This is a genomic window from Streptomyces sp. NPDC093801 (genome assembly GCF_040701585.1).
Lineage (GTDB): Bacteria > Actinomycetota > Actinomycetes > Streptomycetales > Streptomycetaceae > Streptomyces.
Genome location: NZ_JBFBDP010000033.1, coordinates 1 through 50942, shown reverse-complemented (window position 1 = coordinate 50942; position 50942 = coordinate 1). Strand labels below are relative to the sequence as shown.

The window sequence follows — 50942 nt, the reverse complement described above, 5'->3', positions numbered from 1 at the left end:
CCGACCTCGGCCATGGCGTCGATGTGCCCGTCGATCGCGGCGCGGGCGGTGACCGAGCGGACGGCCATCTCCGCGTAGGCGGCCAGCTCCCAGCTGCGCCCGGCCCGGTCCACGAACCCGCTGACACCGCGGGCCGCGAACTCGTCCAGTGCGCGCTGGGCGGCGGCCCGGCGGGTGATCCCGGTAAGGAGCTGCGTCCCGGCCGCCCGGGCGGTTACCCCGCGGAAGGTGTCGAGGACGGCGCGCGTGATGCGCTGGTACAGCGGCCGGGTGTCACGGGCGTACGACGCGGCGAGCCGGTCGACGGCCGGGGCCCCGGGCAGGATGCGGCGGGCCTGGAGCTCACGGCCGATGTCGAGCGCGCCGAGCTCGGCCACGGCCGCCTGCCGGCCGCGCCCGTACGCCGTCGTAAGCGCGGCCGCGACGGCCCCGTTGGCGTCGTCCTGGAGAGCCGCGGTGACGGTCTCGACGGCCTCGCGGAGGTTCCCGAGGGACCTCAGCTTCAGCTCGGCCCACCGGGGGCTGTCGATGCCCTCGGCGAGCGCGTCGCGGAGGATCGCGATCAGGGCGAGCTCGGCGTCCGCGTACAGCATGGCGACGGCGGCGGCGAGATCCTCGGCGAGGGCGGGGGAGACGGGCATTGGACCGCCTCCCCACGGCTACTCGGCGCCGGTGGCCGTCGGGTCGGCGACGTCCCGGCCTGACTCGCGGAGGATCCGGCGAACCTCTTCGGCCTGCCAGTCCGCGTCACGGTCCGGGTTGGCCAGGGCCACGATCGTCTCCGTCGAGGCGCCCTCTGCGCGGCGCAGCAGCTCGGCGGTCTCCGCCAGCGTCTTGACGTCGTCCTGGACGGAGTCCCGGAACTGGACCGTCGGCCGCTCGACGGCGACGGTCGGCAAGCCCGGGAACATCGGGGACGCCTCCAGGATGAGGAGGGTCTCGACGATCTCCGCGATGCCGACGGCCTCCAGCTCGCACTTGCGCGCGCGGGTGCTCATGCTGCGCGCCGTACGGGCCTTGATCTCCGTCGCGGTGGCAGCAGTAGCGCCCTCGGTGTCCCCGAAGGTGCCGCCGGAGTAGCCGGCGGTGCGGATGACCTTGCTGGACAGGTCGGCGATCGTCTCGCGGTGTGAGAGGTGGCGGATCTCGAACTGGTTGAGGGTGATGCCGTGTTCGGAGGTCGGCGGAATGTTCATCGGGGCGAACACCTCCCGGTCCTCCCACGAAACGCCCTGGCCGAGTCCCCCGGACTGGAGGTAGCCGGCCGGGACGATGATGCGGGAGCGGGCGAGGCGGACGTCCCGCATCCAGCTGGTGTACACCTCGTCGATGCTGCTCAGGAACGTCTCGCTGCCCTGGTAGTCGGACGTGCCGAGGCCTGCGGCGCCCGGAAGGTCGTGCCAGTCGGGGGCGGAGACGGTGTTCGGGATGTAGGTGCTGGCGAGCCGGTTGCCGATGGGGAGGGCCTGCTCCGGCAGGAAGGACCGGGTCTCCTCGAAGGCTCCGAGGTCGAGGGGCTTGCCGAGGTTGTCCTCTCTGCCCTCGTACACGCCGTGCAGGATCCTCCCGGGTTCGTGCTGCTCCAAGTGCCGGATGACCTTCTGGCCGTCGACGCCGAGCACAGTCCAGTACGTGACCGCGCGGAGCCGGCCGTGGACGAACTTCGGGGCGGCGCCGTCGGCCCGGACGAGGCTGATCCAGGGCCGGTCGCTGATGGTGAGGTCCCAGACGATGCGCAGGTACGCCCCGCCGAGCGCGGCGGACATCTCGGCCTGGGCGAGGAGGGTTCGGCGGAGGCCGTCCTCCATGAGCTGCTCCAGGCGCTCCCGGGTGCCGAGGTCGTCGGTAAGGAGGTTGGGGGGCTCGCTGAACAGCAGGTCGCTGGAGGTGCGGGCGAGGTCGCGGGCCAAGGGCAGGTGGAGGTTCGCCCGCTTCTCGCCGAGCGGGGTCGGCACGCCCCAGAACCACCGGGCCATGGTGCCGACGAGGCCGCCGCGGTACTGCGAGGGCCGGTTGGCCGGGGTGCCGTACCGGCTGGTGCTGCGGTGCCGGTTGGAGTAGCGGTAGGCGAGCCGGTCAGGGTTCGCGGAGTACCAGGCGGACCAGTCCTCAATGTCAGAGCGGATGGCCGGGTCGATGGGCGGCCACGGGGCGCCGGCCTCAGGGAGCGGCATGGGGCACCTCCTCGCCGGCCGGGTCCGGATGTTCGTAGGCGTCGGCGGCGGCCCGGAGCATGTCCGCGATGGCGCGGCGGGCGTTGGTGGCCCATCCGCCGCCGGACGCGGGCAGGTCGAGGGTCGCGATCTCGGCCTCGATGTCCCCGATCCGAAGCACGACAGGCAGGCTGACAGTCTCGATCACGCGGCCACCTCCAGCGTCGGGCGGATCAGGCCCCGCCACTCGTGCGCGCTGGAGTGCAGGGCGTAACGGAGGGCGTCGACCGAGTGGTCATCGATCTTCAAGGGCTTGTCCTCGCCCTTCTCGGCGGCCTTCGGATCCCAGGCGTACGAGGGGAGTTCGGACAGCAGGCCCTTGCAGGAGCGGTGCACGGACAGGGCGTTGGAGCCGAGCGCCACGGACACGGACCGGATCCCGTCCGTGACGTCGTTGTTGGCCTTCGCCACCCCAGGGACGCCGTCGGCCCACAGCTGGGTCATGAAGGAGGCTGCGCTCGGGTCCACAAAGATCCACTGCGGGGTCACGCCTCGCGTGCCGCCGTGCTCGTAGTTGCCGAGCCATTCCCGGAACGCCTCGCTGTACGCGGCGTCCGTGAGCTGCCGGCGCGCAGTGCGGGAGTCGTGCCGGTACTCGCTGGCCACATACAGCCGGCCGTCCGTCCCGGCGCCGACGAGGAGTGCGGACAGGGGGTTGATGGTGCCGTAGTCGACGCCCACGCACATCCACCGGTCGATGGCGGGGACGATGTCGACGACGTGGCGGGCCTCGTCCCACATGTCGTAGACGACGCCCTCGGCCAGGCACCACTCACCGAGTACGTACCGGCGGTAGAAGAGTCCCTGATATTCGATCTTGAGGTCGGCGACGTACTTCGCGGGCAGGTACGGGTTGTCGTCGAGGCTGAAGGAGAACCGGTGTAGGTCGATCGCGTCGGCGGCCTGCGACTCGGCGATTGAGCCGTCCCGGCGCAGGTGGAGCCGGGCCCTGTCCAGGAACTTCTTCTTCAGCCAGTGGTTGGGGCCCTCGGGGTTGGTCGTGCCGAACCACTGCGCGCCCTCGATGGAGAGGCGGGTGCCGAGCATCGAGAAGAACGTCTCAGGGAAGGTCGTGACCTCGTCCAGGTAGGCGCCCGCGAGCGTGAGTCCCTTGATCTTCTCGGCGGCGCGCTCGTCGTTGGCGCCCGCGGTGTAGATCGTCCGCCCGAGGAGCACCAGCTCGCCCGCCCCGGACTTGTACACGCAGCGTTTCGGCCCGAGCATCTCGACCATCGGGTCGATGATGTTCCGTTTCAGGGTCCGCTCCGTCTTGCCGACCATGAGGAGCGGGCCGGCGGGGCCGGTGCGGACGTACCGCAGCCACATCAGGATCGAAGAGATGGTCTTGGACGAGCGGACCGCGCCTTCCCAGAGGTTCCCGCGGGCGGTCGCCAACTGGGTGCTGCGGAGCTGCTTCCCGGCGAGGGCCTGGTACACGGCGGGCCCCCTCCCGGTCGGCTACTCCGGTGCCGGGGTGCCGCCCATCATCCCCCTCAGCCACTGGTCCACGGCGGCCATGCCCTCGGTCTCAGCCTCGGGGGGTACCAGCCGCATGGCGGCGGCGTTCGCGGCGGCGGCGGCCGCCATCAGGGCCCGCTTGTCGGCGGCCGGGGGTTCGTCGACGAGGGCGCTGGCGTAGGTGTGGTCCTTGCCGCCGAAGCTGTGGATGGCGGAGGGCTCCCACATCTGCTCGGAGAGGCGGAGCGCGTCGTCGGTGAGGGCGTCGGCGAGGATCGCGCGCTTCTCGGCGAGCTGGAGCATGCGCACGCGGGTGCCCTCGGCGGTCTGGGAGCCGTCGAACTCAAGCCCGAGGCGGGCGGCGTGAACGCTGATGGTGCGCGAGCCGCGCCCCATGCGGCGGGCGATCTCGTTGCGGCCAAGCCCTTCGGCGTGGAGGCGGCGTATCTCGTCCTGTTCGGCCAGGGTGACGGGTCCGTCGGCCATGGCGGCCACCTCCAGGGGTGAGGGGCCCGCCGTCCGGGGGCTCGACCGCGCGCCCTCGTGCGCGGGAGCTGGCCGGACGGCGGGAGCTGGGGGTTAGGGGATGGTCCACTCTCCGGTCTGGGAGGCGAACCCGCTGTTCATCGCAAACTGGACCTTGACGATCTTCGAGTCCTTCGGGACCTCGTAGGTGATCCAGCCGAGCACCTTGGCGCCAGGCGACACCTTGGCCGCGCTGGTCATCGCCGGTCCGGCGGTGGTCTCCGCGAACGTCGTCTGGAACTGCTGTCCTTCGGCATCGGCGACCTGGGTGCCGTTGCTCGGGCTGTCGTTGTAGACGGCGGTGCCGGTGTTGACCAGCTCGAACTGGGCGGCCACCCAGCGCTTTCCGTCCTGTGGCTTCATGAAGTCGTCGGCGGGCTGCGCCGGGTCGGCCCACTTCTTGATGGTGACGGCCAGTTGCTCGCCGTTGCTGTTCCCCTTCAGGGTCACGGTGTCGCCCACGGCTGCGGCCTTGCCGGGCGCCGGCTTGCTGGGGGCTGCCTCGGCAGGGACGGTGGGGGACGGCGGGGCACCCTTGGGGTCGGGCTTGGTGGTGATCTCGTCGGCGGGCCCGCACGCGGTGAGGGCGAGGAGCGCGATGGCGGCGGTGGCGGTGAGGCGGTGTGTACGCATCGCGCCATGGTCGCCGGGTTCAGATGCCTGTGTGGTGACTGTGATCGGTCTGTGACACGCGAAAGCCCCGCACATTGGCGGGGCTTCGGGGGCTGTTGTTTCCGGGCACGCCGGAGTTGCGACCAGGATGCGGCACAGCGACCGGTTTTGCAACTGGGTGCAAAAAGAGCCCCGCCGTACGGGGGGACGGCCGGCGGGGCCCTTCTGCAGTGCGCGCTGGCAGGCGCTGTCCGGGAGGGCCAGCGTGCCCCCTCCAGGTGGTGCGCTCACGCTACGCCCGGGATGGCTGGAACAACACCCCCTAGATGCGGCTGGATTTCACCCGTCGGTCTTGGCGGCGATCTCGTTGCGGACCAGGTTGCGGTGCGCCTCGTACGCAAGGCGCGCATCGCCGCTCGGGACCGCGCCGGTATCTAGTCCGCAGGCGCACGTCACCGTGGTCTCACCGGTAGGCACCCGCACGGAGTACATCGATCCGGGCTCCCAGTCGAGCACCTTGCTGTGATTTTCGAAGCGGAGGTTGTGGCGGAAGACGGGCGTGCGCGGTTCGCGCGGGGTGAATGCGGAGCCGCTGTTGTCGAGGGTGAAGCGCTGCTCGCTCATGCCGCCATCATCCCTGCTGCGGCTGGCCGGCGGGGTCTGCTCCTGCTGCTGCCGCTCGGCCTGCTGCTGCGCGGCGAGCGTCTCGTTGTGGCGGCGGATCAGCTCGGCCTCGGAGATCGCGGCCTGGAACGGGTGCTGGGCCATGATGGCGGTCCTGTCTCTCGTGAGGGGATGGGGTCCGGGGCGGCCGGTAGCTGCTAGGCGGCGGCCGCCCCGGGATCAGACGGTGTATTCGCGGCGCTCGGACGGATCGGTGATGATCGTCATCCCCGCTTCCTCCCGAACCCCGATGGCGTCGTTGTTGCTGTTGTTGGCGCCCTGACCTGCACCGACAACGCCAACAACCTCTTCGGGAGAGGGGTGGGAAAAGGGGGGGATATCCGAGCCGCGTACGCCGGTACTGGTGCCGCGGCCGTGCATCCGCACGTCGGCGATGGGGATCCCAGCCGCAGCGAGGAGCCGTCGGGCGGTGCCCTGCGGGGCACCGAGGTACTCCTCAATCGCGGCGAGGTGGACGTGGGGGGTGCCGAGCGTGCGGGCGACGGCGACGACGTCGTCGATGCCGGGCCCCGCGACGGCGTGCTCCTTGGCCAGTGAGACGGGCTCCGGTTCGGCTTCGGGCTCCGGCTCTTGGACGGCCGGGGCCGGGCAGGGGTTCCAGTCGGGGTGGCCGACCCGCCAAGCCGCGATCAGCCACAGGCCGAGGGCCGGCCACAGCAGCGCGGAGGAGGTCTGGAGGCGGCGGGCGCCCCACCCGGCGACGCCGAGCCCGACCTTGCGGAGGATCCAGGCCGCGCCGAGGAGCACGGCGAGGCGGAGCGCCCAGGCGATGCCGGAGGCCTCGCCCAGCCACCTTGTGGTGCGCTGCCAGACGCCGCGGACCCAGTCGGTGACGCGGCGGGCGAGGTGCGCGGTGAGGCGCTGCGAGCCGAGGGTGAGTCGGGCGGCGGCGGCCCGGATCCACTCGTGGGACGTCGGGGCGTTCACAGGAGCGTTCCGTGGACGGCGCTTCCGATGAGCTGCGCGCCGATCGAGTTCACGGCCGGGACCACGGCGTTGCCGATGACGGCGAACACGCCGGTGCCGATGGCGAGCAGGGTGCCCGCGGCGACGCCGGTTTTGAACCCGGATTTCGCGACCTTGGCGAAGGCCTTGCGGAGGAGGAACAGGGTGATGACGAGGGCGGTGACGACGAGGGCGCCGTTCCCGTCGAGGCTGGGGGTGGCGGCCGAGGCGACGATGTTGGACCGCTGGCCGGTCATGGTTGACATGACGAAGTCTCCAAGGGAGTTACCTCCCCAGCGGATGAATCCGGACGCCGTGCCGAGGAGGCCTGCGGGGCAGGCGACCATGAGGGTGCCAAAGCCCACTCCGAACCAGAGGGGGATGAGGGCTTTGGGGTCGCGGCTGCCGCCGCTGGCCGGGCCTCCCCCGGCGCCAGCGGTCTTCCACCACCGGTAGTGCTGGGCGGCGAGGATTGCGACGCCGACGACCAGGCCGGAGCCGGTCAGGGCGGTGGAGACGAACTCGTTGCTCATGTGCGGACTCCGGTGATGGCGTAGACGAGGGTGGTGACCGGGAGGGTGGTGGCGGTCGCGATGAGGGCGGCGTCGAGGAGGATCCGGGCCCTGATGGCGCGCAGTTTCGGTGCCCACAGGTCGGGGTGGGCGGCGGCGGCCTCGACCCGCCGTGCGTTGTCCAGGAGCGCGAGCACGGCCGCCGGGATGGCGGCGAGGGTCCAGGCCCCGGCGAGGCCCTGACTGTCTCGGGCGGAGGCGAGGACCCAGGCCCAGGGGGTGGAGACCGGCATGGCGCAGAGGAGGCAGCCCGCGTTGTAGCCCCAGCGGATCCGGCGCCACCACGGAGGCCGTTCGGGTTCGGGGGCGGCCCAGGACAGGGTGACGTGGACGTCGACCGGGGCGGGCGGCGGTGGGGTGTACGGCGGCGGGACCGGGGGCCGCGGGACGAGGGGCGGGGGCGGGGCCTGCCACCAGTCGTCGGGGTGCGGTGGCCGGGGCGGCGCCGGCGGCCGCTGGGGGAGCGGCGCGCCGGGCGGAATGATCTGCGTGATGCGGGCCTCGGTCATGATGCCTTCCGGGCCATCCGGAGCGTCCGGAGGACGGATTCCTCCTTCGCGTTGGCGTCGTGCACCTTGCGGACGTAGCGGACGACGGCGTCCGGGTCGGTGATGTTGCAGGAGACGGCCGTCCGGACGGCATCCGCCATGGTCATAGGCCCGGACATCAGGAGCTGCCGCCCATCCTCCGGAGCCTCAACCCGCCCCTCCGGAGGCTCCGGGGTGTGGTCCGGAAGCGTGTGTCCGGCCGCCCGCGCCTCGATGGCGGCGAGGTGGCGCAGCTGCGCGGACAGGGCGAGCCGGGCAAAGATCTTCGCCTGGCGGCGGACCAGCCACTGCTGGGTGCGGGCGTCGAGCGGCCGGGCGTGGGCGCGCATGACCAGCGTCCAGGCGGCCTTGGCGAGCGCGGACACGGCGGCCGCAACGATGCCGACCTTGAGGGACTCGGCGAGGTAGCCGTGGAGACAGATGGCCGCCATGGCGATGGCGAGTCCGGTGTGGCCGGCCCGCCGGAACACGGCGGCGCGCTCGGGGTCGTAGCGGAAGACCCATTCCAAGATCATGCAGTTGATCCAGAGCAGGTCGAAGACGCTGGCGGCGGAGTAGGCGGCGACGCTCGGGGCGACCAGGTCGAGGAGGTCCCCGATGCCGGCGGTGGACCAGCCGACGGAGGCAAGGACGATCGCGGCGGTGGTGGTGGTGACGGCGGTGAGCGCGATCCGGTCCCAGTCGAGCGGCGAGCCGGGGATCTTGTACTTCTCGGGGATCAGCTCGGTCTCGCCGTCGACGGTGTGCTGGACGTAGCGGATTGCGGTGCGGCTGCGCACGGGTGCTCCGGGGTGTGCGGGGCCGGGGCCGCGCGGGTGGTCAGCGCGGGCCCGGCCGGTCTGGGATTGAGTCAGTCGTCGCAGGCGTTGACGAGGTTGCGCAGCGCGTACTGAAGGTCGCTGGCCGCGAAGTACATGGCGGTCTGCTCGCGGATGTCGGCGTTCTCGTGTTTGGCCAGGGCCTCACGGGCGAGTTGGAGCGCGACGTCGAAGGGGAGAGCGCCCGGGGGGAGCTCGTGTGCCAGATCGCGGAGCGACATGGGGGTGGGCGGTGTGGTCATGCTCGCCCCTGCTTGCTGAGGGTGGCGCGTACGTCGGCGGCGTCGGCGTAGTCGCGGGCGCAGGCGTCGACCGTGGCGGGCTCGGAGAGGACGCTGTTCTCGCGCGGGGTCCGGTCCGGCTCGATGGTGCTCGGCGTGTAGTCCTGCATCAGACGGTCCTCGCGGCCTGGCGGAGCCGGAGCGCGTACTCGCCGCCGGTGATGCCCTGGGCGATGACGTCCTGGTCCGTGATGGGCTCGACGGCGAGAGCCTTGAGGAGCGCGTGGTCGCGGACGGCGCGGGGGTACGGGGCGAGGATGTCGGCGCCGGCCGCGCTGAAGGCGAGTCCGAGGGCCATGGTGCTGATGGGCTGCTCGGGCTGGTGGTCGCTGATGAGGTCGGCGACGGCGTGGAGGAGCTGCGCGGCGACGGTCAGGCCTTCGCGGGCGCGGCGGAGGTGTTCCTCGGCCTGGGTGAGCTGGGTAAGGTCCATGGCGGACCGCTCCTTCGTGAGGTTGTGGGTGGTCCTGGCCCTGGCTGGAGGTGCGAACTCCGGCCGGGGCCGCTCTGCTACAGGTTGGCGATGCCGAAGACCTGTGTGTGCCGCGGCAGGGTCTCCGTGAGACCGTCGGTGAAGGTGACGCGGCGGTCGCTGAACGGGCCGCCGTCGACGCTAGCGACCTCGCGGAGGATGCCGTCGTGCCCCTTGAGGCGCCAGCCGGGGACGATCAGGTTCGTTGTCAGCCAGCCGAGTCGCTCGTCTTCCATGGGATTCCTCCGTGGCGGTCTGGTCAGTCGATGTGCTCGGGTAGGTCGATGCAGGTGTGCGGGTCGAAGTCCGGCATGAACGGGTCGGGCCCCGCGGTCACCGCTGGCGCCCGCAGCAGCGCGCCCATCGGGATGCGGCTGCCGAGACGGAGGTCGGCCCCGTCCGGGCCGAGGGTGAACCACGACAGCGGGGCCTTGTCGGGGTGGGCCTCGGCGTAGGTCCGGTGGAGGGTGGCACCCTCCGGGATGCCCAACTCCGGCAGGTCTCGCCGGAGCCGGGCAACGAGCCGGTCGGAGGTCCGCCCGGTCACGCCCGGTTCCCGGCGAGGCGGGCTTCCCGGCGGCGCGCGTACTCCAGGCACGTGGCGCAGGTGAGCGGCGCGGCGACGACGCGGTAGCGGGTGCCCTGGTTGGTGCTGGCGCCGGTGCGGCAGAGCGGCCACGGGTCGCCCTTGCTGCCGTCGTGCAGGGTGCCGGGGTGGCTGGTGTGGATCTTGCCGCCCGCCATCGGCGTGCAGTGCTCGGGCTCGGCGGCCGACGCCTTCTCGGCGGGGGCGTCGACCAAGATGAGGTGGACCGAGCGGCCGTCCTTGTAGTCGATGGCGTAGTCCGTGCGGCTGATGCTCGACATGGTCCGGACGGTCTTCTTCGCGTCACCGATCATGGCCGCGTTGATCTCGTCCAGGCCGGCCTTCCGGTCGACGGTGGTGGTGACGCCGTTCTCGGTGCGCTCGTAGACCTTGTTCACGGTGGCTCCCTCTCGTCGGCCTTACGTCAACCAGCTTGGCCAACCGCCTTGGCGTTGTCAAGCGAGTTGGCCAAGCGTGTTGGCCTATTCGGTTGGCTGATCGCGTGGCATCATGGCCGCATGGACACCACCGCCCTTGACGCAGCCGCCCAGCGCTACCGGCGCGCCGAGGCAGCCCTCGACAAGGCGCGCGCCGAACTCACCGCCGAAGCAGTCGCCTGCCTGCGCTCCACCGATGAGCGCGGCGCCCAAGCCGAGGTGGCCCGGCGTATCGGGTGGTCGCGGGAGCGGGTCCGCCAGATCATGGCCGCGGCCGACGCTGAGGCCATGGCGCCGGCCGCCGAGTAGTCGCACGGCAGAGCCCCGGTCCCCGGCGGGTCGGCGCTTCCTGCCTGCGCGAAGCCGGGCCCCGTGTGGTGAGCGGTAGGCTGCGGCTCCCCGAACCGAGGAGCATCACGATGGCTAAGCGCGGCCTCTCCCACTCTGATCATCTGCGGCTGGGGCAGATCCTCGCCGGCCTTCAAGTTGCGTTGTTGCAGGCGGAAGTGGATTTGGAGAACGCCTACCCGCGGTCAGGGGAGAGGGCCTTCCCGGCGAAGCGGCTTGGCGCCGCGGGTGATGCATTGCGTGAGGCGCGAAGGGCTCTGGAAAGCGCCGTGTTTGACGAGCACCCGACCGTGGCCGCGACGGAGGACTACTTCCCGTATTCGGAGCATGAGGCGAGGGTCGAGGTGCCGCCGAAGCCGGGCAGTAGCAGAGTTCGCTTTGGGTGGCAGAGCTGAAAGTGGGCTCGCCAGGTATGACAGGGCAGCCCCCGATCCCTGCGGATCGGGGGCTGCGCGCTGTCCGGATGCGTCCGGAGCCGTCCGGACGCACCGTAGAGGCATGCCCGACCGTGCTCGGATCGTCGTCCACCCTCCCACCTCGACCGGCGGCCGGCGGGTCGTCGCGCACATTCACGCGGAGGACTCGATCCTAGGCACCGCGTACTCGCTGGCGGACGTGTCCGAGTTCCTCCGGAGGGTCGGCGTGGACGATCCGGACGCTGTCCTCGCGGCCGGGGACCCGCTGATGGAGTGGCGCGGCGGCGGGCCCGAGGTGTGGGCCGCGAGCCCCGACGAGGCTCCGGGCGCCGGACCGTAGGATCGCGCGGTGGCAATCGAACTCCCCAGCGAACTGATCAATCTCCAGCGCGAGGCCAACCTCGCTCGCCAGCAGGCGACCAGCAGCGAGTACAGCCCGGCCGGGTGGAAACCCTGGCTGGACGCGGTGGACGCGGTGCATGCCGCAGTGACGAAGTACGCGAAGGAGAAGGATCTCTCGCGGCATGAGGTAGAGAAGGCGCTCAAGACTGCGGCGAAGGCCTCGGAGGCCCCGCCCGACGCGTCCTCGGGCGGAGCTGGGGACGAGTAGCGGGCTACCGGGCGCCCTGGCCATACCGGCGGTGTGCCAGCTTCGAACGACCACACCGGATCCAGCGTGTGTCACGGTGGGATGGCGTCCGGACCCGTTCGGAGAGGACCCGGAGGGGTCTGGACGGCTGCCCCGGGCAGCGCGCAGCTCTTGCGCCACGCGGCCGGGGTCTGACCAGTGCTGGTGGTGACGACTGGGCGGCCTGCGTCGCTGGGGTGCGGCCGGCCGCGTTTTACAACAAAGCGACTTCCCCGAACGTCCGGATGTCCGAGGGCTGGACACCCCAGCGCGCTTCTTGGCCGACGCGCCGGTACTGGCCTGCTGGAAGTTCGGCGGCCTCGGTGAGTAGGTGCCAGGGCAGGCGCCGCGGTTCGCGGACGATGATCAGCTCTGGGCGGGATCCGCAGTTCAAGGCGACGTACAGCCACCAGTCCTCGCCGAGTGCGTTCATTGCGGCCCGCTGACGCTCGACGATGGGAACGCTGGTCCTGTCGCCGTTCTTGCCTTTCACCTCGATGATCCGGGCGGGTACTCCGTCGGTGCCCAGCGACACCAGGTCGCACCCAGGGCGGGAAGGGGCCTGCGGGTGCCGTGCGGAAGCCCAGGCCATGACCGAGGGCAGGAATCCGGGCGCCGCCCCGTGACTCACGTCTACGGGGTGCCGGCCCTGCGAAAGCTCGTACTGGATCGCAAGATCCATGGCTGCGCGCTCTGTCGGGTTCACGGTGCCCTCCTTCGCCAGCCGAGTATCGCAGGCAGGGAATCATGAGGCGGCTGATCGGGAAACGGGGGGCGCCCGACACCGAAGAGTCGGACGCCCGGGTCGAGGTGCTATTCGGGGCAGGCGACGGGCTCGCCCGCGACCTGGAAGTGTCGGGGCTCGTTGGGAAGCTCCCCGGCGAGGTGAGGGTCGGTCTTCACCGGACGGCCGCAGCCGCAGATGGAGATGATCGGGTCAGTGTTCTCAGGCATGGTTCGCCTTTCGTCGGGCAAGTGGTGAGCCCAGTGGACAGGCTCGGCCACCGCCGTACAACTCCCCAAGGATCCTTGGGGAGTCGTGCCTCAGCCGACTGTCACAGGTAGAGCGTCAACGTCCTCCGGAGGCAGTCGAACCCCGTACTCGTCGTAGGCCCATGCGCTGAACCTCCAGCGGGCGATCAGTCGAAGTGCCTCCCGATCCGCCTCGGACACTCCGTCCCAGCACTGGCGGGGGTACGGCATCGACACGTTGCAGAGCTGGCCGGCCACGGTGCCGGAGACGGTGAGGCGAACGCTGGCGTCCATGGGGATCCTTCCGGCGGAGGTGCCCAGTGTGGCCCGCGGTTCGGCCTCGCTTCGGCTATGCGGCCGTCGTGTCGGGCAGGGTCCAGCCGCGCGCGCAGCCCTCGCACCGGGCGGCCGGGGCCTGGCCGGCGCCGGTGGTGACGACCAACCGCCCGGCGCAGTCCGGGCACGGCCGGATCGCGGTCTCCTCGCGGACGGTGAGGTCGAGGACGGCGGCGATCCGGTCGGCGCAGCCGGCGGCGACCTGCTCGACGTGATCGAGCTGGGTGGCGGTGAGCGGCCGGAAGGGCCCGTCCTCGCCCTGGACGCGGGCATGCAGCCACCCGGCCGCGTACTCGGCGGTGCGCAGGCCGGTGTACCGCCAGCGGGCCGGGTCGGCCTGCTCGTCGTCGGCGCACTGGTTGCGGAGCGCCCGGTCGACGGGGGTCCAGCCGCGGGCCTCCCAGTCGGCCGGGGCGTGGGAGAGGGCGGGCCGGGTGATCTGGGGAGCGAGGGTGTCGGCAAGGTGGATGAGGGTGGCCTCGACGAGGCGGGCAGTGTCGAGGATCCGCAGGTTCACCGGGGCCGGCGTCTCGCCGATCTGCTGCGGGTCTCGCTCCAGGGCGCGGAGGGCCGCGGCTTCTTCGGCGTCGGCCTGGTCGAGGACGCGGAAGAGGTCGGCCTTGGTGGCGAGCCAGTTGGTTCCGCGCTGGTCGAGGGCGTCGTCGAGGTGGGGCCAGAGGGTGGCGATGCGGATGAGGTGTGCGGCGGCGGGGTGGGTGGTCATCGCGGTACTCCTGGGGCGTGGTGCGGGTACGGTGGTGGCCACCTGGGGGCGCGCCCTGGTCTGTGGCGGACGGTGGGCGCGCCCCTCGCGCATGCTCAGGCGGGGAAGTCGGGGACGGCTCCCTGGAACGCGTGGATTTGCCGCTCGCGGATGGGTTCACCGGTGTGGGGGTCACAGCGGATACGGCCGGACTCCAGGACGTAGCCGTCGTAGGTGAGCAGGCAGGAAAGGCCGTCATCGGTCGGTACGAAGTCGAGGACGGCGTCAACGGGTACGGTGCGCGGGTCGATGCCCTGGTCTGTGAGCCACGCAGCGATGGCTTGGCGGCGGGCGTCGCTCATGTCGAGGTGGACCATGGCTACTTCTCCTTGTGCTGGTTGATGCGGACGGCGGCCCAGATGAGGGTGAGGCCGAGGGCGGTGACGCAGATGATCAGCAGGTGCCAGGTGCTCACTGGGCGGGCTCCTTGGGCTCGGTGAGGCCGCGGACGGCGGCTCGGTAGCGGCGGGCCTTGGCGATGGTGGCCTCGTCCCAGCCGTGCATCTCGGCTGTCTCCTCCAACGCGCCGTGCGTGCAGGAGCCGTCATGCACGGTCTCCTCGCAGTCCCAGCCGAGGATCACGGCGTACAACCAGGCGTCGACGGGGTAGGGCTGCCAGTCGCGGGAGCTGGTGGCGAGGAGCCGGCCGAAGCCGTCGAAGATGAGGGCCAGGGTGGCGCGGTCCTCTTTCGCCTCCTCCAGTTCCATGACCTTGGCGTTGAACGCGGTGCACGCCTTGTCGCGTTCGGCCTCTGCTTGCTCGGCACGGGCGAGGGCGTTCTCCAGGTCTGGGACGATGAACTGCACGTGCCGCTTGTTGCCAGCGGCCACGGCTTCCAGGGTCTCGATGCGGGCGTACAGCTCGTCGAGGGCGTCGTCGGTGATCGTGTCGGCGGTGTGCCGGCCGCCGTTGGGGTGCTGTTCGCGGGCGGCGACTGCGCGGCGTGCGGCGCCGATCGGGCCGGGCGGGTAGTCGGTCACCGGGGGCTCCTGGGGTGGCTGGTGAGGTGCCAGGCGAGGCAGTGCGGGCACGGGTAGAGGGCGATCTCGCTGCGGCCCCGGGCGCGGAGGTTTCGGAGGTTCCGGCGGGCGGCGCCTTGGGTGCGGTAGGTGAACTTGCCGGTGGGGCAGGTCACTGGTCGCTCCCGTCGGCCTCCAGGACGTAGCCGCTGCGCCGGGGCTGGCCGGTCTTCGTTGTCGGGGTGGCGTGGAGGCTTCGGAGCGAGATGGTGCGGGGCCGCAGGCCGGTGAGGGGGTCGCACACCCAGGCGAAGTCGAGGCCCTCGGGGCAGGACACGATGAGGATGCGCCGGCCTTCGTCGAGGGGGTTGGCGGCGCGGTAGGTCTGGCGGGCCTTGATGGTCATCGGTGTTCTCCGTGACGGTCGTTGCGGACCCAGGAAGGGCCCTGAGGGCGGCTGTGGCGGGCGTTGCGGGTGTGGCTGGCCTGGTTCTCGCCGTGGCGAATGAGACGGCCGCAGAGGAGCGCGACGGGGATCGAGATGAGCAGCCAGACGCCGAGCGAGTACAGGAAGATCACGGCTGCTCCTCGGTGAGCCTGCGGATGCGGGGCGCGGGGCTGCGCGGCGGCTGCGGTTCGTTGCGGGTCCGCCAGGCGTGGACGGTCGCGCGGGGGCGGGTGGCGAGGAGGACGGCGATCTCAACGGCGAAGACGGGCTGAGCCGCCCACCAGCGCCACGACGAGCGGGGCGCCCGGCGGCGGTCGATCTGCAACCAGGCCCAGTCGGAGGCGCGGGGGGCGGGCCGGGCCCGGCCGGCGAGGTAGCCGACCGAGACCGCGGCGACGAGGAGGAGGGCCGTCACTGGGAGCCCCGTCCGTCGCGGCGAACGATCTCCTTGATCATGGCCTGCGTCGCCTCGGCGTCCACGAACGTCAGCTGTACAGTCACCGGCCCCGGGGCGGACGCGGCGGCGAGCTGCCGCAGTCGGGCGAGGGCGGCGTCGTCCTCGTCGGTGAACTCGTCGCCGCGTACGGCCATGTGGTCGGCGGCGAGGTCGAGGGCGAAGCGGAGGAACTGGCGCTCGGCGGTGGTGAGGGGGCTCATGCTCCGGCCTCCTCGTCAGCGTCGCTCATGGCGTTGAGCAGCGCCTTGACCGTGATCTGGTGGTAGCCCGGACGGCCGGAAGCGAGGCGCTCGACGGCGGCGAGGCGGCGATGAGCGCGGCGCGCGGCTTCTTGGTACGGCTCGGTCTCGTCGGTGATGGGCGCACCCGCCGGCTCGCTGCCGGGCGGGTCGATGCCCAGCGCGTGCAGGACCGCGGCGAGCACGGTCCCCGGGTCGGCGCCGTCCTCGGCCGCGCCCTCGATCGCATGCCAGGCACGGTCGTGCTCCAGCTCGGTCAGGGTCCGACGCCGGTCGGGGCGGACACCAGACAGGGCGGCGGCGCGCATCGCGGGCGAGTCGCCCGGAAACCGGCAGGGCCGGTGGTACGCGGCGGTGTAGGCCGCCTGGCGGGCCATATCGCGGATGCCCGCAACGACCTCCTCGACGCGGTCGAGCGGCACGTCGATCGTGGCGGCGTCCGTGGTGCTGTCCTGCATGGCGATCAAAGCGACGGCCGGGGTGCTGTCGGCGAGGAGGGCAGGCTCGATCGCGAGCCTGTCGCCGTCGGGATCGGTGTACTCAAAGCGGCTCACAGCGTGGCCCTTTCGGGGTGATGGATGCTGGTGGGGTCGGTCGCCCCGCACCCGCGGGGCGGCCGGCGGGTGGGTCAGATGCGGTCGGGGTGCGAGGCGATGTCCTCGTCAGCCATGGCGCGTAGGCACGCGGCCTCCAGTTCCTCCTCGGGCTGGGCCTCCGCCGCCTCCTCCCGTGACGCGGCGGCGATCACCTGGAGCTGTGCGAGCAGCCTTTCCAGGTCCGTCAGCGGCAGCCCGGACCCGTTCGGGTCGGTGCGGAAGTAGATGCCGGGCGTCCCGTCGTCGAAGACGGCCGTGCTGATGAGGAGCCGGTCGCCGTCGGGGTCGGTGTGGGTGAAGCGGCTGGGGTGGGGGATGACGCCGGTCGGGGTGAGGGCGATGTGGATGTCGGGCATGAGGGCTTCTCCTTGCGCGCGAGAGGGCGGGAACCGGGTCAGGCCGGACTGGTCAGTCCTGGTTGTCGATGCGGTGCTATTCGGGGTTGGCACCAGCGATGTGCGCCGGTCAGACGGGCAGTGCGAGTTGAGACAGGCGTGTCGCCGCCGCGGCGCAGTAGGCCTCGTTGGCTTCGATGCCGATTGCGCGGCGTCTGGCCCGTCTGGCGGCATCAAGGGTGCTGCCGCTACCGGCGAACGGGTCGACGACGAGGCCGCCGGGCGGGCAGGCGTACCGGATGAGGAGGTCCAGGACGGGGAGGGGCTTTTCTGTGGGGTGGAGGCGGCCGCGTGCGCTGGGGCCGTGGAGGACGGAGAGGGCGTAGCGGGTGCCGTCGTCGGTCCAGGTGCCAGCGGGCCGATGGGTGTATGTGTCTCCACGCCCGCCTCGTTTGCGTGTGGCCGGAGACTGGAGCGGCTTGCCGCTAGGAAGTCGGGGCGTCTTGTGGTGGATGTCGCGCCAGGACCCGCGGTACCAGTGGATGGCGTGTTCGTGTGCACGCCGGAATCGGTCGGAGGTGATGCCGGTTCCGTGAGGTTTGGCCCAGATGACGTCTTGGGACATGCGCCAGCCGGCGTCCGTGAACTCGGTGTGGTGGTCGAGGTAGGTGCGGAAGGTGCCGAAGGCCCACATGGAGGAGGTGATGGTGGCGGCGATGTTCGTCCAACTGGTCGGCCAGGTGTCCCAGGGCATGGAGCCGGTCTTGGACATGACGCCGTAGGGCGGGTCGGTGACGATGCAGTTGGCCTGCACGCCAAGCGCGGGGAGGAGTTCGCGCATGTCGCCGTGGTAGAGGCTGACGGTGCCGTCGTCGTAGTAGGGGGTGGCGGGCATGGGGCTCCTTCAGGCGGCGTTGGGGTGGCTGTGGCGGGCGGCGTCTACACGTGAGGGGTGGGGGGCCCGGCCGCCCTGCCGCTTGCTTTCGGGGTCGCGGCCGGGGGTGACTCGGCGGCCGCGGCAGGCCTGGTTGATGGCGGCTCCGCACCAGGGGCAGGCCACGGCGAGGGGGTCGAGTTGGCCGGCGCGGATGAGGCGTTCACGGGCGGCGCGGACCGGGCGGTACGAGGCGAGGGCGTCCCGGGCGTGGTCCGGGATGTACCGGCCGATCTGCTGGAGCCGCTCCTGGACCTCGTCGGGGGCGGCGGTGAGTTCGCGGGCCTCGACGGGGGCGGTGTGTCCGTGCGCGACGGCCCGGCGGCGGGCGGCGAGCTGGGTCCGGTAGGCCTGTTCGTCGTCGGGGTCGACGCCGAGGGGCTCTGGGTCGGCGTCGCGGTTCATGCGGTCGCGGACGATCGCCGCCCACCGGGTCGCGATATCCGCGGGGAGGACCGGCCACACCTTCTCCGCGTAGTGCTGCTGCGCGGCGCGGATGGCGAAGTCGTACGGGACGTCGGCGAGGATGCCGGCCCACATGAGGATCTGGGCGCGCCGCTCGACTTTGTCGTCCCGCTTCACGCGGGGGTCGGCGAGGGCGATCTGGGCGATCAGCTCGGGGATCTGCTCGGGTTCCATCAGGCGCCTCCGGTCTTTCGCTGGCGGAGCTCGTCGGCGATGGCCGCCATGTCTTCGAGGTACTCGGACGTCTTGCTCGGGCCGCCGACGGCGCGGAGGTTGGGACGGCCGTCGGGTGTGGGCTCGGGGGTGGGAACGGCGTGCCAGCTGTCGTAGAAGAACCGCGACGAGATGACGGGTGTCCGGGCGGACTGCCAGCCCCGCCGGGCCTGTTCGACCATCAGCGGGATGCCGAGCCGACGGATGTCGTTGTGGATGCGGATCAAGTCGTCGCCCTTGAACTTCCACGGCACGTGCATGCCGGCCTGGCCCATGGCGCTGATGAGCGGCTGGAGCCAGGCGGGTGCTCCCGCTACCGCCGCCTCGCCTGCATCACGGACGGCGGGGAGACGGTCGCTGGCGTGCGGGGGGTAGGGGGGAGGTTCCTCCGCAGGAGGAACCTCGGATTGGAGTGGATGGGATTGGACACCCGTAGCACCCTGGAGGGTGTCACGCTGTGACGCGCCGTCCTGACCTGCGGGTTCATCCCTAAACAGGGGTTCATTTTCGTGCGAGTTCGGCGCGGAACTCGGCGCATTCTCACGCGAGTTTGCGCCGAGATTCGCGTCGGAATCACTCGCGTTTCGCTCGTCGCGCGCCCGGTCGCGGCCCTTCTGCTGCCGCTTCCGGCCGTTCTCGCGGGCCGCCTCGATCTGCTTCCTCGACCGGTTGTAGTCGAGGTAGTCGTGCATGACGTATCCGCCGTCCATCGGCTGCTCGCACTTTTCGCAGCCGTGGCCGACCGGATGGAGCATGCCGACCGTGACGAGCTTCCGCACCGTGGCGGGTGTCCCGTAGTCGCGGACGACGTCGGCGTCGAGCTGGCCCTCGGTGAGGTGCCGGGCGGAGTAGGAGCCCAGGCGGCAGAACAGGCCCGCCGCGGCGTTGCCGGCCTTGCGCACCTTCGGGTGCGTGTCGAACCCGTCGTCCACGTTGAACCAGGGCATCTCGGGTGATCTCCGTTCGGTGGAGCAGGGGGTGGGTCTGGCGCCCGCCCGCGGCGTCGAACCGCGGGCGCCGGCCGGGATCCAGGCGGGCTGTGGGAGGGCTAGGGCTGGATCGCGTCGTTCCGGTAGGCGGCAGCAACGCGGGCGGCCTGCTGCTGGAGCGCGTCCTCGGCGCACACCTTGTCGGCGGGGCGGCCATCGTCGTCACGGAGGAAGGTGGGGCGCTGGCAGTACCGGCAGGGCGCCTGGGTGCGGGCCCAGTGGGATTTGTCGGACCAGTCCAGGACGCCGGAGGCGGGGAGCGCGGTGGGGGTCCGGCGCGGACGGCGGCCGCTCACCCGAACAGCCCGAGCTGTTGCGGGGGCTCCGGCGGGTGGCAGGAGCGGCAGGTGCACTGGGCCCGGCATGTCGGGCCTGTGGTCCAGACGCCGGCGCGCGGGGGCCAGGCGAGCCCGGGCCCGTAGAGGCTCTTCTCGCGGTCCTCCAGGTAGCCGCCGCACTGGTAGTGGCTGCCGACCTGGCACGCCGCGCAGGGGCGACGGGCGTCGCACGGGCACGGGCCGCCAGCTCGCGGGCCGACGAGTTCTGCGGACTGGACGAGGACGGTGTCGCGGATCCAGGCCGCGGCCGCCGCGTTCACGCCGCCTCCTCGTGGCGGCGGAGCGCGAGGCGTTCCCTTTCGGACAGGCCGCCCCAGATCCCGAACCGTTCGCGGCGGGCAAGGGCGGCCTCCAGGCACTCGTCGCGGACCTCGCAGGCCATGCAGACCGTTCGCGCCGCCCGGGTGGTTCCGCCCTTCTCGGGGAAGAACTCCTCAGGGTCGGTCTCGGCACACAGAGCTTGGCTTTCCCAGGTCACTTGGCACCTCCGAACAGGGCCGCGTACACGGCGTCGGTCCGGTCACGGCCGGCCTGGTCGTCCACGTGGTCGGGCGCGACGCAGTGGGGGTAGCCGCAAACCGGGCGGACCGCACCGACGGGGCGCCGGCCGTACCGGGCGACGAACGCTGCCCGGTAGGCCGTGACCCGGATTCCGTTGAAGCGGAAGACGGGACAGCTGCGGCTGAACGTCCCCAGCCACTCCCAGTGGCCGCCCGCGACCTCCCGCGCACGGTCGCGCAAGCCCTTCTCCAAGCTCTCCTGGGGGCGCTGGCCGCCCCGGCACTTGGGGATCCCCATCGCGGCGCGCGCGGCCGAGATCCGGACGTGGTTGACGCCGGCCTGCTTCTCGATCTGCCGGTCGGTGAGGCCGTCGCGGAGCATCTCGGCGATGTCGGCTCGGATCTTCATCGGGACACCGCCTTGTCGAACCCGGACCAGTCGCAGCCGTCCAGCGCCCGGGAGTGCGTGGCGGGTACCTCGGCGAGCGGGTGCCCGAGGTGGGCGTAGCCCATGGCGAGGAGGACGTAGGCGTCAGCCTCGTCGTACCGGCACGGGCCCTCGGTGTGGATGCCGTACCGCTCCTCGACCGCCGACCGGACGAGCCCCTTGAGCGCGGGGCCCTTGAGCCGGACACCGTGCTCGTCCTTGTGGACGGTGCTGCCGGTGGCGTAGGTGATGCGCTTGCTGGGCGTGATGACGGCGTAGGGGATGCGCCGCTTCCACAGGTCGTGGCGGACCATCCACCGCATCGCGGCGAGGACGTCGGCGCCCCGGGTGTCGCCGCGGGAGAATGCGGCGCCCTCGATGACGACGTAGTCCGCGCTGCGGTAGAACTCGGCGAGTCTGTCGAGTTGGTAGGAAAGGCGGGCGTGCCGGCTCGGGCTGGTGCACCGCACGTGGTCGGTCCAGCCGTCGCCAGCGACTCCGGAGGCGCTGAGGGCCACGTCGAGGCCGATGACGAGCGGGCGGTTGGTGCCCGCGGCCGGGAGGGTGAGCGGCATCCCGGTCGCGGGGGTCACGGTGAGGCTCACGCGGTCACCTGCCGGGCGGCCTTGGCCAGGTCGTACGCCTCGCGGGCCGCGCCCTCGTTCGCGGCCTGGAGGATGTCGAGCTGCTCGGCGAGCTGCCGGCGCGCGTCCTCGGACTGGCGGAGCTGGCGGAAGATGACGGTCTCACCGGCGGTGAGCGGGCGGGTGATCAGCTCGCGGTGGCGCTCGGACAGGCTCCGCACGACCTCGCGGGCGGCGTCCCGCTCAGCGGTCACGTCGGTGAGCTCCCGCTCCAGGCGGAGGATGTCGGCACGCTGCTCGGCGGTCTGCTGCTGGAGGGCGCGGTATCGGCGTCCGGATACGGGCATCACAGGTCTCCGTCCTGCTGGTGGGGGATGAGGGGCCAAGAGCCGTCGATGACCTTGTGGGGGTCGCCGCCCTGCTCCGGAGTGGCCTTCGTGCGGAACCAGTCCTGCAAGCCGGCCTGCTGCTCGGCTCGCCATGAGCGCTGCGCGGCGAACAGCTGCTCCGGGCCCATCTCGTTCAAGTGCGGGTACCGCTCGAACTGGGCCTCGGCGATCAGGAGCGCGGCGAGGGCGTCGGCTTCGGCGGTGTGCCAGTCGGTGAGCTCGACCCCGTACCGCTCGCAGGTGGGCTTCAGCTTCCGCATGCCAGAGCCCTTGACGTACCGGTCGACCTGCTTGTCGATGACGTGCGGGTCCACCAGGCCGGGTATCAAGCCCTCGGGCAGGCGCTCGGCGAGCAGCTTCAGCCCGTGCCGCTCCAAGTCCCGGGCGAGGATTGTCCAGTCGAACGACAGGTTGAAGGCGACCACCGGCATGCCGTAGGCCAGGGCCCGGGCGAGGTGGTCCGCGATGTCGTCGAGAGCTTCGGCCGGCGCGGCGCCGGTGGCGGCCGTCGCGTCGTCAATCCCGTGCACCTCGGTGGCCTCGGCCGGGATCGGGATCCCCGGGTTGATCAGCCAGGACACGGCCCGGTCGGGGAGGCCGCCGCCGCGGGCGATGAGAGCGGCGGTGACGATGCGGTCCTCGGCCGGGTTGGGGCCGGTGGTCTCGGTGTCGAACGCGAGTCGGCGGGCGTCAGCGAACTTCACTGCGCACCCCCGGCGGCGCGCTCCTTGCCGATGCGGACGACCATCTCGCCGATCGGCTCCTCGTCGCCCACCTCGTTGGTAACGAGCGTCCCGAGCTGGTTGGTCTGCCGCAGCTCGTAGTGGATCTGACGCAGGCGCCCGGTGCTGGTACCCGGGTTGCACACCTCGTCCAGGTACGACAGCGCCGAACGGACCGGCGCCTCCCCCCGCTCGACGTTGCTGGAATCCGGGTCGGCGTCGTCGGTCGGCACGAGACCGCCGAGCAACAGGAGGGACCGCAGGGACGTGGACAGCGCCTTCGCGGTTCCCTTGTCGGCCGAGTCCATCGACTCACCCACGGACTGCACTTCGAGGAAGTCGCCAGCGGGGCCCACGATCCGGTACGTCACCGTGACGGTGCACTCACGGGAGTTCTTTCCCGTGGACGTCTTCACGTCCCGGTACGCGGCCTCGGTGCGCACCGGGAGGACGAGTACCCCGTGCAGGCGGCAGGCCGGACCGAAGGCGTTGAGGGCGGCGTCGACGCCACGGAACTGGTAGCTGCCGGTGGTGTTGGGCTTGCCGTACCAGCCGTTTTTGGCGATTCCCCGGACCGTGCCCATGACGCGGGACCAGGCGGTCCACACCGGCACTCGCTCCGGGCCCTCCGGGCCCGGCTCGGGGATGTCCGGGTCGGCCAGCGGCGCCGGGACGTGGGCGCTTTCGGCGGCCGCCGGTGCGGCTGCGGATTCGGTGCGGCCTGCGGCGGCTGCGGCGCGCTCTTCGAGCGTGCTCATGCGCTGTACTCCTCACGGACGGGGCGGGGGATGTTCAGGCGGGTCGTCGGCCGGTCCTCGACGCAGTCGGCGTAGGCGTCCGGCCAGCGCTCGGCGAGGCGGGCCACGTCGCAGTGCTGCCGGGCGCCGGTGTCGAGGCTGTAGACGACGCGGTCGAGGACGGTCGCCGTGTCGGCGTCGCCGAGGGCGCCGACCATGCGGGCCTGGGCGTCCTTCTTCCTGCGCCGGGCTGCCGTCAGATCGGCGTGCGCGGCGAGGTAATCGGCCAGGGCGTCCTGGGCGTCGCCGTCGCGGGTGACGTCCACGACCCCGGCCCGGGACGGGTGGAGCTGCTCGTACAGGTCGAGGAGGACGTCCGGGTCGGCGTCGGCGGCGAGGACCGGCGGCCGCCGGGTGGTGATCTGTTTCCAGGCCCGGGCGCCGGCCGCCCGCAGGTCGGCAACGAGCTGGGCGTGGTCGGCCGTGCGGATCACGTACTGCCGGTAGTCGTTGCCACCGATCAGGCACGCGACGTGCATGTGCTCGTAGCCGCAGGTGTCGGCCTGCCACAGCGTCTGGGCGAGGACGTCGTCCGGGACGCCACGCCGCCACTGGTCCGCCTTCATCCGGTCGCGGCACTTGATCTCGACGGCGCAGCGTTCCGCGGCGTCGGCCAGGGGGCACTGCATGACGCGCCGGTCCAGGGTGCACATCTGCCAGGGCCGGTCCACGTTCGCGACGAGCCCGACCCGGCGGACAACGGAGCGGTTGCGGCGGGCCCACTCGCGGGCGACGGTTTCCTCCATGAGCCGCCCCCAAAGGGCCGGTTCCGAGTCGTCGCCTTCCAGCGGGAGTCCGCCGGTCTTGTCGTGGTAGACGGAGAGGGCGTTGCCGTAGCGGCTGATGCCGAGGACGGCGGCCATGTCGGAGGATCCGAGGCCGGAGCGGCGGGCGGTGAGCCAGTCGGTGCGGTCGGCGTCGGCGGAGAGGATGAGTCGGCCGGTGGGGGTGACCCGGCGGCCGGCGGCCGGGGCCGAAGCCCCGGCCAGCACGGTGTCGGTCATCGGGCACCGCCGATCGCCCGCAGCCACCAGCGGCGGTCGTCCGTCGGCCCCGTCGCGTAGATCAACCCCAGACGCTCCAGTGTCTTCAGGTCGGCGCGGGCCGTCGTCCGGCACGGCTCCAGACCCTGGGCCAGGTAGAACTTGCAGACCTGGCCGGTACGGATCGGTCCCGGCTGCTCGGTGAACCGGCGGCGGAGCAGCGCCCGCCGGTCGCTGGCGGTCATCGGGACCCCCCGACGAAGCGCACGACGAGAGCCGTGCCGTTGTCGACCATCTCGACCGTCGCCTCGTACGAGCCAGCCGGGTGGTAGGCCGAGTTGGTCAGGCGCGGCCTCCGGACAAGGCGGGCCATCCCGACGGCCGTGTAACGGCTCGGGTAGACCTGCACCGTCCGCCACTCGCCGGGCATGGCTCGGAGCTGGTCAGCGACCACCGCGTGGTCGACCCGGGTACGTTTCATCTGAACGCTCACGACGCCCTCCGGTCCTGCCGCCGAGGAAGCGCGACGGGCCGGGCGACGGCCGCCGGGTTGAACCGGCCGAGGGTCTCGATCACCGCGTCCAGCTCCGCTCGCAGCCGCAGCGCGGCCGCCAGGTCGATACGGACCTCGGCGTCGTCCATCGCCGCCGCGTCCTCGACGGCCCCGATCAGGTGGTCCAGCTCGCCCTCCCTCGGCGAGGCCACGGCCTCGGCGAGCGCGTCGAGCTGAAGGAGGATGTCCTCGCGGGCTTCGTCGTCGCCCCACGTCGCGACGAGGGATACGAGGGTGTCGCGGCGGATCTGGTCGGCGCGGAGGATCCCGGCCAGCCACATCGTGTCGGGCCTGATCGAGAGGCCGGGCTCCCGGCTCGGGTTGGTGCTCACTGGCCCTCCTTGCGGGCGAGGCGGCGGCGCATCTGCATGCGGGCGAGGATCTGGCGGTCGGTCGGGGACTCCCAGGCGTGCCAGCCGGCGGGCTGCTTCCAGCGCCGGGCGTGTTCGCCCCTGGGGATGCCGCAGTGCCGGCAGCCGGACGGGGTGATCGGGAGGTCAGCCACGGGGCACCTCCGGCAGCTCACGGCCGAGCCGGTAGTCGTGGTGGAGCGGGGAGTCGTACGGGTCCTCGGTGGGCCGGATCCCGCCGCGCGCCACCTTGGAAGCCATGCGCTCCAGCACCTCGGCCTGAACGGCGTGCTCCCGGTTGCGCGTCGACCGGTACTCGCGCGCCTTCTTGTACAGCCACGCGGAGACCTCCGCGTAGCGGTCAGCTTCCAGCTGCGCGACCCGGGCCCGCAGCCGGGCCAGCTCGGCCGCCGACTCCGGCGACTGGAGCAGCCCCGCCGCCTCCAGGTCGTACGCCAACTCCGCCGGCGTCGCCGCGCCCCGTTCCATCGCCGCGTGCAGTGCACCGGCCGCCGCCCGCACCTGGTGCGCGTTCACGCGGCACGCTCCGGGGCCGTCGCCACCAGCTCCAGGAACGCCACCGCACTGGCCGTGTCCACGCCGTCGGACCACTCCTCGACGTGCAGCTCCAGGGACAGCACGTCCCGCCACACCGGCCCCCCGTCGATCGACAAGGCCAGGAACCCGACGGCCTGATCAGCGAGCGTGCTCATGCGCTGCGGGGACCCGGTCGCCGCGTAACGGATCGCGCCGACCACGGACATCGGACGGGAGTAGAGGGGGACCTCCAGGGCTCCGTGGTTGAGGGCGTCGGCCACGTAGTCCTCGTGGTGCAGACCCACCCGGGCGATCGTCCGCGCCGCCGACAGGAGCACCTGCTCGACCGTCGTGGGCTCGGGACTCGGCCGGTGGGGAAGGGCGACCAGGACCGTACGGCGGGCGCCGTGCGGCAGGTCGGTCGGGCTAGGCTTGTGAATCACGGTGTACCTCGATCTCTGGGTGTGAGGTGTGCCGAGGGGCTTGTCCGGATGGCCGTCCGGGCGGCCCCGCTTTTCGTTGGTCAGGCCGCGATCTGCTGTTCGGCGGGCGCCGTGGTCGGCACCTTGGCCGAGGCGGGCTTCGCCGGGTTCGTGAGGATCGGCCGCAGCGACTCGATCAGTGCGTCGCTTGGCGGCGGGGCCGCAGCTACCCGCTCGTGAATCTCGGCGATGGTGGCGGGCCCGAGGATCGCCAGGCGCTCGGCGCGGGTCACGCCGCCGCCTCGGTGGTCTCGACGAGGTCCTCCTGCGTGAGCCCGTAGGTCAGGCCGATCTGGAGAAGCGTTTCGAGCCGGGGCCGAGCCTTGCCCCGGAGCATCCGCGACACGGCGGACTCCGAGATACCGGTACGCCGGGCCATCGCGGTGTTGCTCTGGTCGCCGGCCGCGAGGGCGGCGGCGCGGAGTCGGTCGATGCGCAGGCGGTAGGGCATGTGGGGGCCTCCTTTCTTGCGGGGGAGCCAGAGCTTCTGTCTCGCCCGCAAGAAAGGTAGCCCTATTCCTGTCTTGCGCGCAAGCAAGAAGTTGGGGAGGTGGCATGAAATCTTGACTCGAACATGCTGTCGAGTTAGCTCATTAAGGTGCATGCATGCTTGAAATGGGCCCTGACCTGCAATCTTGCGTGCGAGACAGATTGCTGCAACTTGCTCGCGGGCGAGATACCGTGCCCACATGCGGAGTGAATCGGTACGAGCGCGGTTCGGCAGGCTCGTGGCAGAGGCAGCCTCAAAGGCGGGCTACGACCTCACCAAGCGCGGCACCAAGGCAGTGCTCGCGCGCGATATGGGCATGACGGAGACAGCCGTCGGCCGGATGCTTTCCGGCCAGACGCTCCCCGACCCATGGGCCTACGAGCGCATCGCCCAGGTCGTCCACCTGGAACTGCGAGACCTGCTCATCGAGTCAGGGATCGCGTCACCTGAGTCACTGTCAACCCCCTCACAAACAGGGGCAACAGGGGTAGGCTCAGATTCAATCACCCTCGACGACGTAGCAACCGCCCTCGGCCTGACCGACCCCGTAGCACGCGAGATGGTCGCGGCAGGCCTCGAAAGGCAGCGGCGAATTCAAGACGCCGAACGCGAGGCGGGCGACGCCGGCGGGGGTGCCGCAGCACAGATGTAGCGGGGGTACGAATGCACGACGCAGCCACACGCGCACGGGTCTCGGCCCTGGCGGCCGGCTTCGCACTAGTCCTTGCCGTGGGCGTCGTCGCCTACGGCATCTTCGCGAACGACCTGGCGCGCAGCGTCGGCGGAGGCGTTACGGCCTTCACGGCTGCCCTCCTTCTCTCCCTCGCCAAAATGCGCAGCTGGACCACGGACGCCCGGGCGGAACGAGCCCGCCTCGCAAAGTCCGTGCAGGCCGCCGATGACCAGCGGACCCGCTACGTCGCGGCCCAGGGAGCGCTGATGGAGGAGGAGAGACGGATCATCCGCGACCTGGAAGCGGAGCGCGTTGCCCTTCGCGCCCAAGCGGATGTAGAGCGGGCCCGCCTCCTCCAGGAACTGGAGGATGAGCGGGCCCAGATCAAGATCGACGCCTACCTCACTGGCGTGGACCACGGCCGACGCGGAATCCTCAACGAGACCCCGGTCCAGCCCGGCCGCGTCGTGCAGTTCCCGAGGCCCGGCATGCGCGAGAGGGCTACCGCCCACCCGGCAGACCCAAGTCCCGTTCAGGAGGCGGCGTTTGACCGCGACGCAGGCCACCCATAAAGCCCGGCTCGCCCTCGAAGGCAAGGGTGACCCGCCCGGCCTGGATGGAACGCACCCCGCGAACGGACGCCTTGTGCAACCGCACCGTGAGGCAGAGTCGCAAGACGGAACGTTGCTGCTGAAGATCGTATCGGTCCCACAGAACATCGGGATCCGTCGCCTCCAACAGGTTCAGCAGCACCTCCGGCACGACGGACGGGCGAGCCGCCTGCTTGGCCGCCGCGATCAGCGGTACTAGCCGCAGCTCCGTCGCGTTCAGGGACGCGATACTCAGCCCCGGGACCCCGTTCTCGTCGAACGTCGTGGCCGCGACCCGGGCCTCCTCCAGCTGCCCTTCCAAGGCCCGCAGGCGGATGCGGGCCGCGTCGGCCTCGCGGTCGTCCACCTTCGCCTGAAAGGCCCGCTTGGCCTTGTCCGAGGCGAGGTAGGTCAACAGGTGCTCCTCGGTGTACGCGATCAACTTCTCTTCGTTGATCGACACGTGCGCACTCAGATCGCATTTCAACGACGGGTAGCCCCGGTTCACGAACCCCCTCAGGGTCGGTTCCGAGTTCGTCTTGCGCAGGTCAAAGTGTTCGCCGCACAGACCTATCCCGGCCAGCAGGTGCCTGGGGGTCAGGTCCGTTGCCCAGGCGCGCCCCTCCATGTCGAGAAGCCGCTGCACGGTCTCGAACACCGGCCGGTCTACCAAGGCCGGCCACGTGCCGACCTTGTAGTCCTCGCCGCGGAACTTCCGACGTCCGGCGTACGCGGGATTACGGAGGATGGTGCGAAGGTGCCAGACATGCCACTGCTTCCCCTTCTGCGTCCGGTGGCCGTCGCGGTTCAGACGGGTAGCGATACCGCGGAGCGACTGTCCGGCGGCCGCCTCCTTCCAGATGCGGCGGACCACCGGCCCCTGCACAGGGTGCTCGACCTGCCGGAGGAGGGCACCTGTATCCGGGTCGTACTCCCGCTTGTAGCCGTCCGGCACGATGCCCCAAGGCTTGCCGGCCTCGGCTGTCTGCCGGGCCGTACGCAGGTTGCGGTCCCTGATCCCCTCAGCCTCGTCCTCGGCCTGGAGGGCGTCCATAGCGGTGGCCTTGCGGTCCTCCCGGCGCGACAGGTCGAAGACCTGCCCGTTGTAGCAGAGCAAGACGTCGGCCTCTTGGCACGCGTTCCGGAGCCGGATGTACGCCTCCAGGTCGCGGTAGTACCGACTGGCTTCGAAGGCGACGACGATCCGGCCGCGGCGTCGGGTGATGTCGTCCAGGAGCCGCTCGAAGTCGTCGCGGTCCTTCCTGGCATGGCGGGAGGCCGAGACGCCGACGTCCTTGTACTCGTCGACCACGGGCCAGCCCACCTCGTCGCACAGCTTGTGGCCCTCTCGGAGCTGGGCGCGGACGCTGGTGCCCTTCTGCTTTGGGTCGACGCTGGCACGGCCGTAGAGGAGGGCGGGGAAGGGGCCGGGATAGACCAAGTGCAGGTACTCGGGTGCGACTGGCATGCTTCACCGTAACCAACTACCTATGCGCATTGGAATAATTGCGCCGGAGGTCTTCCTGAGCTGGGTCGCGGCCAGGACGAACACCATACGCATCGGGCACGGCGTCGTGTGCATGCCCTTCGGCTTCAACCATCCGGTGCGCGTCGCCGAGCGCGCCGCGATGCTCGACCTGCTGTCCGGCGGCCGCCTGGACCTCGGGGCCGGGCGCGGCGGCACGCTCCAGGAGACCTCCCTGTGCGGGGTCGACCGCGACCGCGCCGGCGCCGAGGTGGAGGAGGCGCTCCGGATCATCGGGCGGGCCTGGCGGGAGGAGGAGCTGGAGTACCACGGCGAGCTGATCGACATCGACCCGCACCCGATCCTGCCGCGCCCGGCGCAGGCGCCCCATCCGCCGCTGTTCCTCGCGTGCAGCCGGGGCGAGACCCTGGTGAAGGCCGCCGAGCTGGGCGTCGGCGCCCTGGTGATGGGCTTCGCCGGACCGGAGTCCATCGCGGGGATGCGGGCGGTCTACGACGCGGCGCGCGCGGAGCGCGACGGCAGCCGGTTCGTGTCGGACGCCGTCAACGACCACTTCTGCGTGCTCTGCCCCACCGTCGTGCTCGACGATCCCGAGGAGGCCCGCCGGATCGGCATCCGGGGCCAGCGGTTCTTCGCGCAGGCCATCGGGCACTGGTACGGCGGTGCGGGCGTTCCCGACGAGGCGGTGGTCCCGGGCGCCGACGAGGCGGCGGAGCTGCGCCGGGCCGCCGAGCAGGTCGTGGCCCGGCTGCACGAGCAGGACGTCCCCGTCCGGCCGACCTCGACGGCCACCTTCCACGCCGACCACGCCTACGGGAGCGCCGACGAGGCCATCGCGTACGTGGAGCGGCTGCGGGAGGCCGGCGCGGACGAGGTGATGTGCCTGGTCCAGATGGGGACCGTGCCGCAGGAGGCGTGCATGGAGACCCTGCGCCAGTGGGGCGAGAAGGTCATCCCGCACTTCCGGGGAGGGGTGAACGCGCGGTCCGCGGATTAGGCCGAACGCTACGCCGGTTACTAGGCGGAGTGGTGGATTCCACCGTGAGTCACGGGAAGACTTTCGGTGGAGTAGGGGGTGTCACAGAAAAATTTCCCGAGTTTCCTCTTGAGCGGGAGAGCCTCGCATGCATACGCTGTCTTAACGCGAGGTTCTCCTGTGGAGGAAGTGACATGACGGAAACTCTTGTGCCGGGCATCGGCGGGACCGTGATAACCGCCGGGGCGCGGGTGGTGGACCACCCGGCATGGCCCGAGCTCAAGGCCGCCGTGGAGGAGATCCGCCCCTGGCAGGCCAAGGACGGTTCGATCGACTTCGAGGCCGAGGGCGCCCCCGCCCCGCTCGACGTGGAGGCCGCCGTCGAGCGCGCCGTCCAGGCGGTCGAGACCCTGTCCCCGCTGCTGCCGCACGCCGCCGACTACCACAAGGCGCTCGTCGCCGACCTGCGCAAGTGGGTCGCGGACGGCTTCCGCGTGCCGGACTTCCTGGACTCCCTGCTGGCCTTCCAGCCGGCCGCCCACCGCGCCGACGGCCTCCAGCACCTCGTGGTCTTCCCGATGTACACGCAGAACGGCAACCCGGACCGCAACTTCGAGGCCGTCGTGCTGAAGATGGTGTGGCCCGAGTGGCTCTCCGAGCTGGAGCGCACCCGGTACGACAACCCGCTGTTCCTCGGCATCACCCTCGAGGACTTCACCCCGGGCTACGACACCCACTCCGCCGTGCTCTTCCCGGAGACCATCGCCGTGCGCGAGGCCCCCGAGCGCTTCACCTGGGGTGGCATCTTCTGCGACCGCGAGGCCGCGCGCTACCGCAAGGTCACCGGCGCCGCCGTGGACATCCTGGGCATCGAGCTGCCCGAGGACATCGCCCGCATGGTCGAGGACCAGGAGCGCTGCGAGAAGGCCTTCGTCCTGTGGGACATGGTCCACGACCGCACCCACAGCCACGGCGACCTGCCGTTCGACCCGTTCATGATCAAGCAGCGCCAGCCGTTCTGGATGTACGGCCTGGAGGAGCTGCGCTGCGACCTCACCGCCTTCAAGGAGGCCGTGAAGCTCGAGTCCGAGGGCAACGAGCACGGCCGCGACGTGCAGTACGCCGTCCTCTTCGACCGGATGTTCCGCTTCCCGGTCTCCGGCGACCGCAACCGCAACTACGACGGCCTCGGCGGCCAGCTGCTCTTCGCGTACCTCCACAAGCACGACGTCGTGCGCTGGACGGACAACAAGCTGAAGATCGACTGGATGCGTGCCCCGCAGGTCACGAACCAGCTGTGCGCCGAGATCGAGGACCTGTACCGCGCGGGCATCGACCGCCCGAAGCTGGTCCACTGGTTCAAGGCCTACGAGCTGGTCTCCACCTACCTCGCCCCGCACCCGGGCTCCAAGTGGGCCAAGGGCCCCGACGCCCTCGACCTGACGCAGCCGCCGCGCAAGCTGGTGGACGACGTGCTTCCGGACGAGTTTCCGCTCAGCATGTTCTACGAGGCCCTCGCCAAGAAGCTCAAGGGCGTGATCGCCTCGACCAAGGGCATCACCCCGCAGAACGCCGACGACGCCTCGCGGACCGCCGCGTGAGCACTCGCCCTCAGGAGGCTGCACAGATGAACGGCTCCGGGAACGGCCCGCTCCACGGTGCGGTGGTGGCGGTGGCCGGGGCCGGCGGGCCCGCCGGCCGCGCCGCCCTGCTCCGCCTGGCCGAGGCGGGTGCCACCGTGGTGGCGGCCGACGCCGACGCCGCGCGCCTCGCGGAGTCCGTGGACGCCGCCCGCTACGCCCACGGGGGAGCCACCGTCACCGGTGACACCGTCGACCTGCTCGACCTGGAGGCCACCAAGGCCTGGGCCGAGCGCACCGAGAAGGAGTTCGGCCGGATCGACGGCCTGGTCCACCTCGTCGGCGGCTGGCGCGGCAGCAAGACCTTCACGGACGTGGACCTGGCGGACTGGGACCTCCTGGAGAAGCTCCTGGTCCGTACGGTCCAGCACACTTCGCTCGCCTTCCACGACGCCCTGGCGCGCAGCGGCCGCGGCCGCTACGTGCTGATCAGCCAGTCCGGTGCCCACAAGCCGGTCGCCAACAACGCCGCGTACAACGCGGGCAAGGCGGCCGCCGAGGCCTGGACCCTGGCCATGGCGGACTCGTTCCGCAAGGCCGGGGGCGAGGAGGGCCCGGTCGCCGGAGCTGCGATCCTGGTGATCAAGGCACTGGTGCACGACGCGATGCGCGCCGAGCGCCCCAATGCGAAGTTCGCGGGCTTCACCGACGTCAAGGAGCTGGCCGAGGCCATCGCCGGCGTGTGGGAGCGGCCCGCCTCCGATGTGAACGGACAGCGTCTGTGGCTCACTCCGCAACCGTGAGAACCGAAAACGGCAAGACCGACGCCCGCCGCCACCACGACCCGGCCGTGCGCGGTTTCGCCAGCGACAACTACGCCGGGGTCCACCCGGAGGTGCTCGCGGCCATCGCCCTCGCCAACGAAGGCCACCAGGTCTCCTACGGCGAGGACGACTACACCGAGCACCTCCAGAGGGTGTTCCGCAGCCACTTCGGTCCGTACGCCGAAGCCTTCCCGGTCTTCAACGGCACGGGCGCCAACGTCGTCGCCCTCCAGGCCATGACCGACCGGTGGGGTGCGGTGATCTGCGCCAAGAGCGCCCACATCAACGTGGACGAGGGCGGCGCGCCCGAGCGGATGGCCGGCATCAAGCTGCTGGCCGTTCCCACCCCGGACGGGAAGCTCACCCCCGAGCTGATCGACCAGGAGGCCTGGGGCTTCGAGGACGAGCACCGGGCGATGCCCCAGGTCGTCTCGATCACCCAGAACACCGAGCTCGGCACGGTCTACACGCCGGACGAGATCCGGGCGATCTGCGAGCACGCCCACTCCCTGGGCATGAAGGTGCACCTCGACGGGGCCCGGATAGCCAACGCCGCGGCCTCGCTCGACGTGCCGATGCGCACCTTCACCAACGCGGTCGGGGTGGACGTGCTGTCGTACGGCGGCACCAAGAACGGCATGATGTTCGGCGAGGCCGTGGTGGTGCTCAACCCGGACGCCGTCCGGCAGATGAAGCACGTCCGCAAGATGTCGATGCAGCTCGCGTCCAAGATGCGGTTCGTGTCGGTGCAGCTCGAAGCGCTGCTCGCGAAGGACCTGTGGCTGCGCAACGCCCGCCACGGCAACGCGATGGCCCGGCGGCTCGCCGCCGGGGTGCGCGAGACCGACGGGGTGGAGATCCTCTACCCGGTGCAGGCGAACGCGGTCTTCGCCCGGCTGCCGCACGACGTCACGCGGCGGCTCCAGGAGCGGTACCGCTTCTACTTCTGGGACGAGGCCGCCGGCGACGTCCGCTGGATGTGCAGCTTCGACACCCAGGAGGAGGACGTCGACGGCTTCCTCCAGGCACTCAAGGAGGAGCTGGCCCGCTAGCCGGCACTCCGCGGAAATCTGAATAGATATGCCTCCGACCGCAAATTCATTGATCTGCGGTCGGAGGCATGCCTATGCTGCGGATCATGCAGCTCATCCAGCAGAACCCAGACATTCATGCCTATTTGGCCTCAAGTGAGGCCATCGACCACTGGCATCCCCTGGTCCAGGACACGGCCGACGCCCTCTGGTCCGCCACCGGCGATGCATATTCATACGCCAAGGCTGCCTTCGAGTTCGTCCGCGACACCATCCCGCACTCCGCCGACTCCGGCGACCCCCGGGTCTCCTGGCGCGCCTCCGACGTCCTCGCCACCCGCAACGGCATCTGCTACGCCAAGTCCCACGCCCTCGTCGCCCTGCTGCGCGCCCAGGGCATCCCCGCGGGCCTGTGCTACCAGCTGCTCGCCGACGACGGCGGGTCGAACGCCGCCGTCCACGGCCTGGTGGCCCTGCGGCTGCCCGGCGGCGACGGCTGGGCCCGGGTCGACCCGCGCGGCAACAGGCCCGGCGTCGACGCGCGCTTCGACCTCGACCGGGAGCGGCTGGCCTTCCCCGTGCGGCCGGAACTCGGCGAGGCCGACTACCCCGAGCTGTACGCCGCCCCGCACCCCGCCACGCTCAAGGCCCTCCGGGAGTCCGCCGACCGGCCGGAGCTGTGGCGGAACCTGCCGACCTCCCTGTAGCAGGGTCCCGGGTCACCCGCCCGCGCGCCACCACCAGCAGGTGCAGCGCGGCGGCCGCGAGCTGCAGCACGGCGATCCCGAGCAGCAGCGTCCACGGCGGCGCGGCGGCCGTCAGCCCGACCAGGGCGGCCCCCGTCGAAGCGGCCGTCACCTTCAGACCCGCCCCCAGGGTGAACACCTGGGCCCGCACCGCGCCCGGAGCGTGCTCCGAGCGGATCCGCAGCGTGGCCGTCAGCAGCGGGCCGTCGCACACCCCCGCCGCCGCGAAGGCGGCCGCCGCCGGCACGACCGACGGGGCGGACGCCGCCACCGCGAGCGCGGCCCCCGTCCCCGCCATCGCCCAGCGCGCCAGCCGGCCCGGCTCCACCGACGTCATCCGGCCCAGCGTCAGCGACCCCGCCAGCGCGCCGAGCGCGAAGGCCGTCATCAGCACCCCGCCCGCGCCCGGGCTGCCGAGGCCGCTCGCCAGCAGCACGGAGGTGGTGGTGAGCGCGCCGACGCCGACGAACGCCAGGGTCGTCGCCGAGGTGATCGCCCGCAGCTCCCGCACCCGCCACAGCGCGGCCAGACCCGCGCCCGCCCCGGGCCGGGGAGCCGCGCCGCGGCCCCCGTACCCACCCGCACCCGCGTCCGCGTACGGGCTCCCGTGGGGCAGGGTCGCGGCCAGGACCGCGGAGAGGGCCGCCGACAGGGCCAGCACCCCCATCGCGGGCCCCGCCGAGACCGCCGCCCCGGCCAGGCCGACCACCGCCGGGGCCGTGACCGCGGCCGCGTTGTAGGTCGAGGCGTCCCAGCCGTACGCCCGGTCCCGCCGGGGCCCCTCCGACACCAACCCCACCACCAGGCTCGACAGACCGCCCGTCACCACCGGACCGCAGGACCCGCCCAGCACCGCCACCGCCAGCACCACCGGCACCGGGGCCCGGCCCAGCAGCGCGGCCAGCCCCGCCACCGCGGCCGTGAAACCCGCCAGCGCACCCGCGTAGAACAGCCGGGGCCGGCGTGACCGGGCGGCCGCGGCGCCCGCGGCCGGAGCGGCCAGTACGTGCGGGGCCATCCAGGCCGTCAGCACGAACGCCCCGTGCGCGGCGCTGCCCGTCCGCTCCAGGGCCAGCAGGACCACCGCCATGCCCATGCCCTCGGAGGCGAAGCGCGCCGCCAGGGCGGCCGCCAGATACCGTCCGAACCCGCCCACCGGCGAACCCCCTCCACGTTCGGTAACGTGATGTGCCGAAAAGACGTTACGTCAGACGGGTGTACGGCGAAAGGATCGCGTGATGGGGGACCCGCGCAGGGCCGGCGCCACGGCGGGCACGGGAGCCGCGGGCTTCTCGGCGGCGGGGCGCCTGGTCGAACTGGCCGAGGCGGTCCGCGCGGAGCCCGACCTCTCGCGCGACGCGCTCGCCGCGCTGCTCGCCCGGCACGGGGAGCACCCCGCGGACCTCGTCCCGGAGGCCTTCGGGGAGCCGGAGGCGGCCGTCCTGCGCGCCGCGGCGCGGCGGATGGCGCTCGTCCTCGCCGAGACCGACGAGGACCGCGCGGCCCGGGCCCTCAACGGGCTGCTGGAGGAGTGCGGAGGCCGGCCCCGGCTGACCCGGCACGACGGCCACCCCTGGCACCTGCACGCGGACCGGGCCGGAGGAGCGGACTGGGGGGACCGGTTCCTCGCCTCCGGCGCCCTCGCCCTCGCCCAGCTGTTCACCGAGTACGGCCGCATCGCCTGGGGCGCCTGCCCCGCCGCCGGCTGCGGCCGGCTCTTCCTGGGCACCGGACCCGGCAGCGCGCGCCGCTACTGCACGCCCGCCTGCGCCACGCGCGCCCGGGTCGCCGCCCACCGCAGGCGCAGGCGCGAGGGGGCGGCGGGGCCGGAGGCCGCCGGGGGCGGCCCCGGGATCAGCCGGCTTCCTTGACCTGCGCGGCCGTCGGCGCGGTCCCGCCGAGGTGCGCCGGCAGCCACCAGGAGTCCTCGGCGCCCTGGGGCTTGCTCGGGTAGGCGGCCTGCGCCGCCTCCAGCAGCTCCTGCACGCGCTCGCGCAGGCGGCGGGTGATGGCCCCCGCGTACTGGTCCTTCGGCGCCTCGATCGGCTCGCCGACGCGCAGGGTCACCGGGATGTGGCTGCGCTTGAGGTTCTTCGGGCGGCCCTTGGTCCACAGCCGCTGGGTGCCCCACAGCGCCACCGGGATCAGCGGCACCCCGGCCTCCTGCGCCATGCGCGCGGCGCCCGACTTGAAGCTCTTGAGGGTGAACGACTGGGAGATCGTCGCCTCCGGGAACACCCCGATGATCTCGCCGGACCGCAGCGAGTCAAGGGCGTGCTGGTAGGCGGACTCGCCCTGCTGCCGGTCCACGGGGATGTGCTTCATCGCCCGCATCAGCGGACCGGACACCTTGTGCCGGAACACCGACTCCTTGGCCATGAAGCGCACCAGGCGCTTCTGCGGCCGCGCCGTCAGACCGGCGAAGATGAAGTCGAGGTAGCCGATGTGGTTCGACACGAGGACCGCCCCGCCCTTGCGCGGGATGTTCTCGGTGCCCTTCATGTCGATGCGGATGTCGAGCGCGCGGAACAGCGTGTGCGCGGCGCCGATCACCGGGGGGTAGACGAGCTCAGCCATGGGGAGACCCCGCTTTCTGCCTGGGGAGGTGCTCCCGGCCGGAAGTTACGGAAGCGTAGGTACGCGACCATGGGGATCGTGCCCGAAACGCGGCGCGCTGGCCAGCCCAGACGCCCGCGGCCGAGGAGATCCTCGTCACGCGGGGAATGCGGCGCGCGCGGCCGGCGCTCGGACGGGGAGAGCCTCCCGGCCCCGGCCGGGGTGGTGCGTACATGGGGACAGGGTAGACAGGAGCGGGCGTGCCCGGACACGAGGAGGCCGCCCCGGCGGCGGCCGTACAGGGGCGCCTGGGCGCCGCGGAACTGGGCCGGGAGCCGGGGGAGCGGGCCAGCGTGGTGCAGTTCTCCAGCGCCTTCTGCCAGCCCTGCCGGGCCACCCGCAGGATCCTGGCCGAGGTCGCCGAAATGGTGGACGGGGTCGCGCACATCGAGATCGACGCCGAGCGCAACCTCGGGCTGGTGCGCGCCCTGGGCGTGGAGAAGACCCCGACCGTGTTCGTCCTGGACGGCGCGGGCCGGATCGTGCGGCGGGCCGCGGGGATGCCGCGCAAGGCCGATGTGATCGCCGCGCTGGGTGCGGCGGTGGCGCCGGTGCGCCGGTGCGCGCCCCCGCACACAGCGTGACGCGCCTGACATCTGCCCGCTGCGGCTTGACTGTGTACACGGGAGATCGCCAGGCTGGCGGCATGCGGTATGAACTCCTTCTCCACCGGCGGGTCCACGTGGACCTCGTCCGGTGCGCGAGCGCGCGCTGTTGGGATCGCTGAACGCCCCCGACCCCCGATCCCCGACCGCCCCTCCCGCGACCACCGCGGCAGAAGGAAGGCCCCCCATGACGGCCACGACGGCCCCCACGGCCTCGCCCGCATCCCTCGCCCCCGCCCCCCTCGACGACCCCGGACGCGCCCCGCTGCCCGGCTCGCCCGAGCTGCTGCGCTCCGTCTTCCGCCGGCACGCCGCCGGGGTCGCGGTGATCACCGCGGAGAGCGGCGGGCGCCCGGCGGGCTTCACCGCGACCTCGCTCAACTCGGTCTCCGCCGATCCGCCGATGCTCTCGTTCACCATCGGCACGGGGGCCTCCAGCTGGCCGGCCGTGCGGGACGGCGAGTACCTCGGCGTCCACATACTCGGGGAGCACCAGCGGGAGCTGGCCGGGCTCTTCGCGCGCAGCGGGGCCGACCGCTTCGGTCCGGACACCGCCTGGGCGCCGGGCCCGCACGGGGTGCCGCTGCTCGACGGGGTGCTGGCGTGGCTGGTGTGCCGCGTCGTGGCGCGGGTGCCCGCGGGGGCGCACCGTGTGATCATCGCGGAGGCCGTGGCGGGGGACCCCGCCGGGGAGGGCCGGCCCCTGCTGTACCACCAGGGTCGCTTCAACGCGTTGCGCGACTGAATCGTCCCTGCTGGGACGGGTTCGGGTGGCGTTGGCCAGATCACAGTTCAGTGGCCTTGCCACCGGGGGAGACCCACTGTGTACTGACGAGTAACATTCCCTTCGGAGCGGGGCCCGCCCCGACCGGGATCCGCGCCGGAAGGCGCCTATGCTGCCTGCACAAGGCGGTATCAGTAGCGGTATCAGTAAAAGACGATGCGGTAGGAGAGCCGGCGTGAGCCTGAGGATCGTTGTCTGTGTGAAGTACGTGCCCGACGCCACCGGCGACCGGCACTTCGCCGATGACCTGACGGTCGACCGCGACGACGTCGACGGTCTGCTGTCGGAGCTCGACGAGTACGCCGTCGAGCAGGCGCTCCAGATCGCCGACGAGGCCGACGACGCCGAGATCACCGTCCTGACGGTCGGCCCCGAGGACGCCAAGGACGCGCTGCGCAAGGCGCTGTCGATGGGTGCCGACAAGGCCATCCACGTCGAGGACGACGACCTGCACGGCACCGACGTCATCGGCACCTCCCTGGTGCTGGCGAAGGCGGTCGAGAAGGCCGGCTACGACCTGGTCATCACGGGTATGGCCTCGACCGACGGCACCATGGGCGTCCTCCCGGCGATCCTGGCCGAGCGCCTGGGCGTCCCGCAGGTCACCCTGCTCTCCGAGGTCAAGGTCGAGGACGGCACCGTCACGGGCCGCCGCGACGGCGACTCCGCGAGCGAGCAGCTGGAGGCCTCCCTCCCGGCGCTCGTCTCGGTGACGGACCAGTCGGGCGAGGCCCGCTACCCGTCCTTCAAGGGCATCATGGCGGCGAAGAAGAAGCCGGTGGAGTCCTGGGACCTGTCCGACCTGGACCTGGACGCCGAAGAGGTGGGCCTCGAGGGTGCCTACACCGTGGTCGAGTCCGCGGCGCAGCGCCCGGCCCGCACCGCCGGTACCGTCGTCAAGGACGAGGGCGAGGGCGGCAAGCAGCTGGCCGAGTTCCTGGCCGGCCAGAAGTTCATCTAAGGGCTTCGGCCTCCCCAGTAGCCCCCAGACACCTCGCAAAGCAGGAGAGCAGTCCCATGGCTGAAGTTCTCGTCTACGTCGACCACGTGGACGGTGCCGTCCGCAAGCCCACCCTCGAGCTGCTGACGCTGGCCCGCCGCGTCGGCGAGCCCGTCGCCGTCGCCCTGGGCGCCGGTGCCGAGGCCACCGCCGCCGTGCTCGCCGAGCACGGTGCCGTCAAGGTCCTCACCGCCGACGCCCCCGAGTTCGCCGACTACCTCGTCGTCCCGAAGGTCGACGCCCTCCAGGCCGCGTACGACGCCGTCTCCCCGGTCGCCGTGCTCGTCCCGTCCTCCGCCGAGGGCAAGGAGATCGCCGCGCGCCTCGCCGTGCGCATCGGCTCCGGCATCATCACCGACGCCATCGACCTGGAGGCCGGTGACGAGGGTCCGGTCGCGACGCAGTCCGCCTTCGCCGCGTCCTTCACCACCAAGTCCCGCGTGTCCAAGGGCACCCCGGTCATCACCGTGAAGCCGAACTCGGCCGCGGTCGAGGCCGCCCCGGCCGCCGGCGCCGTCGAGGCGCTCGCCGTCACCTTCGGCGCCCTGGCGACCGGCACCAAGGTCGTCTCCCGCACCCCGCGCGAGTCGACGGGCCGCCCCGAGCTGACCGAGGCCGCGATCGTCGTCTCCGGCGGCCGCGGCGTCAACGGCGCGGAGAACTTCCACCTCATCGAGGAGCTCGCGGACTCCCTCGGTGCGGCGGTCGGAGCCTCCCGCGCCGCGGTCGACGCCGGCTGGTACCCGCACACCAACCAGGTCGGCCAGACCGGCAAGTCGGTCTCCCCGCAGCTGTACATCGCGACCGGCATCTCCGGCGCGATCCAGCACCGGGCCGGCATGCAGACGTCGAAGACCATCGTGGCCATCAACAAGGACGCCGAGGCCCCGATCTTCGACCTGGTCGACTACGGCGTGGTCGGCGACCTCTTCGAGGTCGTCCCGCAGCTGACGGGCGAGATCAAGGCGCGCAAGGGCTAGTTCCCGCCGCCGGTCCCTGACCTGCGCATCTCTTGGCCTCCGGGGCCGTGTGGTGAGTCTCACCGCACGGCCCCGAGTCGTTTGTCCCACCCGCTGGAGGGACCATTGACGGAGCGGAAGCCCCGTGACTAAATTCTGCTATGCGGATCTAGGCTTCCGTGAAGTGGAAAAGAGGAGAGTGCACGATGGGTCAGCAGGAGAAGGTGGCGACGAGCCTCGCAGGCGCGGTCAGCGAAGGCATCAGCGCCTCCCTGGCGCCGGTGGACGCGGAACTCGCGCGCCACTACCCGGGCGACCCCGGCACCCGTCAGCCCATCCACACCGTCTACGTACCCGGTGACGTCTTCGCCGCCGACACCATCCGCTCGTGGGGCGACCAGGCCCTCGCGGCCCTGGACGAGCACGCCCCCGACGCCGCCACCTTCGCGAAGGTGCTCGGCATCTCCGACGAGCTGGCCGTCCCGGTCTACGACCGCGTCCGCGCCAAGCTCGCCACCGAGCCGATCGAGGACCTCCGCGTCGACTTCGAGGACGGCTTCGGCGTCCGTTCCGACGAGGAGGAGGACCAGGCCGCGTCCCGCGCCGCCCGCCTCGTCTCGGAGGCCTTCTCCAACGGCACGAACGCCCCGTACATGGGCATCCGCATGAAGTGCATGGAGTCCAACGTCCGCGACCGCGGCATCCGCACCACGGACGTCTTCCTCTCCGGCCTGCTGGAGCACGGCGGCCTGCCCGAGGGCCTCGTCCTGACCCTGCCCAAGGTCACCTACGCCGAGCAGGTCAGCGCCTTCGTCGAGCTCCTGGAGGCCTTCGAGGCCACCCGGGGCCTGCGCCCGGGCCGGATCGGCTTCGAGATCCAGATCGAGACCAGCCAGTCCATCCTGGCCTCCGACGGCACCGCCACCGTGGCCCGGATGATCGAGGCCTCCAAGGGCCGCGCCACCGGCCTGCACTACGGCACCTTCGACTACAGCGCCTGCGTCGGCGTCTCCGCCGCCTACCAGGCCAGCGACCACCCCGCCGCCGACCACGCGAAGGCGATCATGCAGGTGGCGGCCGCCGGCACCGGCGTGCGCGTCTCGGACGGCTCGACCAACGTCAAGCCCGTCGGCACCACCCAGCAGGTCCACGAGGCCTGGCGGCTGCACTACGGCCTGACCCGCCGCGCCCTGGCCCGCGCCTACTACCAGGGCTGGGACATGCACCCGGGACACCTGCCGACCCGCTACGCGGCCGTCTTCACCTTCTACCGCGAGGGCCTGGAGGCCGCCGCGGCCCGCCTGAAGGCGTACGTGGCGAAGATCGAGGGCGACGTGATGGACGAGCCCGCCACCGCCAAGGCCCTGGCCGGCTACCTGGTCCGCGGCCTCGACTGCGGCGCCGTCGGGGCCGACGAGGTCACCGCCCTGACGGGCCTGACCCGCGCCGAACTGGACGCCTTCGCCATTCCCCGCCGCTCGGCGACCCTGACCGCGACGGCCTGACCCCGGGCCGCCCGCGACGGCCCGACCCCGCGGACCCGTACGGCCCGGCCCCGGACCACCGGGGCCGGGGCGCCGGCGTGCGCGGGGACTCAGCCGTCGGCCGGCGGGAGTTCGCCCGAGCCGCGCGGGATCAGGCGGGTCGGCAGGACGATGCGGGACGGGGGGAGGCCGGCGCCCGACAGGCGCTGGAAGAGGCGGTCCGTGGCCGTGCGGCCCAGGGCCGCCGGGTCCTGGGCGACGACCGTGACGCCCGGGCGCAGCAGGTCGGCGAGTTCGAAGTCGTCGAAGCCGACCAGGGCCACGGGCCGGGGCAGCGCCGCGAGGACCCGCACGATGGTGACGGTGACCCGGTTGTTGCCCGCGAAGACGGCGGTGACCGGCTCCGGGCCCGCCAGCATCGCCCGGGCCGCCGCCGTCACCCGCTCCGGGGCCGTCGAGCCGAGGGAGACCCAGGCGCCGGACACCGGCAGGCCCGCCCGCGCCATCGCCTCGCGGTAGCCGCGCAGGCGCTCGGCGGCGGTGTGGATGCGGGCGTGGTCGCCGATGAACCCGATCCGCCGGTGCCCGGCCGCGACCAGGTGCGCCACACCCTCGCGGGCCCCGCCGAAGCTGTCCGAGAGGACGACGTCCGCCTCGATCCCACCCGCCGGACGGTCCACGAACACGGTCGCGACCCCGGCCCGGATCTCCGGCTCCAGGTAGCGGTGGTCGTCGCCGGCCGGGATCACGACCAGCCCGTCCACCCGGCGGGCGCACAGCGCGAGCGCCAACTCCCGCTCCCGGTCCGGGTCCTCGGCGCTGGAGCCGTTGACCAGCAGCGCGCCGTGGGTGCGGGCCACCTCCTCGACCGCCCGGCTGAGCGGACCGTAGAAGGGGTCGGCGAGGTCCTCCAGCACCAGACCGACGGTCGCGGTGCGGCCCTTGCGCAGGACGCGGGCGCTGTCGTTGCGCCGGAAGCCGAGCGCCTCGATGGCCTCCTGGACCCGCTGTTCGGTGTCCCGGGTCACCCCCGGCTCGCCGTTGACGACCCGGGAGACCGTCTTCAGGCCGACGCCCGCCCGGGCCGCCACGTCCTTCATGGTCGGCCGGTTGCCGTAACGGGGTTCGGAGGGGCGGCGGTTCTGCGGCACGGCGGGCAATCCTCCGGAGGTCGGGGCGGGGCGCTCTGACCCCGAGGATATGCACTCGGCCGGAGAGCGGGTTTCCGTGGCAGGGTGGGGCGGGCAAGCCACTGGGGGCTTCGGAGGCGAGCCAATGGGAGAGGGGTAGACGTGATTGTCTGGATCAACGGCGCTTTCGGTGCCGGGAAGACCAGTACGGCCCGCGAACTGGCCGCACTGCTGCCGGACAGCACCCTGTACGACCCGGAGCTCATCGGGGACGCGCTGCGCGGCCTCCTGCCGGGCAAACGCCTCGCCGAGGTCGACGACTACCAGGACCTGCCGAGTTGGCGGCGGCTCGTCGTCGACGCGGCGGCGGCGGTGCTGGCGGAGGTGGGCGGGGTGCTGGTGGTACCGATGACGCTGCTGCGGCAGGAGTACCGGGACGAGATCTTCGGGGCGCTCGCGGCCCGCCGGATCCCCGTGCGGCACGTGCTGCTGGCCCCGGCGGAAACGATCCTGCGCGAGCGCATCGCCCACCGCGGCGGGCCGGGCGACCCGGACGCGTCGGACGAACGGGTCCGGCAGTGGTCCCTCGGCCACATCCCCGCGTACCGGCAGGCGCTGGGCTGGCTGACCGCCGACGCGCACGTCGTCGACAACGGGCACCTGACGGTACGGGAGGCGGCGCAGCGGATCGCCGACGCCGTGCGGACGGACACGGCGGCGGTCTGCGACATCGTGCAGACCCCGGAGCCGACGCGGGAGACGGTGGCGGCGGGGGTCCTGCTCTTCGACGACCGGGACCGGGTGCTCCTGGTGGATCCGACGTACAAGCCGGGCTGGGAGTTCCCCGGCGGGGTCGTCGAGGCGGGCGAGGCGCCGGGCCGGGCGGGCGTGCGCGAGGTCGAGGAGGAGCTGGACCTGACGCTGGAGCGGGTGCCGGAGCTGCTGGTGGTCGACTGGGAGCCGCCGCGGTCCCCGGCCTACGGAGGGCTGCGGCTGCTGTTCGACGGCGGCCGGCTGACGGAGCCGGAGGCCGCGCGGCTGCGGTTGCCCGGGCCGGAGCTGAGGGCCTGGCGGTTCGTCACGGAGGAGGAGGCCGCTGAGATGCTGCCGCCGCAGCGGTACGAGCGGTTGCGGTGGGCGCTGCGGGCGCGGGAGCGGGGGCGGCCCCTGTACCTCGAGGCGGGCCGCCCGACGCCGTAGCCCTGCCGGGCGGTCAGGCGGCGGCCGCCGCCTCGTGGAGGGCCCGCGCGGCATCCTGCGTGACCGGGTCGCCGTGTCCGAAGCAGGCCACCGCGGGGGCCAGCGCGGCCAGGCGGCGGAAGGAGGCGACGGCCCGGCGGCGGTCGGTGTTGAACACGCCCACCATCACCTGGCCCACCCCCGCCACGCAGTCCCCGGTGAACAGCACCCCGTGCTCCGGGAGGTGGACGCCGATGCTGCCCGGGGTGTGCCCGGGGGAGTGGACCACCACCGCCCCGCCGCCGAAGGGCAGCACCTCGCCGTCCTCCAGCTCCCGGTCGACCGGCGTCGGCGGGGCCTCGGGCACCGTCAGGCCGTGCGCGTACAGCGGGACCTCCCAGTCCAGCAGGACCGGTTCGGGCACCGGCTGCTCGCCGCGCACCACCGGCGCGTCCAGCCGGTGGGCCAGCACCTCGGCGCCCCGGCGGGCGGCGAGTTCACCGGCGGAGCCGACGTGGTCGCGGTGGCAGTGGGTCAGGACGATCCGCTCCAGCGCCCCCGGCGCGAGCCCGAGGGAGCGTATCGCCGCCTCGATCGCGTCGGCGGCGCCGGCCGGTCCGGAGTCGACCAGGGTCAGGGACCGCCCGCCGCGATCCTGCCAGAGGTAGGCCTGACCGATGGGGAAGCGCAGCATGTGGAGCCGGTTCGGGAGTACTTCGACGAGATCCATACGGAGAACGTAGGCACCCGGACCCGGCCGGCGCCCGCGGGTTCGCCGGGAGCGCAGTACGCCCGGGGCGCACTGCGCCCCGGGCGTACACCGGACGGCCGGGCGGGTGTCAGGCGCGCCTGGACTCGGCGTAGTTCACCAGGAAGAGGGCCTCGGCCACCGAGAGCCGCTCCAGCTCCTCCGGGGACACGCTCTCGTTCACCGCGTGGATCTGGGCCTCCGGCTCGCTCAGGCCGATCAGCAGCATCTCGGCCTGCGGGTAGAGGGAGGTGAGGGTGTTGCACAGCGGGATCGACCCGCCCATGCCGCTGATCTGCATCTCCTGGCCGTCGTACGCCTCGCGCAGGGCGGCGGCCATCGACGCGTACGCCGGGCTGGTGGTGTCCGCCTGGAACGGCTGGCCCTGGCCCACGACCTCGAGCTCCAGCTTCGCCTTCCACGGGGTGTGCGCCACCAGGTGCGCCTCCAGCAGCTTGATGGCCTCGGCGGTGTCCACGCCCGGCGGCACGCGCAGGCTGATCAGCGCGCCGGCCCCGGCGTGCACCGAGGGCGTGGCGCCGACCACCGGCGGGCAGTCGATGCCGAGCACGGTGACGGCCGGACGGGCCCACAGCCGGTCCGCGATGGTCCCCTCACCGATCAGCTCGACCCCGTCCAGCACCTTGGCGTCGGCGCGGAAGTCCGCCTCGGGGTACTGCAGGCCGTCCCACACCGCGTCGGAGGCCAGGCCGTCGACCGTCGTCGAGCCGTCCGCCGAGCGCAGCGAGTCCAGCAGGCGGATCAGCGCCGCCAGCGCGTCGGGGGCGGCGCCGCCGAACATCCCGGAGTGGAGGTTCCCGCCCAGGGTCTCGATCCGGACCTTGATCAGGGTCATGCCGCGCAGGGTCGCCGTCACCGTCGGCAGGCCCGGACGGAAGTTGCCCGCGTCGCCGATCACGATGGTGTCGGCGGTCAGCAGCTCGGGGTGCGCCTCGGCGTACTGCTGGAGGCCGCCGGTGCCCTGCTCCTCCGAGCCCTCCACGATCACCTTCACGGAGACCGGCACGCCGCCGTTGGCCTTCAGCGCGCGCAGCGCCAGCAGGTGCATGATGAAGCCGCCCTTGCAGTCCGCCGCGCCGCGCCCGTACCAGCGGCCGTCGCGCTCGGTCAGCTTGAAGGCCGGGGAGATCCAGGCGGCGTCGTCCAGCGGCGGCTGCACGTCGTAGTGCGCGTACAGCAGGACGGTCGGGGCGCCCTCGGGGCCGGGCAGGAACCCGTACACCGACTGCGTGCCGTCGGGGGTGTCGAGCAGGGCCACGTCCTGGAAGCCCTCGGCGCGCAGGGCGTCGGCCACCCAGTTGGCCGCGCCCTCGCTCTCGCTGCGGGGGAACTGCGCCCAGTCCGCGACCGACTGGAACGCCACCAATTCGGCCAGCTCCGTCTTGGCGCGGGGCATCAGCGAGGCGACGGTCTCGGCGATCGGATGCTGCGACATGGGCACGCTCCTCTTGGGTGCGACGTTGTACACGGTGTACGCCGGGGTACGGCGGGGTCCGTTCGATCCTCGCACAGCGTGGCGAGGGGGCCGCGCGCCGTAGGATCTTCACGGCATCCGAGCAACGTGTGATCAGGAGCAGCAGCACATCGTGACCAGCGACGACAGCATTGACGGCGGATCCGGCAGGGAAGCGGAGCAGGCGGCCGAGGCCGCGGCCGGCACCGGGGCCGAGGCCCGGGCCGGGGAGGCGGGGGACGCGGCGGACGGCGGCGCCGGAGAGGTGTGGGACGTCGTCGTGGTCGGCGCCGGCCCGGCCGGGGCGATGGCCGCGTACGCGGCGGCGACCGCGGGGCGGCGCGTCCTGCTGCTGGAGAAGGCCGAACTGCCCCGGTACAAGACCTGCGGCGGCGGCATCATCGGGCCCTCGCGCGACGCCCTCCCGCCGGGCTTCGTGCTGCCCTTCAAGGACCGGGTCCACGCGGTCACCTTCTCCCTCGACGGGAAGCTGGCGCGCACCCGGCGCTCGAAGCGCATGCTGTTCGGGCTCATCAACCGGCCCGAGTTCGACGCGGCGCTGGTCGCGGAGGCCGAGAAGGCCGGCGCGACGCTGCGTACGCGGACGGCCGTGAGCCGGGTCGAGCAGCACGGCGCGTCCGTGCCCGACCGGCGCACGGTCGCCGTGGTGCTGGCGGACGGGGAGACCGTGCTGGCCCGGGCCGTGGTCGGCGCGGACGGCAGCGCGAGCCGCATCGGCGCCCACGTCGGGGTGGAGATGGAGCAGGTGGACCTCGGTCTGGAGGCTGAGATCCCGGTCCCGGAGACGGTCGCCGAGGACTGGAAGGGCCGCGTCCTCATCGACTGGGGCCCGATGCCCGGCAGTTACGGCTGGGTCTTCCCCAAGGGCGACACGCTCACGGTCGGGGTCATCTCGGCGAAGGGCGAGGGCGCCGCGACCAAGCGCTACCTGGACGACTTCATCGCCCGGCTGGGCCTGGCCGGCTTCGAACCGGCCGTCTCCTCCGGGCACCTGACCCGCTGCCGCACGCCCGGGTCGCCGCTGTCGCGCGGCCGGGTGCTGGTCGCGGGCGACGCGGCCGGGCTCCTGGAGCCGTGGACCCGCGAGGGGATCTCCTTCGCGCTGCGTTCGGGACGGCTCGCGGGGGAGTGGGCCGCGAAGATCGCCGAGGCGCAGGACGCGGTGGACGCGCGGCGCCAGGCGCTGAACTACGCCTTCGCGGTCAAGGCCGGGCTGGGCGTCGAGATGAGCGTGGGCAAGCGGATGCTGACCCTGTTCGAGTCCCGTCCGGGGCTGATGCACGGGGCGCTGGCGGGTCTGCGGCCCGCCTGGAACTCCTTCGCCCGGATCACGCGGGGGTCGACCACGCTGGCCGAACTGGTCCGTACGCATCCCCTGGCGCGCAGGGCGCTGCACCTGATGGACGCCCGTCTGGCGCGCAGCGGCCGGAGCTGACGCGCGGCGGGGGCGGCCGCGCGGCGGGGGCGGTACGGGGGCACGGCCGTCCGGCGGGGGTCAGCCGGTCACCGCGATGCGGAAGACCGGGTGGTCCCCGGCGGCGGCCCGGAGCTCGGCGTCCGTGGACTTCGCCGTGACGCCCTGGAAGAAGCGGTTGACCTCCCAGCCCCACTTCTCCAGGTAGGCGCGGAGCACGGCCGCCTTCTCCGCCGGGTCGGTGAGCTCCGTGGCGGTGAAGGCGCGGACCTTGCGGCCCACGCGCAGCTCACCGCCACCCGCCGCGCGCATGTTGCGGACCCACTGGGAGTGGCCGCGGGCCGAGACCAGGTACTGGGCGCCCCCGAAGGTGTGCGGGTTGACCGGGATGCGCTGCATCGTGCCGGAGACGCGGCCGCGCACCGACAGCTCGGCGGTGCCGGCCAGGCTGATGCCGATGCGGGCGAGCTTGCCGAAGAGGGAGTTGAAGCGGGTTTCGAGCGGGCCGGCCTGGATGTAGTGCGGGGTGGACGCGTTCACGGTGGCCTCCGGGGCGATGCGGACTGCATTTCCGAGAGCAGTGCTCTCGCTTGAGAACAGTGTGCACGGATCGATGCACCAAAGCAAGAGCAGTGCTCTCGTAAGAGAATGCTGCTCTGGTTTTTGTGCACTGCTCCTCGTGTATGCCACACTGATCCCCATGAGCACCGTGCGAGGGGCCAGGGAACGGGCCCGTATCGAGGTCACCGCCGCCATCAAGGACGAGGCGCGCCGCAGGCTCGCGGAGGAGGGGGCCGCCAAGCTCTCGCTGCGCGCGGTCGCCCGCGAGCTCGGCATGGTCTCCTCGGCCCTCTACCGCTACTTCCCGAGCCGCGACGACCTGCTGACCGCGCTGATCATCGACGCCTACGACAGCGTGGGCGCGGCCGCAGAGGCGGCCGGGGCCGCGGCCCTCGCCGCCGGCGCCCCGCCCCGCGCCCGCTGGACCGCCGTCTGCGAGGCGTTCCGCGCCTGGGCGCTGGCCCACCCGCACGAGTACGCCCTCGTCTACGGCTCGCCCGTCCCGGGCTACAGCGCGCCCCAGGACACCATCGTCCCCGCCTCCCGGGTCGCCAACGTCCTCATCGGCATCCTCCGCTCCGCCCACGAGGGCCACGGCCTGGCCCTTCCGCCCCTGCCCGCGGCCCTGCGCGCCGAGGCCGACCGGATGACGGCCGCATTCGCCGAGGGCCTGCCGCCCGAGGTCTCGGCCGCCCTCGTCGTCGCCTGGGCGCAGCTCGGCGGCCTCGTCTCCTTCGAGCTGTTCGGCCAGTTCGAGAACGTCGTCGTCGAACGCGACGCCCTCTTCGCGCACGCCGCGGGCCAGCTGGCCCAGGCCGTGGGCCTGCCGGCGGTCTGACGGCGTTGCGACGGCGCGCGGAAAGGCGGTCCGACGGCGTTGCGACGGCGCTCGGAAAGGCGGTCTGACGGCGGTCGTCCGGACGCGGATCCACCGCCTGCGGCCCGGCGCGGATTCAGCGGATGAGGTGACGCATCGTCCGCCTGTTCCTCGTACCGATGTCGGCGGTTCGGCCCTCACGGCCGGAAGGCGCCCCTACTGTTCCTCGGGTCGCCCCCTGCCGTCGCCGGAGGAACCGCCATGGCCCTGGTGCCCGCCCGCGCCCTGAAGGCCCTCGGCGCCGTCCTGCTGACCGGGCTGCTCGCCGCACCGGCGCCGGCCGGGACGGCGTCCGCCGGGGCTCAGGCCCCGGGGTCCGGCCCCGGATCCGGCCCGGCCGCGCGCGGGTCGGGCACGCCCCGCGCCCCCGGCGTGCGCGGCCTGGAGATCGCCGTCCCCGCCTACGTCCGGGCCGACGACCCGGTGCTGGACCGGCTGACCGCCACCGGTCCCGCCGCCTCGGTCGTCGTCCTCAACCCCGGCAACGGCGAGGCCCCGTTCGACCCCTCCTGGCGCGCCCGCGCGGACGCCCTGCGTTCCGGCACCACCGCCACGGGCGAGCGGACCAAGGTCCTCGGCTACGTCCACACCGGCGGCGGCGACCGCGACACCGCCGCCGTCCGGGCCTCCGTGGACAACTACCTCAGGACCCCCGACCGCCGGCTCCACGTCGACGGCATCTTCTTCGACGTCGTCAGCCGCGACTGCGGCCCCGGCGACGCCACCCGTGACCACTACGCCGCCCTGCGCCGCTACGTCCAGGAGACCATGCACGCCGTGGACCCGGACGTCCCCGACCTCGTCGTCGACAACCCCGGCACGGCGACGGCCGACTGCTACCTCGAACCCGGGCACCGCACCGCCGACGTCTTCGTCACGTACGAGGGCACGTACGCGGCGTACACCTCCGGCGGCTGGACCGGCGGGAACGTCTTCGACCCGGTCGGCGGCTACCGTCCGGGCGCCGAACTCGACCCGAGCGGCACGGCCTTCTGGCACCTCGTCCACGACGTCCCGGACGCCGCCGCCATGCGCACCACCCTCGCGACCGCCTTCGCACGCGGCGCCGGATACGCCTACGCGACCGGCGCGACGATGCCCAACCCCTGGGACCGGGCCCCCATCTGGACGTTCGGCTCCGAGACCGGCTACGCCGCCACCCTCGGCCAGGCCGGCCCGCCGTGAGATGCCGCGCGACAGGCCGGACGCTAGGATGAAAGACGGCATCAGGCCCCACGGAACGCGCCGGTCAGCCCTACGCATCGCGTGGTCCGGGCGGGGCGACATGCGCACGGCGTGACGGTGCGAAATCCTCCTCCCCTCGGATTCCTGTGCGGCCGCTGCCGCGGGTACCGGAGCCGTCACCCTCCCCACGGCCGCACCGCCAGCGTCCAAGGCAGGTTGAACGATGAACCGGACCCGTCGTCTTGCAGCACTCACGCTCCTGGCAGTCCCCGCGCTCGCGCTGGGCCCCGCGGTCGCCGCGCACGCCTCGGCCGCGGCCGCGCCCGCGGTCCCGTCCGCCGCCACGTGCAAGGTCGAAGCGGACTCGGCAGGCAAGTACCACCTGTGGGGTGTGGGATTCCCCAGCGGCACGGTGACCTACACCGGATCCGTCTCGGGCACCGTCCCGACCAACGGGGGACGGTTCGACGTCGGCGGTCTGACCGGGAGCAAGTACGTCGTCAAGGCGGCCGACGGGTCCACCGTCACCTGCACCGTGATCCGCCACTGAGCCGCGCACACCGGAGGGCCGGGTCGCAGGAGAGCTCCTGCGACCCG

The 50942-nt window shown here is 72.3% G+C and carries 78 protein-coding genes and 1 pseudogene (1 of these 79 running past the window's edge); 22 read left to right on the top strand and 57 right to left on the bottom strand.

Features of this window, described 5'->3' with window-relative positions; all coding sequences use genetic code 11:
* From AB0469_RS31875 to AB0469_RS31795, 17 genes are all read right to left on the bottom strand, one after another.
* A protein-coding gene (locus AB0469_RS31875) for a phage minor capsid protein (protein ID WP_366454949.1) crosses the window boundary here: on the bottom strand, positions 1-641 show its 5' portion. 508 nt of this gene lie to the left of the window's left edge; the window shows 641 of its 1149 coding nt (coding positions 1-641); the start codon lies at positions 639-641; its stop codon lies beyond the left edge, outside the window.
* 18 nt (positions 642-659) lie between these two features.
* Entirely contained in the window at positions 660-2174 is a 1515-nt protein-coding gene (locus tag AB0469_RS31870; protein WP_366454948.1) for a capsid protein, read from the bottom strand.
* Positions 2161-2361, bottom strand: a complete 201-nt coding sequence (locus AB0469_RS31865) for a hypothetical protein (protein WP_366454947.1) — start codon at positions 2359-2361, stop codon at positions 2161-2163. The genes AB0469_RS31870 and AB0469_RS31865 overlap by 14 nt, the downstream gene beginning before the upstream one ends.
* Positions 2358-3650, bottom strand: coding sequence for a PBSX family phage terminase large subunit (locus AB0469_RS31860; RefSeq protein WP_366454946.1), 1293 nt, complete (start codon positions 3648-3650; stop codon positions 2358-2360). The genes AB0469_RS31865 and AB0469_RS31860 overlap by 4 nt, the downstream gene beginning before the upstream one ends.
* Before the next feature lie 21 nt (positions 3651-3671).
* Positions 3672-4157: a helix-turn-helix domain-containing protein gene (locus AB0469_RS31855; RefSeq protein ID WP_366454945.1), complete on the bottom strand. Its 486-nt coding sequence runs from the start codon at positions 4155-4157 to the stop codon at positions 3672-3674.
* Between the two features lie 93 nt (positions 4158-4250).
* Positions 4251-4829, bottom strand: coding sequence for a DUF4352 domain-containing protein (locus AB0469_RS31850; RefSeq protein WP_366454944.1), 579 nt, complete (start codon positions 4827-4829; stop codon positions 4251-4253).
* Positions 4830-5147: 318 nt separating this feature from the next.
* Complete coding sequence (locus AB0469_RS31845) at positions 5148-5576, bottom strand: hypothetical protein (RefSeq protein ID WP_366454943.1); 429 nt, start codon at positions 5574-5576, stop codon at positions 5148-5150.
* A gap of 75 nt (positions 5577-5651) precedes the next feature.
* Positions 5652-6419, bottom strand: coding sequence for a hypothetical protein (locus AB0469_RS31840; RefSeq protein WP_366454942.1), 768 nt, complete (start codon positions 6417-6419; stop codon positions 5652-5654).
* The gene (locus AB0469_RS31835) at positions 6416-6970 is read right to left on the bottom strand and encodes a hypothetical protein (RefSeq protein ID WP_366454940.1); all 555 of its coding nucleotides are present in this window, start codon (positions 6968-6970) and stop codon (positions 6416-6418) included. Before AB0469_RS31835 ends, AB0469_RS31840 begins: the two co-directional genes overlap by 4 nt.
* A complete protein-coding gene (locus tag AB0469_RS31830; RefSeq protein WP_366454939.1) occupies positions 6967-7518 on the bottom strand; it encodes a hypothetical protein in 552 nt (183 codons plus the stop codon). The genes AB0469_RS31835 and AB0469_RS31830 overlap by 4 nt, the downstream gene beginning before the upstream one ends.
* Positions 7515-8336, bottom strand: a complete 822-nt coding sequence (locus AB0469_RS31825; protein ID WP_366454938.1) for a protein transporter Sec31 — start codon at positions 8334-8336, stop codon at positions 7515-7517. Before AB0469_RS31825 ends, AB0469_RS31830 begins: the two co-directional genes overlap by 4 nt.
* Before the next feature lie 71 nt (positions 8337-8407).
* The gene (locus tag AB0469_RS31820; protein ID WP_366454937.1) at positions 8408-8617 is read right to left on the bottom strand and encodes a hypothetical protein; all 210 of its coding nucleotides are present in this window, start codon (positions 8615-8617) and stop codon (positions 8408-8410) included.
* A complete protein-coding gene (locus AB0469_RS31815) occupies positions 8614-8766 on the bottom strand; it encodes a hypothetical protein (RefSeq protein WP_366454936.1) in 153 nt (50 codons plus the stop codon). Before AB0469_RS31815 ends, AB0469_RS31820 begins: the two co-directional genes overlap by 4 nt.
* The gene (locus AB0469_RS31810; protein ID WP_366454935.1) at positions 8766-9089 is read right to left on the bottom strand and encodes a hypothetical protein; all 324 of its coding nucleotides are present in this window, start codon (positions 9087-9089) and stop codon (positions 8766-8768) included. The genes AB0469_RS31815 and AB0469_RS31810 overlap by 1 nt, the downstream gene beginning before the upstream one ends.
* Positions 9090-9166: 77 nt before the next feature.
* The gene (locus tag AB0469_RS31805; protein ID WP_366454934.1) at positions 9167-9364 is read right to left on the bottom strand and encodes a hypothetical protein; all 198 of its coding nucleotides are present in this window, start codon (positions 9362-9364) and stop codon (positions 9167-9169) included.
* 23 nt (positions 9365-9387) lie between these two features.
* Positions 9388-9675, bottom strand: a complete 288-nt coding sequence (locus AB0469_RS31800; protein WP_366454933.1) for a hypothetical protein — start codon at positions 9673-9675, stop codon at positions 9388-9390.
* Complete coding sequence (locus tag AB0469_RS31795) at positions 9672-10112, bottom strand: hypothetical protein (RefSeq protein WP_366454932.1); 441 nt, start codon at positions 10110-10112, stop codon at positions 9672-9674. Before AB0469_RS31795 ends, AB0469_RS31800 begins: the two co-directional genes overlap by 4 nt.
* Before the next feature lie 120 nt (positions 10113-10232).
* Here AB0469_RS31795 and AB0469_RS31790 point away from each other — a divergent pair, with 120 nt between their 5' ends.
* The 4 genes from AB0469_RS31790 (at position 10233) to AB0469_RS31775 (ending at position 11525) form a co-directional block, all read left to right on the top strand.
* The gene (locus AB0469_RS31790) at positions 10233-10460 is read left to right on the top strand and encodes a sigma factor-like helix-turn-helix DNA-binding protein (RefSeq protein ID WP_366454931.1); all 228 of its coding nucleotides are present in this window, start codon (positions 10233-10235) and stop codon (positions 10458-10460) included.
* A 110-nt stretch (positions 10461-10570) separates the two neighbouring features.
* Entirely contained in the window at positions 10571-10894 is a 324-nt protein-coding gene (locus tag AB0469_RS31785; protein WP_366454930.1) for a hypothetical protein, read from the top strand.
* A 103-nt stretch (positions 10895-10997) separates the two neighbouring features.
* Entirely contained in the window at positions 10998-11255 is a 258-nt protein-coding gene (locus tag AB0469_RS31780) for a hypothetical protein (protein ID WP_366454929.1), read from the top strand.
* Positions 11256-11264: 9 nt separating this feature from the next.
* A complete protein-coding gene (locus AB0469_RS31775; RefSeq protein WP_366454928.1) occupies positions 11265-11525 on the top strand; it encodes a hypothetical protein in 261 nt (86 codons plus the stop codon).
* 232 nt (positions 11526-11757) lie between these two features.
* Here the strand turns inward: AB0469_RS31775 and AB0469_RS31770 are convergent, their stop codons facing one another.
* The 33 genes from AB0469_RS31770 to AB0469_RS31610 form a co-directional block, all read right to left on the bottom strand.
* Positions 11758-12249 carry a DUF3883 domain-containing protein gene (locus tag AB0469_RS31770; protein ID WP_366454927.1) on the bottom strand — a complete coding sequence of 164 codons (492 nt, stop codon included), beginning with the start codon at positions 12247-12249 and terminating at the stop codon, positions 11758-11760.
* A 107-nt stretch (positions 12250-12356) separates the two neighbouring features.
* A complete protein-coding gene (locus tag AB0469_RS31765; protein WP_366454926.1) occupies positions 12357-12497 on the bottom strand; it encodes a hypothetical protein in 141 nt (46 codons plus the stop codon).
* A 90-nt stretch (positions 12498-12587) separates the two neighbouring features.
* On the bottom strand, positions 12588-12809 hold the full coding sequence (locus AB0469_RS31760) for a hypothetical protein (RefSeq protein ID WP_366454925.1): 222 nt from the start codon (positions 12807-12809) through the stop codon (positions 12588-12590).
* Positions 12810-12864: 55 nt separating this feature from the next.
* Positions 12865-13575: a hypothetical protein gene (locus AB0469_RS31755; RefSeq protein ID WP_366454924.1), complete on the bottom strand. Its 711-nt coding sequence runs from the start codon at positions 13573-13575 to the stop codon at positions 12865-12867.
* Positions 13576-13670: 95 nt separating this feature from the next.
* On the bottom strand, positions 13671-13931 hold the full coding sequence (locus AB0469_RS31750; protein ID WP_366454923.1) for a hypothetical protein: 261 nt from the start codon (positions 13929-13931) through the stop codon (positions 13671-13673).
* Positions 13932-14025: 94 nt separating this feature from the next.
* Complete coding sequence (locus tag AB0469_RS31745) at positions 14026-14595, bottom strand: hypothetical protein (protein WP_366454922.1); 570 nt, start codon at positions 14593-14595, stop codon at positions 14026-14028.
* Positions 14592-14750: a hypothetical protein gene (locus AB0469_RS31740; RefSeq protein WP_366454921.1), complete on the bottom strand. Its 159-nt coding sequence runs from the start codon at positions 14748-14750 to the stop codon at positions 14592-14594. The genes AB0469_RS31745 and AB0469_RS31740 overlap by 4 nt, the downstream gene beginning before the upstream one ends.
* Positions 14747-14980, bottom strand: coding sequence for a hypothetical protein (locus AB0469_RS31735; protein WP_366454920.1), 234 nt, complete (start codon positions 14978-14980; stop codon positions 14747-14749). Before AB0469_RS31735 ends, AB0469_RS31740 begins: the two co-directional genes overlap by 4 nt.
* Positions 14977-15153: a hypothetical protein gene (locus AB0469_RS31730; RefSeq protein ID WP_366454919.1), complete on the bottom strand. Its 177-nt coding sequence runs from the start codon at positions 15151-15153 to the stop codon at positions 14977-14979. The genes AB0469_RS31735 and AB0469_RS31730 overlap by 4 nt, the downstream gene beginning before the upstream one ends.
* Entirely contained in the window at positions 15150-15437 is a 288-nt protein-coding gene (locus tag AB0469_RS31725) for a hypothetical protein (RefSeq protein ID WP_366454918.1), read from the bottom strand. Before AB0469_RS31725 ends, AB0469_RS31730 begins: the two co-directional genes overlap by 4 nt.
* On the bottom strand, positions 15434-15679 hold the full coding sequence (locus AB0469_RS31720; RefSeq protein WP_366454917.1) for a hypothetical protein: 246 nt from the start codon (positions 15677-15679) through the stop codon (positions 15434-15436). The genes AB0469_RS31725 and AB0469_RS31720 overlap by 4 nt, the downstream gene beginning before the upstream one ends.
* Positions 15676-16272 carry a hypothetical protein gene (locus tag AB0469_RS31715; protein WP_366454916.1) on the bottom strand — a complete coding sequence of 199 codons (597 nt, stop codon included), beginning with the start codon at positions 16270-16272 and terminating at the stop codon, positions 15676-15678. Before AB0469_RS31715 ends, AB0469_RS31720 begins: the two co-directional genes overlap by 4 nt.
* A gap of 74 nt (positions 16273-16346) precedes the next feature.
* Positions 16347-16670, bottom strand: a complete 324-nt coding sequence (locus tag AB0469_RS31710; RefSeq protein ID WP_366454915.1) for a hypothetical protein — start codon at positions 16668-16670, stop codon at positions 16347-16349.
* Positions 16671-16779: 109 nt separating this feature from the next.
* Positions 16780-17544: a site-specific DNA-methyltransferase gene (locus AB0469_RS31705; protein ID WP_366454914.1), complete on the bottom strand. Its 765-nt coding sequence runs from the start codon at positions 17542-17544 to the stop codon at positions 16780-16782.
* A 9-nt stretch (positions 17545-17553) separates the two neighbouring features.
* Positions 17554-18222 (bottom strand): hypothetical protein, encoded by a 669-nt coding sequence (locus AB0469_RS31700; RefSeq protein ID WP_366454913.1) that lies wholly within the window; start codon positions 18220-18222, stop codon positions 17554-17556.
* Entirely contained in the window at positions 18222-19208 is a 987-nt protein-coding gene (locus AB0469_RS31695) for a hypothetical protein (protein WP_366454912.1), read from the bottom strand. The genes AB0469_RS31700 and AB0469_RS31695 overlap by 1 nt, the downstream gene beginning before the upstream one ends.
* Before the next feature lie 101 nt (positions 19209-19309).
* Positions 19310-19546: a hypothetical protein gene (locus AB0469_RS31690; protein WP_366454911.1), complete on the bottom strand. Its 237-nt coding sequence runs from the start codon at positions 19544-19546 to the stop codon at positions 19310-19312.
* A complete protein-coding gene (locus AB0469_RS31685) occupies positions 19543-19848 on the bottom strand; it encodes a hypothetical protein (RefSeq protein ID WP_366454910.1) in 306 nt (101 codons plus the stop codon). The genes AB0469_RS31690 and AB0469_RS31685 overlap by 4 nt, the downstream gene beginning before the upstream one ends.
* Positions 19845-20066, bottom strand: a complete 222-nt coding sequence (locus AB0469_RS31680; protein WP_366454909.1) for a WhiB family transcriptional regulator — start codon at positions 20064-20066, stop codon at positions 19845-19847. The genes AB0469_RS31685 and AB0469_RS31680 overlap by 4 nt, the downstream gene beginning before the upstream one ends.
* A complete protein-coding gene (locus tag AB0469_RS31675) occupies positions 20063-20497 on the bottom strand; it encodes a hypothetical protein (protein WP_366454908.1) in 435 nt (144 codons plus the stop codon). The genes AB0469_RS31680 and AB0469_RS31675 overlap by 4 nt, the downstream gene beginning before the upstream one ends.
* Positions 20494-21120 carry a hypothetical protein gene (locus AB0469_RS31670; protein ID WP_366454907.1) on the bottom strand — a complete coding sequence of 209 codons (627 nt, stop codon included), beginning with the start codon at positions 21118-21120 and terminating at the stop codon, positions 20494-20496. Before AB0469_RS31670 ends, AB0469_RS31675 begins: the two co-directional genes overlap by 4 nt.
* The gene (locus tag AB0469_RS31665; RefSeq protein WP_366454906.1) at positions 21117-21446 is read right to left on the bottom strand and encodes a hypothetical protein; all 330 of its coding nucleotides are present in this window, start codon (positions 21444-21446) and stop codon (positions 21117-21119) included. Before AB0469_RS31665 ends, AB0469_RS31670 begins: the two co-directional genes overlap by 4 nt.
* Positions 21446-22192 (bottom strand): exonuclease domain-containing protein, encoded by a 747-nt coding sequence (locus AB0469_RS31660; RefSeq protein WP_366454904.1) that lies wholly within the window; start codon positions 22190-22192, stop codon positions 21446-21448. Before AB0469_RS31660 ends, AB0469_RS31665 begins: the two co-directional genes overlap by 1 nt.
* A complete protein-coding gene (locus AB0469_RS31655) occupies positions 22189-22968 on the bottom strand; it encodes an ERF family protein (RefSeq protein WP_366454903.1) in 780 nt (259 codons plus the stop codon). Before AB0469_RS31655 ends, AB0469_RS31660 begins: the two co-directional genes overlap by 4 nt.
* Positions 22965-24011: a lambda-exonuclease family protein gene (locus AB0469_RS31650; RefSeq protein ID WP_366454902.1), complete on the bottom strand. Its 1047-nt coding sequence runs from the start codon at positions 24009-24011 to the stop codon at positions 22965-22967. Before AB0469_RS31650 ends, AB0469_RS31655 begins: the two co-directional genes overlap by 4 nt.
* Positions 24008-24235: a hypothetical protein gene (locus AB0469_RS31645; RefSeq protein WP_366454901.1), complete on the bottom strand. Its 228-nt coding sequence runs from the start codon at positions 24233-24235 to the stop codon at positions 24008-24010. The genes AB0469_RS31650 and AB0469_RS31645 overlap by 4 nt, the downstream gene beginning before the upstream one ends.
* Entirely contained in the window at positions 24232-24483 is a 252-nt protein-coding gene (locus AB0469_RS31640) for a hypothetical protein (protein ID WP_366454900.1), read from the bottom strand. Before AB0469_RS31640 ends, AB0469_RS31645 begins: the two co-directional genes overlap by 4 nt.
* Complete coding sequence (locus AB0469_RS31635; RefSeq protein ID WP_366454898.1) at positions 24480-24875, bottom strand: hypothetical protein; 396 nt, start codon at positions 24873-24875, stop codon at positions 24480-24482. Before AB0469_RS31635 ends, AB0469_RS31640 begins: the two co-directional genes overlap by 4 nt.
* On the bottom strand, positions 24872-25048 hold the full coding sequence (locus tag AB0469_RS31630) for a hypothetical protein (protein ID WP_366454897.1): 177 nt from the start codon (positions 25046-25048) through the stop codon (positions 24872-24874). Before AB0469_RS31630 ends, AB0469_RS31635 begins: the two co-directional genes overlap by 4 nt.
* Complete coding sequence (locus AB0469_RS31625) at positions 25041-25430, bottom strand: hypothetical protein (protein WP_366454896.1); 390 nt, start codon at positions 25428-25430, stop codon at positions 25041-25043. The genes AB0469_RS31630 and AB0469_RS31625 overlap by 8 nt, the downstream gene beginning before the upstream one ends.
* The gene (locus tag AB0469_RS31620) at positions 25427-25873 is read right to left on the bottom strand and encodes a hypothetical protein (protein ID WP_366454895.1); all 447 of its coding nucleotides are present in this window, start codon (positions 25871-25873) and stop codon (positions 25427-25429) included. The genes AB0469_RS31625 and AB0469_RS31620 overlap by 4 nt, the downstream gene beginning before the upstream one ends.
* Before the next feature lie 80 nt (positions 25874-25953).
* Positions 25954-26145 (bottom strand): hypothetical protein, encoded by a 192-nt coding sequence (locus AB0469_RS31615; protein ID WP_366454894.1) that lies wholly within the window; start codon positions 26143-26145, stop codon positions 25954-25956.
* Positions 26142-26363, bottom strand: coding sequence for a helix-turn-helix transcriptional regulator (locus tag AB0469_RS31610; protein WP_366454893.1), 222 nt, complete (start codon positions 26361-26363; stop codon positions 26142-26144). The genes AB0469_RS31615 and AB0469_RS31610 overlap by 4 nt, the downstream gene beginning before the upstream one ends.
* A 238-nt stretch (positions 26364-26601) precedes the next feature.
* Here AB0469_RS31610 and AB0469_RS31605 point away from each other — a divergent pair, with 238 nt between their 5' ends.
* Both AB0469_RS31605 and AB0469_RS31600 read left to right on the top strand, forming a co-directional pair.
* Positions 26602-27054 (top strand): hypothetical protein, encoded by a 453-nt coding sequence (locus AB0469_RS31605; RefSeq protein ID WP_366454892.1) that lies wholly within the window; start codon positions 26602-26604, stop codon positions 27052-27054.
* Positions 27055-27065: 11 nt separating this feature from the next.
* Positions 27066-27647, top strand: coding sequence for a hypothetical protein (locus tag AB0469_RS31600; protein ID WP_366454891.1), 582 nt, complete (start codon positions 27066-27068; stop codon positions 27645-27647).
* Here the strand turns inward: AB0469_RS31600 and AB0469_RS31595 are convergent.
* Positions 27577-29133: a recombinase family protein gene (locus AB0469_RS31595; RefSeq protein WP_366454890.1), complete on the bottom strand. Its 1557-nt coding sequence runs from the start codon at positions 29131-29133 to the stop codon at positions 27577-27579. The two genes, AB0469_RS31600 and AB0469_RS31595, sit on opposite strands and share 71 nt — an antisense overlap.
* Positions 29134-29154: 21 nt before the next feature.
* On the opposite strand from AB0469_RS31595, the pseudogene AB0469_RS31590 reads away from it, so the two are divergent.
* The 5 genes and pseudogenes from AB0469_RS31590 to AB0469_RS31570 all read left to right on the top strand — a co-directional run.
* Positions 29155-30148: pseudogene (locus AB0469_RS31590) on the top strand (LLM class flavin-dependent oxidoreductase); the annotation flags it as partial.
* Positions 30149-30321: 173 nt separating this feature from the next.
* Positions 30322-31728: a DUF6421 family protein gene (locus AB0469_RS31585; RefSeq protein WP_366454889.1), complete on the top strand. Its 1407-nt coding sequence runs from the start codon at positions 30322-30324 to the stop codon at positions 31726-31728.
* Positions 31729-31754: 26 nt separating this feature from the next.
* Entirely contained in the window at positions 31755-32510 is a 756-nt protein-coding gene (locus AB0469_RS31580; protein WP_366454888.1) for an SDR family NAD(P)-dependent oxidoreductase, read from the top strand.
* Positions 32507-33583, top strand: coding sequence for a low specificity L-threonine aldolase (locus tag AB0469_RS31575; RefSeq protein WP_366454887.1), 1077 nt, complete (start codon positions 32507-32509; stop codon positions 33581-33583). Before AB0469_RS31580 ends, AB0469_RS31575 begins: the two co-directional genes overlap by 4 nt.
* A gap of 86 nt (positions 33584-33669) precedes the next feature.
* Positions 33670-34269 (top strand): transglutaminase-like domain-containing protein, encoded by a 600-nt coding sequence (locus AB0469_RS31570; RefSeq protein ID WP_366454886.1) that lies wholly within the window; start codon positions 33670-33672, stop codon positions 34267-34269.
* Here AB0469_RS31570 and AB0469_RS31565 read toward each other — a convergent pair.
* Complete coding sequence (locus AB0469_RS31565; protein ID WP_366454885.1) at positions 34205-35464, bottom strand: MFS transporter; 1260 nt, start codon at positions 35462-35464, stop codon at positions 34205-34207. The genes AB0469_RS31570 and AB0469_RS31565 overlap by 65 nt on opposite strands.
* An 82-nt stretch (positions 35465-35546) precedes the next feature.
* On the opposite strand from AB0469_RS31565, the gene AB0469_RS31560 reads away from it, so the two are divergent.
* Positions 35547-36179, top strand: coding sequence for a CGNR zinc finger domain-containing protein (locus AB0469_RS31560; RefSeq protein ID WP_366454884.1), 633 nt, complete (start codon positions 35547-35549; stop codon positions 36177-36179).
* Here the strand turns inward: AB0469_RS31560 and AB0469_RS31555 are convergent.
* A complete protein-coding gene (locus AB0469_RS31555) occupies positions 36163-36885 on the bottom strand; it encodes a lysophospholipid acyltransferase family protein (RefSeq protein ID WP_366454883.1) in 723 nt (240 codons plus the stop codon). The genes AB0469_RS31560 and AB0469_RS31555 overlap by 17 nt on opposite strands.
* A gap of 239 nt (positions 36886-37124) precedes the next feature.
* Between AB0469_RS31555 and AB0469_RS31550 the strand changes: the two genes are divergently transcribed.
* From AB0469_RS31550 to AB0469_RS31530, 5 genes are all read left to right on the top strand, one after another.
* Positions 37125-37508, top strand: coding sequence for a thioredoxin family protein (locus tag AB0469_RS31550; RefSeq protein ID WP_366454882.1), 384 nt, complete (start codon positions 37125-37127; stop codon positions 37506-37508).
* Positions 37509-37716: 208 nt separating this feature from the next.
* Positions 37717-38274: a flavin reductase family protein gene (locus AB0469_RS31545; protein ID WP_366454881.1), complete on the top strand. Its 558-nt coding sequence runs from the start codon at positions 37717-37719 to the stop codon at positions 38272-38274.
* A 214-nt stretch (positions 38275-38488) separates the two neighbouring features.
* Complete coding sequence (locus tag AB0469_RS31540; RefSeq protein WP_042809767.1) at positions 38489-39274, top strand: electron transfer flavoprotein subunit beta/FixA family protein; 786 nt, start codon at positions 38489-38491, stop codon at positions 39272-39274.
* 56 nt (positions 39275-39330) lie between these two features.
* The gene (locus AB0469_RS31535) at positions 39331-40293 is read left to right on the top strand and encodes an electron transfer flavoprotein subunit alpha/FixB family protein (RefSeq protein ID WP_366454880.1); all 963 of its coding nucleotides are present in this window, start codon (positions 39331-39333) and stop codon (positions 40291-40293) included.
* Between the two features lie 185 nt (positions 40294-40478).
* Positions 40479-41777 (top strand): aldolase, encoded by a 1299-nt coding sequence (locus AB0469_RS31530; protein ID WP_366454879.1) that lies wholly within the window; start codon positions 40479-40481, stop codon positions 41775-41777.
* Positions 41778-41866: 89 nt separating this feature from the next.
* On the opposite strand, the gene AB0469_RS31525 is transcribed toward AB0469_RS31530, so the two are convergent.
* Positions 41867-42856: a LacI family DNA-binding transcriptional regulator gene (locus AB0469_RS31525; protein ID WP_366455003.1), complete on the bottom strand. Its 990-nt coding sequence runs from the start codon at positions 42854-42856 to the stop codon at positions 41867-41869.
* A 192-nt stretch (positions 42857-43048) separates the two neighbouring features.
* Here AB0469_RS31525 and AB0469_RS31520 point away from each other — a divergent pair, with 192 nt between their 5' ends.
* The gene (locus tag AB0469_RS31520) at positions 43049-44086 is read left to right on the top strand and encodes an NUDIX domain-containing protein (RefSeq protein WP_366454878.1); all 1038 of its coding nucleotides are present in this window, start codon (positions 43049-43051) and stop codon (positions 44084-44086) included.
* Between the two features lie 13 nt (positions 44087-44099).
* Here the strand turns inward: AB0469_RS31520 and AB0469_RS31515 are convergent, their stop codons facing one another.
* Together AB0469_RS31515 and AB0469_RS31510 are read right to left on the bottom strand one after the other, a co-directional pair.
* Positions 44100-44795 (bottom strand): MBL fold metallo-hydrolase, encoded by a 696-nt coding sequence (locus tag AB0469_RS31515; protein WP_366454877.1) that lies wholly within the window; start codon positions 44793-44795, stop codon positions 44100-44102.
* Positions 44796-44904: 109 nt separating this feature from the next.
* Positions 44905-46269 carry a dipeptidase gene (locus AB0469_RS31510; protein ID WP_366454876.1) on the bottom strand — a complete coding sequence of 455 codons (1365 nt, stop codon included), beginning with the start codon at positions 46267-46269 and terminating at the stop codon, positions 44905-44907.
* Between the two features lie 283 nt (positions 46270-46552).
* Here AB0469_RS31510 and AB0469_RS31505 point away from each other — a divergent pair, with 283 nt between their 5' ends.
* Entirely contained in the window at positions 46553-47743 is a 1191-nt protein-coding gene (locus AB0469_RS31505; protein WP_366455001.1) for a geranylgeranyl reductase family protein, read from the top strand.
* A 60-nt stretch (positions 47744-47803) separates the two neighbouring features.
* Here AB0469_RS31505 and AB0469_RS31500 read toward each other — a convergent pair whose 3' ends face one another.
* A complete protein-coding gene (locus AB0469_RS31500; RefSeq protein ID WP_366454875.1) occupies positions 47804-48262 on the bottom strand; it encodes a nitroreductase/quinone reductase family protein in 459 nt (152 codons plus the stop codon).
* 160 nt (positions 48263-48422) lie between these two features.
* On the opposite strand from AB0469_RS31500, the gene AB0469_RS31495 reads away from it, so the two are divergent.
* The 3 genes from AB0469_RS31495 to AB0469_RS31485 all read left to right on the top strand — a co-directional run bounded on the left by AB0469_RS31495 (position 48423) and on the right by AB0469_RS31485 (position 50895).
* Entirely contained in the window at positions 48423-49121 is a 699-nt protein-coding gene (locus AB0469_RS31495) for a TetR/AcrR family transcriptional regulator (protein WP_366454874.1), read from the top strand.
* A 240-nt stretch (positions 49122-49361) separates the two neighbouring features.
* Positions 49362-50345: a spherulation-specific family 4 protein gene (locus AB0469_RS31490; RefSeq protein WP_366454873.1), complete on the top strand. Its 984-nt coding sequence runs from the start codon at positions 49362-49364 to the stop codon at positions 50343-50345.
* Positions 50346-50568: 223 nt separating this feature from the next.
* On the top strand, positions 50569-50895 hold the full coding sequence (locus AB0469_RS31485; protein WP_366454872.1) for a hypothetical protein: 327 nt from the start codon (positions 50569-50571) through the stop codon (positions 50893-50895).
* The last annotated feature ends 47 nt before the right edge of the window (positions 50896-50942 follow it).

Excerpts from the sequence above, each read along its gene's own strand:
- AB0469_RS31870 (WP_366454948.1), bottom strand. The coding sequence starts at position 2,174 with ATGCCGCTCCCTGAGGCCGGCGCCCCGTGGCCGCCCATCGACCCGGCC.
- AB0469_RS31855 (WP_366454945.1), bottom strand. The coding sequence starts at position 4,157 with ATGGCCGACGGACCCGTCACCCTGGCCGAACAGGACGAGATACGCCGC.
- AB0469_RS31850 (WP_366454944.1), bottom strand. The coding sequence starts at position 4,829 with ATGCGTACACACCGCCTCACCGCCACCGCCGCCATCGCGCTCCTCGCC.
- AB0469_RS31845 (WP_366454943.1), bottom strand. The coding sequence starts at position 5,576 with ATGGCCCAGCACCCGTTCCAGGCCGCGATCTCCGAGGCCGAGCTGATC.
- AB0469_RS31835 (WP_366454940.1), bottom strand. The coding sequence starts at position 6,970 with ATGAGCAACGAGTTCGTCTCCACCGCCCTGACCGGCTCCGGCCTGGTC.
- AB0469_RS31830 (WP_366454939.1), bottom strand. The coding sequence starts at position 7,518 with ATGACCGAGGCCCGCATCACGCAGATCATTCCGCCCGGCGCGCCGCTC.
- AB0469_RS31820 (WP_366454937.1), bottom strand. The coding sequence starts at position 8,617 with ATGACCACACCGCCCACCCCCATGTCGCTCCGCGATCTGGCACACGAG.
- AB0469_RS31815 (WP_366454936.1), bottom strand. The coding sequence starts at position 8,766 with ATGCAGGACTACACGCCGAGCACCATCGAGCCGGACCGGACCCCGCGC.
- AB0469_RS31810 (WP_366454935.1), bottom strand. The coding sequence starts at position 9,089 with ATGGACCTTACCCAGCTCACCCAGGCCGAGGAACACCTCCGCCGCGCC.
- AB0469_RS31805 (WP_366454934.1), bottom strand. The coding sequence starts at position 9,364 with ATGGAAGACGAGCGACTCGGCTGGCTGACAACGAACCTGATCGTCCCC.
- AB0469_RS31790 (WP_366454931.1), top strand. The coding sequence starts at position 10,233 with ATGGACACCACCGCCCTTGACGCAGCCGCCCAGCGCTACCGGCGCGCC.
- AB0469_RS31785 (WP_366454930.1), top strand. The coding sequence starts at position 10,571 with ATGGCTAAGCGCGGCCTCTCCCACTCTGATCATCTGCGGCTGGGGCAG.
- AB0469_RS31780 (WP_366454929.1), top strand. The coding sequence starts at position 10,998 with ATGCCCGACCGTGCTCGGATCGTCGTCCACCCTCCCACCTCGACCGGC.
- AB0469_RS31765 (WP_366454926.1), bottom strand. The coding sequence starts at position 12,497 with ATGCCTGAGAACACTGACCCGATCATCTCCATCTGCGGCTGCGGCCGT.
- AB0469_RS31760 (WP_366454925.1), bottom strand. The coding sequence starts at position 12,809 with ATGGACGCCAGCGTTCGCCTCACCGTCTCCGGCACCGTGGCCGGCCAG.
- AB0469_RS31755 (WP_366454924.1), bottom strand. The coding sequence starts at position 13,575 with ATGACCACCCACCCCGCCGCCGCACACCTCATCCGCATCGCCACCCTC.
- AB0469_RS31750 (WP_366454923.1), bottom strand. The coding sequence starts at position 13,931 with ATGGTCCACCTCGACATGAGCGACGCCCGCCGCCAAGCCATCGCTGCG.
- AB0469_RS31735 (WP_366454920.1), bottom strand. The coding sequence starts at position 14,980 with ATGACCATCAAGGCCCGCCAGACCTACCGCGCCGCCAACCCCCTCGAC.
- AB0469_RS31720 (WP_366454917.1), bottom strand. The coding sequence starts at position 15,679 with ATGAGCCCCCTCACCACCGCCGAGCGCCAGTTCCTCCGCTTCGCCCTC.
- AB0469_RS31710 (WP_366454915.1), bottom strand. The coding sequence starts at position 16,670 with ATGCCCGACATCCACATCGCCCTCACCCCGACCGGCGTCATCCCCCAC.
- AB0469_RS31705 (WP_366454914.1), bottom strand. The coding sequence starts at position 17,544 with ATGCCCGCCACCCCCTACTACGACGACGGCACCGTCAGCCTCTACCAC.
- AB0469_RS31700 (WP_366454913.1), bottom strand. The coding sequence starts at position 18,222 with ATGGAACCCGAGCAGATCCCCGAGCTGATCGCCCAGATCGCCCTCGCC.
- AB0469_RS31695 (WP_366454912.1), bottom strand. The coding sequence starts at position 19,208 with ATGCCCTGGTTCAACGTGGACGACGGGTTCGACACGCACCCGAAGGTG.
- AB0469_RS31675 (WP_366454908.1), bottom strand. The coding sequence starts at position 20,497 with ATGAAGATCCGAGCCGACATCGCCGAGATGCTCCGCGACGGCCTCACC.
- AB0469_RS31665 (WP_366454906.1), bottom strand. The coding sequence starts at position 21,446 with ATGCCCGTATCCGGACGCCGATACCGCGCCCTCCAGCAGCAGACCGCC.
- AB0469_RS31655 (WP_366454903.1), bottom strand. The coding sequence starts at position 22,968 with ATGAGCACGCTCGAAGAGCGCGCCGCAGCCGCCGCAGGCCGCACCGAA.
- AB0469_RS31650 (WP_366454902.1), bottom strand. The coding sequence starts at position 24,011 with ATGACCGACACCGTGCTGGCCGGGGCTTCGGCCCCGGCCGCCGGCCGC.
- AB0469_RS31645 (WP_366454901.1), bottom strand. The coding sequence starts at position 24,235 with ATGACCGCCAGCGACCGGCGGGCGCTGCTCCGCCGCCGGTTCACCGAG.
- AB0469_RS31610 (WP_366454893.1), bottom strand. The coding sequence starts at position 26,363 with ATGCCCTACCGCCTGCGCATCGACCGACTCCGCGCCGCCGCCCTCGCG.
- AB0469_RS31605 (WP_366454892.1), top strand. The coding sequence starts at position 26,602 with ATGCGGAGTGAATCGGTACGAGCGCGGTTCGGCAGGCTCGTGGCAGAG.
- AB0469_RS31600 (WP_366454891.1), top strand. The coding sequence starts at position 27,066 with ATGCACGACGCAGCCACACGCGCACGGGTCTCGGCCCTGGCGGCCGGC.
- AB0469_RS31595 (WP_366454890.1), bottom strand. The coding sequence starts at position 29,133 with ATGCCAGTCGCACCCGAGTACCTGCACTTGGTCTATCCCGGCCCCTTC.
- AB0469_RS31585 (WP_366454889.1), top strand. The coding sequence starts at position 30,322 with ATGACGGAAACTCTTGTGCCGGGCATCGGCGGGACCGTGATAACCGCC.
- AB0469_RS31580 (WP_366454888.1), top strand. The coding sequence starts at position 31,755 with ATGAACGGCTCCGGGAACGGCCCGCTCCACGGTGCGGTGGTGGCGGTG.
- AB0469_RS31570 (WP_366454886.1), top strand. The coding sequence starts at position 33,670 with ATGCAGCTCATCCAGCAGAACCCAGACATTCATGCCTATTTGGCCTCA.
- AB0469_RS31560 (WP_366454884.1), top strand. The coding sequence starts at position 35,547 with ATGGGGGACCCGCGCAGGGCCGGCGCCACGGCGGGCACGGGAGCCGCG.
- AB0469_RS31555 (WP_366454883.1), bottom strand. The coding sequence starts at position 36,885 with ATGGCTGAGCTCGTCTACCCCCCGGTGATCGGCGCCGCGCACACGCTG.
- AB0469_RS31545 (WP_366454881.1), top strand. The coding sequence starts at position 37,717 with ATGACGGCCACGACGGCCCCCACGGCCTCGCCCGCATCCCTCGCCCCC.
- AB0469_RS31535 (WP_366454880.1), top strand. The coding sequence starts at position 39,331 with ATGGCTGAAGTTCTCGTCTACGTCGACCACGTGGACGGTGCCGTCCGC.
- AB0469_RS31530 (WP_366454879.1), top strand. The coding sequence starts at position 40,479 with ATGGGTCAGCAGGAGAAGGTGGCGACGAGCCTCGCAGGCGCGGTCAGC.
- AB0469_RS31525 (WP_366455003.1), bottom strand. The coding sequence starts at position 42,856 with ATGAAGGACGTGGCGGCCCGGGCGGGCGTCGGCCTGAAGACGGTCTCC.
- AB0469_RS31515 (WP_366454877.1), bottom strand. The coding sequence starts at position 44,795 with ATGGATCTCGTCGAAGTACTCCCGAACCGGCTCCACATGCTGCGCTTC.
- AB0469_RS31510 (WP_366454876.1), bottom strand. The coding sequence starts at position 46,269 with ATGTCGCAGCATCCGATCGCCGAGACCGTCGCCTCGCTGATGCCCCGC.
- AB0469_RS31495 (WP_366454874.1), top strand. The coding sequence starts at position 48,423 with ATGAGCACCGTGCGAGGGGCCAGGGAACGGGCCCGTATCGAGGTCACC.
- AB0469_RS31490 (WP_366454873.1), top strand. The coding sequence starts at position 49,362 with ATGGCCCTGGTGCCCGCCCGCGCCCTGAAGGCCCTCGGCGCCGTCCTG.
- AB0469_RS31485 (WP_366454872.1), top strand. The coding sequence starts at position 50,569 with ATGAACCGGACCCGTCGTCTTGCAGCACTCACGCTCCTGGCAGTCCCC.